Here is a 57671-nt window from a genome sequence, read left to right as displayed (position 1 = left end):
ATGTGCGGATCTGCGCCAGCGCGGCTGCGCCTGCGGCCCAATCGGACCCGGCAACGGCCCGGCCGAGACGCTTGTAGAGCGCGAATCGGATGTGCATGAAGATCGCCACCATCGCCACACCCAGCACCGCCATGACGGTCCAGGCCAATGGCATCTCGAATTTTCCTCCGGACTGCACCACCTGCTTTGCCACACGGCCAATCATCCAGACACCGCTGGCGAGCGTCGCCAAAGATGCGACCAGTACCGCCTGGAAGAAACGCCCCAGGACGTCGTGCATGAGGCGCAGCCGAACCGCAGGCTCGAGCTGCGCGAGGGTCGGACGCAGAAAGAAGTGCGCGAACGCCATTCCACCGATCCAGACAATGATGGACAGGACGTGCACTGTCTTGAGCGCTGCATAAATCATCGAAGACTTCCCTTGCGGTTGAGAACCTGCTTCACACCCGTCAGAGTATGGCAGCAGCCCATGCTCAGCGAGTCGCCACGAAGCGGCCGGCGCTCGACTGCGAGCCCGCGCTTGCGCGGCGGCGCCACACTGCGATGAGTATGTGTAGCCCGGCACCCAGCGCCAGCAGCAGCGCACTGCCAATGCCCCAGACCGACCAGGACACCACCGTCACGCCTGCCGCCAGAGCCGGTGCGGCCTGAAGCAGCCCGTCGACAAACGGTCCGAGGCCCGCCAGCATCTGGCTGACCGCTTGCGCAATCTCGGCAGGTATCCAGGGCGTGAGCCAGGGCGGCAGAACCAGTGTGTGTGCGGCCGACGCCGCGCCAGAGAGCCCGCCCGCATGAGAGACCGCCCACACGGCGGACGCATGAAGCGCCCATGCCGCCAGGGACCACAGCGCCAATAGCGCAAGCACAGAGAGCCAGCTGAAGGCAAAGAACATGATCGGACTTTCGTTGGTTCAAGTGGCTCGGAGTGTGCTGAAAAAGCCTGTTCGAATAAATCAGCTGCAAGCGCACTTATAGTTCGATTTTTCCGCACTGGAATACGCATGCTGAACTACCGCCACCTCCACTACTTCTGGGTCGTCACCAAGGAAGGCGGATTTGCCCGCGCCGCCGAACGGCTTGACATGGCAGTGCAGACCATCAGCGCGCAAGTCCGGGACCTGGAAAAATCACTGGGTCACCAGTTGCTCAAGCCTTCGGGCCGCGGGGTGGTCCTGACCGATGCAGGCCAGGCCGCCTTCGCGCGAGCCGAGGAGATCTTTCGACTGGGCCAGAGCATTCCCGATGAGGTTCGTGGAGCCGCCAACAGCCAGGTGGCCCGCCTGGCGGTGGGGCTTTCTGACGGCATCTCCAAGCTCGCAGCCCATGCGCTGCTGGAGCCGGTCTTGGGCACGCCCAACCTGCGGCTGGTTTGCCACGAAGGTGAGTTCGAGCAGCTGCTGGGTGAACTGGCGCTGCATCACCTCGACCTGGTGCTGGCGGGGCAGGCAGCACCACGAAACCCGAATCTGCGGCTGACCAGTGAACGGCTCGTCGATTCACCGGTCGACTGGTACGGCCCGGCCGCCCTCGTCCGCAAGGGTGAACGCGACCGGTTTCCGCAAGCCCTGGACGACCTGCCGGTGCTGCTGCCGACCGGGCACTCGGCGCTGCGATCGACGCTGGATCACTGGTTCGAGACGCAGGGCCTGCACCCGCACATCGTCGGCGAGTTCGAAGATAGTGCGTTGCTGGCGGTGTTTGCAGCGCGCGGGCTTGGCGTGTTCCCGGTCAGCCGGCTGGGGGCAGGTGACGTCGGCCTGATGCGCGGATTGCGCCTGCTGGGCAGCAGCGATGGCGTCAGGGAAGAAATCCACGCGATCCGCTCGCGCCGCGGCGAACATCACCCTTTGGTGATGCGGGTGCTGGCCGGCGCCCGTTCTGGACGATGACTGCTCGATTGTTCGGTTTTTCCGAACCTGGACGACGGAACAATCTGCTTTTACAAGGCATCGCCTTGCCCTAGATTTGCCGCTGCTTTCCCATCGCGCAAATCTATTTCAAGGTCAGTCATGCAAACCATCGGTTCTCCACTCATGTGGTCCTTATTCGCGGCGTTTGTCCTTGTGGCACTGCTGGTCGACTTCTTTGCGATGAGCAAGCAGGGTGCGCACCGCGTCAGCACCCGCGAGGCTGCCATCTGGTCACTCGTCTGGGTAGCCGTGTCCTTCGTCTTCATGGGCTGGATGTGGTGGTACCTCGGCGGCGCGGGCCCCGATGAAGCTGCGCGCTCACTGGCCAACAGCAAGTCGCTGGAGTTCCTCACGGGCTACCTGATCGAGAAGGCGCTGGCGGTCGACAACATCTTCGTGTTCCTGATGCTGTTCACCTACTTCGCGGTGCCTGCCCAGTTCCAGAAACGGGTGCTGATGATCGGCATCCTGGGCGCACTCGTTCTGCGCGCCGCGATGATCCTGGTGGGCGCCTGGCTGATCGCGCAGTTCCACTGGGTCCTCTATGTGTTCGGCGCCTTCCTGCTGTTCACCGGCATCAAGATGTGGTGGGCTGCGGGCCAGGAACCCGACCTGGACAACAACCCCGCCCTCAAGTGGATTCGCAGCCGCTTCAAGATCTCGCCGGACTATGACGGCGAGAAGTTCTTCACCCGGGTAGGCGGTACCCGGATGGCCACGCCGCTGCTGGTGGTGATCCTGCTCATTGGCATTGTGGACATCGTGTTCGCCGTGGACTCGATCCCGGCCATCTTCGCGATCACGACCGACCCCTTCATCGTGCTCACCTCCAACGTGTTCGCGATTCTGGGCCTGCGCGCGATGTACTTCCTGCTGGCCAACATGCACGAGCGCTTTCACCTGCTCAGCTACGGCCTTGCAATCGTGCTGGTGTTCATCGGCCTGAAGATGCTGATGATCGACATCTACAAGATTCCGGTGGTGTTCTCGCTCGGCTTTACCGCGGTCACGCTGGCCGTGACGATGATCCTGTCGCTGAAGATCCCGCCAAAGGGCACGCCGGGTGGGGCCTATCCGTTTGGTACCAAAAAGGGGGATGAGCAGGCATGAACCCCTGCACTTCGGGCGGGCCGGATGTCGCTGGCCCTGGCGAGCAGGAATGCCTGATTGCCAGCCGAGTAATCCCACTGCTCGATCCGGCACAGGCCCGGCGCGCAGTCTTGGCCCCAGCGCAGCAGGTTCACCGAATTGGGAACGCCCTGGCGAACCCGCGACGACACCGCCGTTCCTGCCTGCACCACACACAGGGGGCGGGCCAGGCCGGCAATCGGTTTCACATAAGGCAGGTGGATGTGGCCGCCCATGACGATGTCGGCGCCGGCTTGCGCCCAGCGCTCCAGCGCTGCAGCGTGGCCATGAAGCCGGTTAGGCGCATCCTCCTCGCGTATCACGGCCGCTGGCTGGTGCACCACCACCACGCGCAGTTGCTCCGGCTGCGCATTTTCGAGGAGACCAGCCACCCGCTCGACTTGTTGCGCAGAGACTTCACCATCCTTGTGACGCCGCGCACGGGTGGTGTTCACGCACACCACCAGTACGTCGGGCGAACGGTGCACAGGTTCGAGGTCGTTACCGAAGGACGCGATGTACCGTGCATACGGATGACGCAGGCGCGTCCACAGGTCGAACAGCGGTATGTCGTGGTTGCCCGGAACTGCCACCAGCGGCACGCCCAGGCGGTCTGTGAACGCGCGTGCGGCCCTGAACTGCGCCGGGCGCGCACGCTGGGTGATGTCGCCGGACAGCACCGTCAAGTCAGGCCGCTGCGAACGAGCCAGCGCGACCAGCGCCTCGACAACTGCGGGCTGTGCGGTACCGAAATGCGTATCGGAGATCTGCAGCAGGATGCTCATTCGTCATTCCCGCCCTGCGGCTTCAACAGGTAAAGCGGCTTGTCCAGCACACGGATGTCGATGGGTGCGCGCATGCGCGCCACTTCACCGTCGAATGCGACCACAAGCTCCGGACGGCCGGCAGCCAGCGTGGGCCTGACAACGATCTGGCGGAACTCGAAGCCGTCCACGCCAGCGGCTTCACCCAACCTCCCCATCGCGCCCCGCACCATGAGACCCATCATCGCAAGCGTCCCTATCGGCCGCAGCACGAGCGCAGCCAGGCTGCCGTGGCCGGGCGTTCCAGCCACGGTGTCCTTGGGGTCGGCACCGACTTGCTCCAGCTGCAGACGGTTGTTGCCCACAAACAGGGTCAGGGTCTGCACGTCGCGAACCAGGTCTCCCATTTCGATGTGGAGCCGGAGCCGGCGCTGGGCTCGCAGCAGCGTCGAACAGGCTGCCATGAAGGCCACCCAGCGGCTTCGGCCGAAGCGGGCCTTGAAGGCTTCGCGGTCTTGCAGCAAGTCAGGGTAGAGGCCGAGGCTGGCGTTGACGAGAAAGACGCGCTCGTTGATGCCGCCCACCTGGACCGGCATCGGAGCCGCCTGCAGCAGCATGCGAACGGCTTCGGCAGGGTCGGTGGGGATGCCGTGCGTCCGGGCGAAGTAGTTGAAGGTGCCCTGCGCGACGACACCCATGACACAACCTGTGGCGTGGGCGGCCTGGGCGACCGTGTTGAGCGTGCCATCGCCTCCGACCGCGACCACGGCAGAGCGGTTCGCCAGCGCCCTGCCCGCAGCCTCGCGCGCCACGCGGGCCAGATCGGTGGGCCCGCAGAAGTACAGCTGACCCAGCCGCCCTTCCACTTGCAACACCGACTCGATGATTTCCCGCTTCTGGTCTGCGTCGCTGCTGCCTGCAGCCGCGTTGATCAGAAACTGGATCGGTGCCGCAGGGTCGAGCGTGGGGGAGTCAGATACGCAGTGAGGCATGCCTGCGGAGAGGGTCAGGTCGCCTTCCAGACTTATTCCCACTCAATCGTCGCTGGCGGCTTGCTGCTCACGTCGTAGGTCACCCGGTTGATGCCGCGCACTTCATTGATGATGCGCCCCGACACCTTCTTGAGAAGCGCATACGGCAGCTCGGCCCAGTCGGCCGTCATGAAGTCGCTGGTCTGCACAGCGCGCAACGCCACGACATAGTCGTAGGTGCGTCCATCGCCCATCACACCCACGCTCTTGACCGGCAGGAACACGGTGAAGGCCTGGCTGGTGAGGTCGTACCAGCTCTTGCCGGTGGCCGGGTCGATGAAGTTGCGCAGTTCCTCGATGAAGATCGCGTCGGCTCGCCGCAGCAGGTCCGCGTATTCTTTCTTCACTTCACCCAGGATGCGCACACCCAGGCCGGGGCCGGGGAAGGGATGGCGGTACACCATCTCATGCGGCAGGCCGAGCGCGACACCGAGTTCGCGAACCTCGTCCTTGAACAGGTCGCGTAGCGGCTCCAGCAGCTTCAGGCCGAGCTGCTCTGGCAACCCGCCGACGTTGTGATGACTCTTGATCGTGACGGCTTTCTTGCTCTTGGCACCGCCGGACTCGATGACGTCCGGGTAGATCGTGCCCTGGGCCAACCACTTGGCGCCCTTGTGCGCGCCATCCAGGCCGGCCTTGAGGCGAGCCGCTTCGGCCTTGAATACTTCAACGAACTCGCGCCCGATGATCTTGCGTTTGGCTTCGGGTTCGCTCACGCCAGCAAGTTTGGACAGGAAGACTTCGCTCGCATCGACGCGCATCACCTTGGCGTGCAGCTTGCCGGCGAACATCTCCATCACCATGTCGCCTTCGTTCAGGCGCAGCAGGCCGTGATCAACGAAAACACAGGTGAGCTGGTCGCCGATCGCGCGGTGGATCAGCGCCGCCGCCACCGAAGAATCGACGCCACCTGAAAGACCCAGGATCACCTCTTCGTCGCCCACCTGCTTGCGGATCAGCTCCACAGCCTCTGCGATGTGGTCGCGCATGATCCAGTCCGGACGCGCACCGCAAATGCCGATGACAAAACGCTCCAGGATCGCCTTGCCCTGTTGGGTGTGCGTGACCTCCGGATGGAACTGCAAGGCGTAGAACCTGCGCTCCTCGTCGGCCATGCCCGCGATGGGGCAGCTCTCGGTCGAGGCCATCAGCTTGAAGCCCGGTGGCAGCTCGGTCACCTTGTCGCCATGGCTCATCCAGACGTTGAGCATGCCGTGGCCTTCGTCCGTCGTGAAGTCGGCGATGTTCTCCAGCAACCGGGTGTGGCCGCGTGCGCGCACGCTCGCAAATCCGAACTCGCGCTTGTGGCCACCTTCGACCTTGCCGCCCAGCTGGTGCGCCATCGTCTGCATGCCGTAGCAGATGCCCAGCACCGGCACGCCGAGCTCGAACACCGCCCGAGGGGCCTTGTCGGTGGTGTCTTCGTACACGCTCGCATGGCTGCCGGACAGGATCACGCCCTTGAGTTGTCCGTCTTTGGCGTATTCGCGAATCCACTCGTCGGAAACGTCGCAGGGCTGCACTTCGCAAAACACATGGGACTCGCGCACACGACGCGCAATCAGCTGCGTGACCTGGGAGCCGAAATCGAGGATGAGGATCTTTTGGTGTTGCATGGGGAAGGTGTGGGCCCGGTGTCAGTCGGCGCGGTAGTTCGGCGCTTCTTTGGTGATCTGCACGTCATGCACATGGCTTTCGCGAATGCCTGCTGCCGTGATCTCGACGAACTCGGCTTTGGCGCGCATGTCTTCGATCGTGGCGCAGCCGCAGTAGCCCATGCTGGCGCGGACACCGCCGGCCATCTGGAACACGATGGAAACCATCGAGCCCTTGTAGGGCACACGACCTTCGATGCCCTCGGGCACGAGCTTGTCGGCGTTGGGGTTGCCGGTCGTGGCTTCCTGGAAATAGCGGTCGGCGCTGCCCTGCTGCATCGCGCCGATGGAGCCCATGCCGCGATAGCTCTTGTAGCTGCGGCCCTGGTACAGCACGATCTCGCCGGGCGCCTCTTCGGTGCCCGCAAACATGCCGCCCATCATCACGGTGTGCGCGCCGGCCGCAATGGCCTTGGCAATGTCACCGGAATAGCGAATGCCGCCGTCGGCGATCAGGGGCACGCCGCTGCCGTGCAATGCAGTCGCGACGTTGTCGATCGCCATGATCTGCGGAACGCCCACACCGGCCACGATACGGGTTGTGCAAATCGAGCCTGGGCCGATGCCGACCTTGACCGCGTCCGCGCCCGCTTCGACCAGTGCCAGGGCTGCAGCGCCGGTGGCGATGTTGCCGCCGATGACATCGATGTGCGGGTAGTTCTGTTTGACCCAGCGCACGCGCTCGATCACGCCCTTGCTGTGACCGTGCGCGGTGTCCACCACGATGGCATCGACGCCGGCCTTGACCAGGGCCTCGACACGCTCTTCGGTGCCCTCGCCCACGCCGACCGCTGCGCCAACGCGCAAGCGGCCCGCCCCATCGCGCGCTGCGTTGGGAAAGCTGGTCTGCTTGGTGATGTCCTTGACGGTGATGAGGCCCTTGAGCTCGAACTCGTCATTGATGACGAGAAGGCGCTCCAGCTTGTACTTGTTGAGCAGGGCCTTGGCTTCTTCGGCCGTCGTGCCCTCGCGCACCGTGATAAGCTTTTCGCGCGGCGTCATGATCTGGCTGACCTGCACGTCGTATCGCGTTTCGAAGCGCAGATCGCGTCCGGTGACGATGCCGACCACCTTGCCGCCATCGACCACCGGAAAGCCGGAGATGCCCAGCTGTTCCTGCATGTCGATGACCTGGCGCACCGTGTGGGTCGGCGTGATGATGACCGGGTCCCGAAGGACACCGGATTCATATCGCTTGACCCGCGCAACTTCGGCGGCCTGCTGCTTCGGGGTGAAGTTCTTGTGGACGATGCCGATACCACCTTCTTGCGCGATGGCAATGGCCAGCCGCGCCTCGGTCACTGTGTCCATGGCGGCGGACACGAGCGGCAGATTCAGGGTGATGTTTCGGGAGAATCTCGTCGCGAGGGACGTGTCCTTGGGAAGGACCTGGGAGAACGCTGGCACCAGCAACACATCGTCGAAGGTGAGCGCTTTTCCTAAGAGGCGCATGTGAAAGCTCCAAAAAACGGATTGTACTCGTGTGCCCTTGGTACTAACCCTCGCGCACCGGTTGCCCTGCTTGTGACTAAGTCCTCAGGGTCGCGGCGGCCCGGGTAGCGCACGGATGGGGTGCAGCGCTACACTGCGCAGATGAAACCGATCCGTGCCGCCCTGCTCGCCATTGCGTGTTCCGCATGCGCAATCCCCTCGGTCTCGCTGGCCCAGTGGATGTGGGTCGACAAGGACGGCCGCAAGGTCCTGAGCGACCAGGCGCCGCCCAACGATATTCCGGCCAAAAACATCCTTCGCCAGCCCGGCATGAAAAAGCAGCAGGACTTTGCGGCTGCTCCGGTTGTGGCGTCAGAGCCGGCCAAGCCGGTGCCACTGGCAGCCAAGGCACCCGGCAAGGACCCTGCGCTCGAAGCCAAGAAAAAGGCTGCCGATGCGGCCGAAGCCGAAAAGCAGAAGGCCGCCAACGACGAGCGCGATCGCATCAAGGCCGAAAACTGCGCGAATGCCAAGCGTGCCAAGGCCAACTTCGACTCCGGAGCGCGCATCGCCCGAACCAACGCCAAGGGCGAGCGCGAGTTTCTGGACGACGCCACCCGCGCGGCGGACTCCAAGCGCGTGGAAGGCATCATTGCCAAGCAATGTGCGCCCGCTGCGGGCTGATTGCCAGCAGGAAATTCAGTAGCCGGCTTTTGCGCCAGCCCTGCGACTGGCGAACAATCCCGCCGCCTTCGCACCCTGCTTCTTGAATCGCTCACGGCGCGCGAGTTTGGGATCGACCTTGAGCGGCCGGTAGATCTCGACGCGGTCACCGTCGTGCAAAGCCGCATCTAGCGTTGTGCCGCGGCCCCAGATACCCAAATCGGCATTGGCCATTTCTATCGCGCCCGCTCGCAGCGCAGACGCAACGCTGGAGCCCGACGGCAATTCGACGTGAAGCTCGCGAACCTCCCGGGCAGCCGGCGAGAAAGCAATCGTCACGCGAATGACGCAGCCTTCACCCATGCACTTGTTCCGCGCGCTTGACGAACGCATCGACCATGCTGCCGGCGATCTTGTCGAACACCGGGCCGACAAGCGCTCCGAGCGCGGCATTGTCAAAGCCGTAATTCAATTGGAGCACCACCCGGCAGGCGCGCTGGTTCTCGTCGCCGATCGGGCTGAAGGTCCACTGCCCGTCGAGTTGCGAGAACGGGCCATCGATGAGCTTGAGCTTCACCTCGCGGCCGGGTACATGCAGGTTGTGCGTGGTGAACGTCTGGCGGATACCGCTGAAGGCGATGCCGACTTCTGCCTTCATGGAATGCTCGTCCTGCTCGAGTACCCTGGAGCGGTCGCACCAGGGCAGGAACTCGGGATAGCGCGCAACGTCGGTGACGAGAGCGAACATTTCGTCGGCGCTGTACCAGATGAGAACGGATTTGTGGACTGACTTCATTAGAATCTGCGCTTGCCGGGGCATTGTATGTATGGCCGCGCATCCCCATGTGCAATGCGCATTTCCATCTTTAATTCATGGCCTCCAGCAAACCCGACACCTCCAGCCGAATCGCAGACAACAAGAAAGCTGCCTACAACTACTCCTTTGAAGAGAAGTACGAGGCAGGCATGGTGCTGCAGGGCTGGGAGATCAAGGCCCTGCGCGCGGGCAAGGTACAGCTGACCGATGGCTACGTGGTCATCAAGGGCGGTGAGCTCTTCGTGATCGGCTGCCAGATCAACCCGCTCAACACCGCATCCACGCATGTCTCGCCCGACTCGGTGCGCACCAAGAAGCTGTTGCTGCACAAGGAAGAGATACGCCGACTCATCGGCAAGGTTGAGCAAAAGGGCTACACCCTGGTGCCGCTCAACCTGCACTGGAAGGGCGGAAAAGTGAAATGCGAGATCGCTCTGGCCAAGGGCAAGGCCGAGCACGACAAGCGCAACACGATCAAGGACCGTGAAGGCAAGCGCGAGGTCGAGCGGGCAATGAAGGGCAGCAGGCGCTAGGGCGCCCTGCCCCGAGACGGTTACAACGCCCGCAAGGGGTGTTGGTCGACGCTCCACGGGCTCTCGAAGAAGTCCGCGACCATATCCGGTGTCACGTCTTCGATGCGAGCCGGATTCCAGTTCGGCTGCTGGTCCTTGTCGATGACAAGGGCACGGATGCCCTCCACCGTTTCGCTCTCTGCGCCCTGTCGCAACTGAAAGCAGTTGCGCACGATGTCACGCTCCATCCGCAGGTCGTCCGCAAGCGACATGCGGCGACCCCGGCGCAGCTGTTCGAGCGTGACGTGCAGCATCAGCGGGGAGCGCTTGCGCAGCATGGCAGCAGTCTCTTCGGCCCAGGCAGAGCTGTCCGCTTCCAGTGCCTCAACGATTTCGGTCACCGTCGGCAATCCAAAAAAACCGTCGATGGCTGCGCGATTGATCTCGAGCACACAGGGCTCTTCGGACTGCACGCCCTCGCCCTCAAACGCAGACATTCCGCGCTCGATGTAGTGACCCCAGATAGCAGGAAGCCGCGCCGACTGAACCTGCACGTCGGCGAGCTGCGCATAGATCGCGTCATCGGCGCGTATGAGGTGTCCCGTCAGGGCCAGGTATTCGCCGATGAAGCCAGGACAGCGGCTGAGAAAGTACCCTCCGCCGACATCGGGGAACAAGCCGATATTCGTTTCTGGCATTGCCATCTTTGTGCGCTCGGTGACGATGCGCATTCCCTGCGCCACCTTGTGCTTTCCGTGGCCCGAGATGCCCATGCCGCCGCCCATCACGATGCCGTCCAGAAACACTGCATAAGGTTTTGGGTAGCTGTGAATGAGGTGGTTGAGTGCGTACTCGTCGGTGAAGAAATCTTCCAGCGTCGTGTCGCCGGCATGCGCCGCTTCATGGAACCAGCGGATGTCGCCACCCGCACAGAACGCACCAAAGGGCTGGCCGTCCTTGCCTGTGCCGCGCAGGGCGACGCGTTCGATCCACGGGTCGTCTTGCCACTCGCGCAAGGTCTTCGCAAGGTCACGCACCATCGACAGCGACAAGGCGTTGAGCGCCTTGGGCCTGTTGAGTGTGATGAGGCCGGCAGAGCCGACGCGTTCAGCCAGGATTTCGCTCATAGCCTTTGCCTCCAGCCAATGATTTCATTTGCGACCAGCGCCCCGATGACAAGGGCGCCGCCGATCAGCACATTGCGGTCGGGTGCTTCGTTGGCACCCAGCCATGCAAGGCCGATCCCGAACACGATCTCCAGCAGCCCGAGGAGCGACACCTCCGGCGCCGCCAGTACGCGCGCGCAGATCACCGACAGCGCACAGGGAATCGCAAGCTGCACGACGCCCAGCAGCGCAAGCCATGCGACATCGGTGCCCGAAGCCTCGAAAGGCATTGCAAGCGGCAGCGTGACCAGCGCCGAGATTGCGGCCCCGACGAGCACGCATGGTACGAGATCGAGCTTCTCGCCACGACCCTGGCTACGCTTGACCACGGTCCACTGAATCGCGCCGGCAATCGGAACGCACAGCGCAACCAGGTAACTGGTGACGACGCCCGGCGCACCCAGGCTGACCTGCGAGCCGTACATCCAGGCGATTCCGAGTCCTGCGATAAAAATCGCGACCCAGGTCCGCGTGGGCATGCTGCTGTCCACGAAGATTCGGGCAAGGATTGCGGTGAAGAGCGGCCCGAGTGCCAGCGTCACAAGCACGTTTGCCACGGTGGTCAGCGTCATTGCCACCATGAATGCAGTGAACATCACGGCCCAGCAAATGCACGAAAGCCAGAAGTACGTGCTCTTCCAGTGCATCCGCCTGAAGACGCCGATGCCCTGCCAGGCGGGCAACAGCACGAGCAGCGCGAGCACCGTGAAAAAGCTGCGCCAGAAGGTGACCTCGAAGCTGCGCGCGTGCTCCAGCTGGCGTGTGACGACGCCGGCGATCGACCACATCAGGGTCGCCGCCACCATCACCCAGACGGCTTGACCGTGCCGGAGCTGCATGCCTGCGGTTTTTTTTAGCCTCGGCCTGCGCGCTTGCGCTCGTGCTCTTTCAGGAAGCGCTTGCGAAGGCGCACGCTCTTGGGCGTGATTTCAACCAGTTCGTCGTCTTCGATGAACTCGACGCCATACTCGAGCGTGAGCTGGATGGGCGGCGTGATCTTGATCGCGTCTTCCTTGCCGGACACACGGAAGTTGGTCAGCTGCTTGGTACGCGTCGCATTCACGACCAGGTCGTTGTCGCGGCTGTGGATGCCGACAATCATGCCTTCGTAAACCGGGTCATTGGCGCGCACGAACATGCGTCCGCGATCGTCCAGCTTGCCCAGGGCGTAGGTGAAGATTTCGCCGTCGTCCATCGAGATCAGCACGCCGTTCTTGCGACCGCCGATATCACCGCGGTGCGGCTCATAGCTGTCGAAGATGTTCGAGATCAGGCCCGAACCGCGTGTCAGGTTCAGGAATTCATTGGTAAAGCCGATGAGGCCGCGCGCCGGGATGCGGTATTCGAGGCGAACGCGGCCACGGCCGTCCGGCTCCATGTTCACGAGATCGCCCTTGCGCTCGCCCAGGGCCTGCATCACGCCGCCTTGATGGGTCTCTTCAATGTCCACGGTGACGAGTTCGATCGGCTCGTGCTTCTCGCCATTTACATCACGCAGGACCACGCGCGGCTTGGAGACGGCGAGCTCGTAGCCTTCGCGGCGCATGTTTTCCAGCAGGATGGTGAGGTGCAATTCGCCGCGACCCATCACTTCGAAAATGCCTTCTTCATCGGTCTCGTTCACGCGCAGCGCGACGTTCGATTGCAATTCTTTCTGCAGGCGGTCCCAGATCTGGCGACTGGTCACGAACTTGCCTTCACGGCCTGCGAGCGGGCTGGTGTTAACGCAGAAATTCATTGTCAGCGTCGGCTCATCGACCTTGAGCATCGGCAGCGGCGCGGGGTTCAGGGGGTCGGTCAGCGTGACGCCGATACCGATGTCCTCAATGCCGTTGACCAGCACGATGTGGCCGGGACCTGCTTCGGTCACCTGCACGCGGTCCAGGCCCTGGAACGTCAGCACCTGGTTGATACGACCCTTGAACGACTTGCCGTCCGGGCCTTCCATCACCAGCACATCCATCATCGGCTTGATGGTGCCGGAGTGAATTCGGCCAACGCCGATGCGACCAACGAACGACGAGTAGTCGATGGCCGAGATCTGCAACTGCAGCGGCGCTTCGGGGTCACCTTCATGCGCGGGCACGTGATTGAGCACCGTGTCGAACAGGGCCGACATGTCCGGGCCCCACTGCTCGCCCTGGCCGCCCTCTTCCATCGAACTCCAGCCGTTGATGCCCGAGGCATAGACGACCGGAAAGTCGAGCTGTTCATCGGTCGCGCCGAGCTTGTCGAACAGGTCAAAGGCCGCGTTGACGACGTACTGCGGACGCGCGCCGGGCTTGTCGACCTTGTTCACCACAAGGATAGGACGCAGGCCCAGGGCCAGCGCCTTCTTGGTCACGAAGCGCGTTTGCGGCATCGGGCCTTCCTGTGCATCGATCAGCAGCACCACACCATCGACCATGGACAGTGCGCGCTCGACTTCACCGCCGAAGTCCGCGTGGCCGGGGGTGTCGACGATGTTGATGTGCGTGCCCTTCCAGCTCACGGCGCAGTTCTTGGCCAGGATGGTGATGCCGCGCTCGCGTTCGATCGCGTTGTTGTCCATCACGGTGTCGACGACCTTCTCGTGCTCGGCGAAGGTGCCCGACTGGCGCAGCAGCTGGTCAACCATGGTGGTCTTGCCATGGTCGACGTGCGCGATGATGGCGATGTTGCGAATTTGCTTGTTGGTCATGGATTGCTTTCTTGAATTTGTGCAACTTCTGGCGGGCTCAGGAGCCGGCCAGGAATGAGTTCGCCGCCTTTTACATGAGCGGTGCCCAAAAGGGCTTCACTCCTCCCCTCTTTGGGGGAAGGTTGGGATGAGGGCAGCGGTCCGAACACAGCGACCTGCTCGGTATCGAGCCAGGTACCTCGCCTGCGCAGCCCGCTGAGAAACCGCCCCGCATTGTCCGCATCAAGCGTGACACGCGTGTGATCGACCAGCAGCGACTCCACCGGAAGCAGCGCCTGTGAACGCGCCTCGTCCGTCATGGATTCAAAGGCGTCGAGCGTGACGCACTGCGACACGTCGAACTGCCCCGTCGCGATGCGGCGGAGCGACACCAGGTGCCCACCGCAGCCGAGCGCCTCGCCGATGTCTTCACCCAGCGTGCGAATGTAGGTGCCTTTGGTCACTCGCGCCACCATGCGCAGATCGGTTTTCCCATCGGGTGTCAGATGCAATTCCCGCACCACGATGTCGCGCGGCTCTCGCTCGACGTCTTCACCCGCCCGGGCGTATTCATACAGCGCCTTGCCGTCTTTTTTTAGCGCGCTGTACATCGGAGGCATCTGGCGCTGCGGCCCGGTGAACCGGGTTGCGACTGCGGCGATGTCATCGGCCGTCAGCCTGGGCACTTCGCGCGTCTCGATCACATCACCTTCTGCGTCGCCCGTGCTCGTTTTCTGGCCGAGGCGAATCGTGGCTTCATAGGTCTTGTCCGCATCGAGCTGCAATTGCGAGAACTTGGTCGCTGCGCCAAAGCAAAGCGGCAGGACACCGGTGGCCAGCGGATCGAGCGTGCCGGTATGCCCCGCCTTTTCGGCGCGCAAGAGCCACTTGCATCGCTGCAAAGCGTTGTTGCTGGAAAGTCCCAGCGGTTTGTCGAGCAGCAACACCCCATGCACAGGGCGCCGCTGCACCCTGGTGCGTGGCGCTGTCATGTTCAGTCCTCTTTAGCGCGCGAAGAGACCGCCTTGGCGATCAGGGCGTTCATATCGGCCGCACGCTCAGTGGTGCGGTCAAAGAGAAAGTGCAGCGTGGGCACGGTATGGATATGCAGGCGCTTGAAGAGCCCATTGCGCAGGAAGCCGGCCGCCTGGTTCAAGGCGTCCTCGCATTCCTGTGCATCGCCCACGAGCACGCTGAAGAAAATCTTCGCATGCGCATAGTCGGGCGTCACCTCAACGGCCTGGATCGTGACCATCCCCACGCGCGGGTCCTTCAACTCGCGCGCGATCAGCTCCGTCAGGTCGCGCTGGATCTGATCTGCGACCTTGAAGGCCCGGTTGGGCGTAGCGGATTTTTTCGCGGGCATGGCTGGATCACAAACGCCTTACAGCGTCCGGGCAATTTCCTTGACTTCGAAGAATTCGAGGTTGTCGCCTTCCTTCACGTCGTTGTAGTTGCGCAGCTTGATACCGCACTCGAAGCCTTCCTTGACCTCGCGCACGTCGTCCTTGAGGCGCTTGACCGACTCGACGTCACCGGTGTAGACGACCACGTTGTCGCGCAGCAGGCGGAACCTGCAGTTGCGCGTGACCTGACCAGAGGTGATGTACGAACCAGCGACAGTACCGATCTTGGAGGCCACGAACACGGTGCGAACTTCGGCCGTACCGATGATCTCTTCCTTCTGCTCTGGAGCCAGCATGCCGGACATCGCGACCTTCAATTCGTCCACGGCGTCGTAGATGATGCCGTAGTAGCGAATGTCCACGCCGTTGCCTTCAGCCAACTTGCGTGCGCCAGCATCGGCACGAACATTGAAGCCGATGATGATGCCCTTGGCGGCGATTGCCAGGTTCACGTCGGATTCGCTGATGCCACCGACGCCGGAGTACACCAACTGCACCTTGACTTCGTCCGTCGAAAGCTTGAGCAGCGATTGCCCGAGCGCTTCCTGCGAGCCCTGGAAGTCGGCCTTGATGATGATCGGAACCATCTTCACTTCGCCGGCGGTCATGTCGGTGAACATGTTCTCCAGCTTGGATGCCTGCTGCTTGGCCAGCTTGGTGTTGCGGAACTTGCCAGCACGATAGGTGGAAATTTCGCGGGCGCGGCGCTCGTCGGTCATGACCATGAATTCGTCGCCAGCTTGAGGCACTTCGGTCAGGCCCTGGATCTCGACAGGAATCGACGGTCCAGCGGACTTGATCGCCTTGCCGTTCTCATCGAGCATGGCGCGAACACGGCCGTAGGTCTGGCCTGCCAGCACCACATCGCCGGTCTTGAGCGTGCCGGACTGAATGAGCACCGTCGCAACCGGGCCGCGACCCTTGTCGAGCTTCGCCTCGATCACGAGGCCCTTGGCCATCGCATCAACCGGCGCCTTCAATTCGAGCACTTCAGCCTGGAGCAGCACCTGCTCGAGCAAGGCGTCGATGCCCTCGCCGGTCTTGGCTGACACGGGCACGAATGGCGACTCGCCACCGTACTCTTCGGGCACGACCTCTTCGGTCACGAGCTCTTGCTTCACGCGATCCGGATTGGAGTCGGGCTTGTCAATCTTGTTGATGGCCACGACGATAGGGACACCAGCCGCCTTGGCGTGCTTGATGGCTTCCTTGGTCTGCGGCATGACGCCGTCATCGGCCGCAACCACCAGGATCACGATGTCGGTTGCCTGCGCACCGCGAGCACGCATGGCGGTGAACGCCTCGTGGCCGGGGGTGTCCAGGAACGAGATCATTCCGCGCGGGGTCTCGACGTGATAAGCGCCGATGTGCTGCGTGATACCACCCGCTTCACCAGCCGCAACCTTGGCGCGGCGGATGTAGTCGAGCAGCGAGGTCTTGCCGTGGTCGACGTGACCCATGACAGTAACGACTGGCGCGCGCGGCAGCGATTCGCCCTCGGTGGCGCCGACTTCTTCTTCGGCAAATGCTTCTGGATCGTCGAGCTCGGCGGTAACGGCCTTGTGGCCCATTTCCTCGACGACGATCATCGCGGTGTCCTGGTCGAGCGGCTGGTTGATGGTGACCATCTGTCCCATCTTCATCAGCGCCTTGATGACCTCGGATGCCTTCACGGCCATCTTGTGCGCGAGTTCGGCGACGGTGATCGTCTCCGGGACGTGCACTTCGATGATGCGTTGCTCCACCGGTGCCGACTGGACGTTGTCATCGCGATGGTCACCGCGGTCCCCGCGGCGGCCACGCGGGCCTCCGCGCCAGCTGTTTCGGCCCACGCCGCCCGTGGCATCGCCGCGAGTCGGGATGGCCTTCTTCTTGGCCGGGTCGCCTGCCCAGCTGGAGCTGAGCTTGGCAGACTTGACTTCCTTGTTCGCACCCGGGCCGGCAGGCGCGGCTGCGCCGGGGGCCGGACGACCGGTGCCCGTGCCGACTGCCGGCTTGTGGAGCGTGCCCTTGGCGGCCGGCTTGGCTGGCTCAACCTTGGCAACCACCTTCTCGGGCGGCTTGTGGGCAACGAGCACCTTCTTGGGCGCGGACATCATGGACCGGATCGCGGCGGCTTCGGCCTCGGCCTTGCGGCGGCGATCACCCAGATCAGCAGCGCGCGCGGCTTCTTCAGCGGCCCGGGCCTTTGACTCGGCTTCTGCCTTTTCGCGGGCTTCGGCCTGTGCAGCGGCGCGTGCGGCAGCGGCTGCCTGGGCTTCGGCCTCGGCTTCAGCCTTGTTGCTGCTGGCTTCGGTCTTCTTTTGCTGTTCGTTGGCGGCGTAGTTCGCGGCGCGTTCTTCGGCCTCGCGCTCGCGCTTTTCCGAGTCTTCGCGCTGGCGACGCTTTTCGGCCAGGTCTTCTTCCTGGCGTCGGATCAGCTCGGCCTGGCGTCGGGCTTCTTCTTCGCGACGGGTGAGTTCGATCTCATCGACCGTAGGCGCAGCAGGCGCCTGTTGAACCTCGGGTTCTGGCGCCTCGATCACGGCCGTATCGCCGCCCTCGTCGCGCTTGACGAAGGTGCGCTTCTTGCGCACTTCGACCTGAATGGTGCGAGCCTTGCCCGAAGAGTCGGCCTGCTTGATCTCGGTGGTCGATTTTTTCACCAGGGTGATCTTCTTGCGCTCAGGCGCGACGGTGCCATGGCTGGCCTGCAGGAAACCGAGCAGCTTCTGCTTGTCGGCATCGCTGAGCGCATCGGTAGGGGCCGATTTGGCCACGCCTGCGCTGCGAAGCTGCTCAAGCAGCGTCTCGGTTGACTTCTTGAGTTCGTTGGCAAACTCGGCGACGGTAGTACTGGACATGTGTTGTGGTGCCTTCCATCACATTACTCTTGGACCGCGGTGGCGCTGGTAAACCAGTGCTCGCGAGCCTTCATGATCAGGGTCTTGGCCTCGTCCGCAGACTGGCCGGTGATATCGGTGAGTTCATCGACGGCCAGGTCAGCCAGGTCGTCGCGGGTATGGACGCCGGCCTCAGCCAGCTGGGAAATGAGTTGCGGGGTCAGGCCGTCGAGGTCGCGCAGGTCCTGCGAGACTTCCTCGACGCTTTCTTCGCGCGCAATCTCCATCGTCAGCAGGGCATCCTTGGCCCGGGTGCGAAGCTCGTTCACGGTATCTTCGTCAAACGACTCGATCTCCAGCATTTCGGTGATCGGCACGTAAGCCACTTCTTCCAGGCTGGTGAAACCCTCGGCAAAGAGGATGTCGGCCACTTCCTGGTCGACATCGAGCTTTTCCATGAAGAGCGTGCGGATCGTGTCGGTTTCCTCGGCCTGCTTTTGCGCCGATTCGTTGGCGTCCATGATGTTGATCTTCCAGCCGGTAAGGTCGGAAGCCAGGCGAACGTTCTGGCCGCCACGGCCGATGGCGATGGCGAGATTTTCCTCGTCAACCACCACGTCCATTGCGTGCTTTTCTTCGTCGACGACGATGGAGGACACGTTCGCAGGTGCCAGGGCACCGATCACGAACTGCGCCGGGTCTTCAGACCACAAAACGATATCGACACGCTCGCCGGCCAGTTCGTTGGTCACCGCATTGACGCGGGTGCCGCGCACGCCCACGCAGGTGCCGATGGGATCAACGCGCTTGTCGTGCGAAAGCACGGCGATCTTGGCGCGCGAACCCGGGTCGCGGGCGCAGCTCTTGATTTCCAGCAGGCCCTGCTCGATCTCAGGCACTTCCTGGCGGAACAGCTCGATCATGAACGCGGGAGCCGAGCGGGACAGGATGATGGGTGCGCCGCGAAGGGTCAGGTCCACTTCCATGATCATGGCGCGGACGCGGTCGCCGTTTCGCAGATTCTCTTTGGGGATCATCTCGCTGCGGCGAAGGCGCCCTTCGACGCGACCGCTCTCGACAATGATGTCGCCCTTGTCCATGCGCTTGACGGTGCCCACGAAGATCTTGTCGCCACGCGACATGAAGTCGTTGAGCAGCATTTCGCGCTCGGCGTCCCGGATCTTCTGGAGGATGACCTGCTTGGCCGCCATGGCGCCGATGCGGCCGATCGGCACGGATTCCACCGATTCCTCGATGTATTCGCCCTCTTCGACGTCAGCGATGCGCTCCTTCGCGTCCATCAGGAGTTCTTCGGCTTGCGGGTTCTGGAGCCCCGCTTCGTCCGGGACGACAAGCCAGCGGCGGAAGGTTTCGTAGTTGCCACTGTCGCGATCGATGGCAACGCGGATATCCACGTCCCCCTCATACAGCTTCTTGGTGGCCTGCGCCAGCGCCGACTCCACGGCGCCGAACACGACATCGCGCTCTACGTTCTTCTCGCGCGAGATCGCTTCCACGAGCATCAACAATTCGCGATTCATCTCAGGACTCTCCTACTGTCTTGGGCTTGCGACCCTTGAAATCAACAACCGGTGCCAGCCGAGCTTCCTTGAGCTCGTCCAGCCTGAAACCCAGTGCCTGCACAGGGGCAGACGCCCTGTTCTTGCTCACCTTCGCGCCGGGCTTCGCGGCGGGCGCTTCGCTCCACACGATCTGCCACACGTCGCCTTCTTTTTCCAGCGTGCCGCGAAACTTCTTTCGGTTGGCGTGGACGCCGCCATTGGCTGCCGCTCCCAGCGGCGCCTTCAGCGTCACGTCGATCTGGCTGCCAACGAAACGCTCAAAGTCCTTCTCGGACTTCAACGGCCTGTCAAGGCCCGGCGATGACACCTCGAGGCGCTGATACTCCGTACCTTCGACTTCCAGTGCAAACTGCAACTGGCGCGTGACTTTCTCGCAGTCTTCGACGTTGACAAACAATTCCTGGCCGGGCGACCAGGGCAGGTCGATCGTGATGCGCAGCAAACCACCGGCGGAACGCTCGATGTCCACCAGCTCGTAACCGAGGCCGGTCACTGTTTGCTCGACGATCTCCTGGAATGCCACTTGGTACGCGTCAACCTTTGCCAAAAACGAGGTGTTTCAATAAACGATGGACCAAAAAAAACGGGCGGTAATTACCCGCCCGTTTGGTCGTGAAGCAAGGATTGTACCCCTCAAACCGTTGATTTGCAACGGTTTGCCAGAGCGTGAAGCCCTGTTGCAGAGCTATTCGATGACCCTGCCGCGAAGAACCTTGACTTGAGAACGAAGGTTCTTGGTTTCGAGCCTGCGCATCTTCGATCCATAGGTGGGCTTGGTGGCCCGGCGCACGCGCGGGGCCTGCGCAACACTGTCAACCACCTCCTGCAACCGCCCGAATGCCTCGGCCCGATTCATGTCCTGGCTGCGCTGCGTCTGCGCCTTGATCACCAGCACGCCATCGCGAGTGATGCGCGAATCGCGAAGTGCCAGCAGCCGCTCCTTGTGGTCGTCGGGCAAAGATGAGTTACGGATGTCGAAACGCAAGTGGATCGCGCTGGAGACCTTGTTGACGTTCTGGCCCCCGGCACCTTGGGCGCGAACAGCGGTGACCTCAACCTCGCTTTCGGGGATGACAGTGGCCATGACCAGATCACCCACGCAATAGCCTCAGGACGCCGCTGCCACGAGCGTGCGCGTGTAGTCCTGCTGCGGCGCATCGAGCACCTGGCGCACCGGTCCTGATTCGACGACGTGGCCGTCCTTCATTACCAGCACCTCGTGCGCCATGGCGCGGATCACATCCACGTCATGCGTGATCAGCAGGTAGCTCAGACCCTTTTCCCGCTGCAATCGTTGCAGCAGCTTCAGCACCTGTTTCTGGATGGTCACATCCAGCGCACTGGTGGGCTCGTCCAGGATCAGCAGCTGCGGCTGCACGATCAGCGCACGCGCAATAGCCAGACGCTGGCGCTGCCCGCCGGAAAACTCGTGCGGGTAGCGCTGGAGCAAGCCCGGAAACTGGGTCTCCCCAAGGCCCACCTCAGTGAGCGCCTGAACGACTCGCTCGCGCCTTCCGGCCAGTGGCAGCGAGGGCTCATGGACCAGGAGGCCCTCCCCCACGATCTCTTCGACCGTCATGCGCGGCGACAGCGACGAAAAAGGGTCCTGGAAGACGACCTGGACCACGCGGCGGATCGCCTTGTTGCTCGCTGCGTCGGGTCCCCACTGCGTTCCGGCGACGTGGAGCTCGCCACGATGCGGCATCAGTCCCAACGCAGCCATGGCGAGCGTGGATTTGCCCGAACCGGACTCGCCCACGACACCGAGCGTGCGGCCCGGCGGAATAGAGAACGCCGCGTCCCTGACAGCAACGTACTCGCCCTTCTTGAACCAGCCCTTGAAGCCTTGAAGATTCACCGGGTAACTGACCCGCAGGCCGCTGGCCGACATGACTGGAAGCCCAGCCGGCGCAGGCCCTTCCTCGACGTCGCGCGCGGGGCGGCTGTCGATGAGTTTGCGGGTATAGGCGTGCTGCGGATTGGCGAACACGGATTCGACCGTCCCGGTCTCCACCAGATAACCGTTCTCCATGACGGCAACCCGATCGGCGAACTTGCGCACCAGGTTCAGATCGTGCGTGATCAGCAGCATCGCCATGCCGTTGTGCCGTTGTACGTCGGCAAGCAGCTCCAGGATCTGCGAGCGGAGCGTGACGTCAAGTGCAGTGGTCGGCTCGTCCGCCAGCAACAAGCGGGGGCGCGCGGCCAGGGCCATTGCGATCATCGCGCGCTGCCGCTGCCCGCCTGAGAGCTGGTGCGGATAGGCGCCAGCACGTCGTTCGGGATCGGGGATGCCCGTCGCACGCAGTGCTTCAACTGCGCCGTCCCAGGCTTCGCGGCCGGTAAGGCCTTCCTTGAGCTGGAGCACTTCTGCCACCTGGTTGCCGACCGTGAACAGCGGATTGAGTGCGGTCATCGGCTCCTGGAAGATCATGGCGATTTCGCGGCCGCGAATCGACAGCAGATCGCGCTCGGGAAGCTTCAGCAGATCGCGCGTCGGCTGGCCTTCGAGGCCGGCAAACATCGCCGAGCCGCTGACATCCGCGTTCTGCGCAAGTCCGAGCAGGCTGAGCGCCGTGACGGTCTTGCCCGATCCGGATTCACCGACGAGCGCGAGCTTCTCGCCCGGTGCGAGCGTGAAGTCCACGCCGTGCACGACTTCCTTGCCGGAAAAAGAGACCCGCAGCCCCTTGGCTTCGAGCAGGTTCATTTGTCGACCTTTCGGGGATCGAGCGCATCGCGCAAGGCGTCGCCCATGAATGTCAGCAGCAGCAGCGTCATCGCGAGCACTGCAAATGTGGCAATCGAAATCCACCACGCATCGATGTTCTGCTTGCCCTGGGCCAGCAACTCGCCAAGCGATGGCGTGCCGGGCGGCACGCCAAGCCCCAGGAAGTCCAGGGACGTGAGCGCGAGAATGGCCGCGCTCATGCGAAACGGCAGGAACGTCACCACGGGCGTCATGCTGTTGGGAAGAATGTGCCGCCACATGATTCGGCCGTTGCCCACGCCGAGCGCGCGCGCAGCTTTCACGTAATCCATCTGGCGATTACGCAGGAACTCGGCCCGCACATAGTCCGAAAGCCCCATCCACCCGAACAGGCTCAAAAGGATGACGAGCAAAGCCACGCTGGGTGCAAAGACCGCGCTGAAGATGATAAGCAGGTACAGCTCGGGCATCGACGACCAGATCTCGATCAGCCGCTGCATGGTCAAGTCGGTCTTGCCGCCAAAGTACCCCTGAACGGCACCCGTGAAAACGCCGATCGCCACACCGATGGCCATCAGTGCCAGTCCGAACAGGACGCTCAGGCGAAAGCCGTAAATGAGCTGCGCCAGCAAGTCGCGTCCACGCTCATCGGTGCCGAACCAGTTGGTGCTCGACGGAGGGCTCGGAAATGGCAGCGGCGAGTGGTATGCCATCGTCGAAGCGCCGTATGGAATCAGCGTGTAGATCGCCCAGTTGCCCTTTTCGGACAGGCGCTGTCGCATGTAGGGGTCCAGGTAGTCAGCTTCGGTCGGAAAGTCTCCACCGAATGCCGTCTCAGGATAGGTTTTCACCATTGGGAAATGCAGCGTGCCGTTGTAGCTCACGACCAGCGGCTTGTCGTTGGCAATCACCTCTGCGAACAGGCTGAGCACGACAAGCGTGGCAAAGATCACCAGGCTGGTGAAGCCCAGCCGGTTGCGACGAAAACGCCGCCATGCGCGCGCGGCGGGCCTTTGAGACAGCACCGGTGCTGCAAGGCCGGTATGGCCCGTTGCCACGGGTTGCACCGCAACGGGTGCGGGGGACTCAATCGAACTTGACACGAGGATCGACCCAGACGTAACTCAAATCGCTGATCAGCTTGGTCACAAGCCCGATCAGCGTGAAGACATAGAGGGACCCGAGCACGACCGGGTAGTCGCGGCGGATGATGCTTTCGTAACTCAGCAGCCCCAGCCCGTCGAGCGAGAACAGCGTTTCGATGAGCAGAGCGCCGGTGAAGAACGCGCCGATGAATGCCGCAGGAAAACCCGTCACGATCGGAATCAGCGCGTTGCGAAAGATGTGCTTCCACAGCACGCGGCGCTCGGACAGGCCCTTGGCCCGCGCGGTCAACACGTACTGCTTGCGGATCTCTTCAAGGAACGAGTTCTTGGTGAGCATCGTCGTCACGGCAAAACTGCCGAGCACCATCGCAGTCACCGGCAGCGTGATGTGCCACAGGTAGTCGACCACCCGCGCGCCCCAGCTCAACTCCGCCCAGTTCGACGATGTGAGGCCCCGCAGCGGAAACCAGTTGAGCTGCCCGCCGAAGATCACCAGCAGCGCAATGCCCAGCACGAACCCCGGAATCGCGTAGCCGATCAACACAAGGATGGTCGTCACGAAGTCGAATCGGGTCCCCGCTCGTACTGCTTTCGCAACCCCGAGAGGCACCGCTATCAGGTAGCTGATGAAGAAAGTCCAAAGGCCCAGGCTGATCGACACCGGCAGCTTCTCCAGGATCAACTGGCCCACCGGCTTGTTCTGGAAAAAACTGCGACCCAGGTCGAACTGCGCGTACTGCTTGATCATCAGCCAGAAGCGTTCGGTGGGCGGCTTGTCAAAGCCATAGAGCTGCTTGATCTGCTCAACCCGCTTGGGGTCGACGCCCTGCCCGCCCCGATAGGACGAGGTGTCGCCGCCGCCACCCGTGCGCTTCGCTTCGGCGAGGTATTGCTCCACCGGCCCACCGGGGACGAACTGCGTGACGATGAATGTGATGAGCAGCACGCCGAAAAGCGTGGGCACCATCAGGAGGATGCGCTTGAGTGCGTACGCGAACATGGGCGGCCTATTTGGATGTCTTGGGTGGGTTACGCGCCCACCACGTCAGCATGAACCAGTCCATGTACGGAACGCCTTCGGGCGGGTACGTCGGGATGGTCTTGGGCCGTTCGAGTTTCCAGTCGCTGTAGGCAATGCGCCGACTGCGGCTTGTCCACGCGGGAATCAGGTAGTGGCCGTGCGCGATGATGCGGTCCAGCGACCGGCAGGCGGCCAAAAACTCTTCCTGGTTTTCAGCCACGGTGAGCTTGGCCACCATGGCATCGATCGCAGGGTTCTTGATGCCCGAGTAGTTGCCCGAGCCGGGGTTGTCCGCAGCCTTGCTACCGAACAGGTCGGCGTAGTCCGCGCCGGGGAAATGCGTGCCGGGAAACGAAATTCCGAGCAGTTCGAAGTTGTTCGATTCGAGCCGTTGTTGCCAGAGCGCGAAGTCCACTTCACGCAGGCGGAAGTCGATGCCCAGCTTGTCGAGGGCGCGCTTCCACGCGGCAGTGGTCGTGGCGCCCTTGGCCTCGGTGCTGTCGAGAAACTCAATCGTGAATGGCTCGCCCTTCGCATTTCGCAACGCACCATCGCGATAGGTCCAGCCGGCCTCCGACAGCAGCTGCCGGGCCTTGAGCAGGTTGTCGCGCAGGGTCTGCTTGCCGTCCGTGCGCGGCGGCACTGCCATCGTGCCAAAAACCTCGGCGGGCAGATCTGCCTTGAAGGGCTCCATCAGTGCAACTTCGGCCGGCGAAGGCATGCCGTTCGCCTCGCAATCGGTGTTGCCGAAAACGCCCTTGACGCGCACATAGCTGCCGCGAAACAGGTGGACGTTCATCCACTCGTAATCCATGGCGAGCTCGATCGCCATCCGCACGCGGCGATCTGCAAATTTGGGAAGGCGCGTGTTCAGCACGAAGCTGTAGAAGCCGTCGGGCAACTTGTGCTGGAAATTCATCTTCACCAGCTCGCCGCTTTCGATGCGCTTGCCGGTCAAGCGGCGGTTCCAGTCACCCGCCGAAAAGAATTGCATCAGATCGAATTCACCGGCCTTGAGCGCTTCGAGCTGCGCCGTGTTGTCACGATAGATCTTGACCGTGATGCGGTCGAAATTGGCCGTGCCCTTGCGAGTGGGCTGGGTGCGGCCCCAGTAGTTCGGGTCGCGAACGAATGTCACGTCGTTGCCGAAACGCACCGGCCCGATCTTGTAGGGCCCCGTGCCGATCGGCGTGTCCATCACGATCTGGTCGAACTGCTTGGTCTTGCCGTTTTCCATGCCCCACTTGGGCGAGAACACGGGCAGCGCGCCGACCACCAGCGGCATCTGCCGGTCCTTCTTCTTGAACCGGTAGCGAATGGTGCGGGCATCGACCACGTCGGCGCCGGCGACATCGGCCAGGATGTTTCCATACGACGGGCTTGCGAATTTGGAGGCAAGCGTGTCGTAGCTGTACTTCACGTCGGCGGCAGTGACGGGGTCGCCGTTGTGAAACCGCGCTTCGGACCGGATGCGGAACGTCGCGGACATCAGGTCGGCTGCGACTTCCACGTCCTCTGCCAGCAGGCCGTAACCCACGCCGTTCTCGTCCATCGGAGCCGTGAGCAGGCCCTCGAACAACAGGTCAGCCGTGAACGAAGGCGCATTGCCCTTGAGCGTGAACGGGTTGTACTTGTCGAAGGTGGAAATACGCGAGCCCGAGACCATGCGCAGCTCACCACCTTTGGGCGCATCCGGATTGACGTAATCGAAATGGGTGAAGCCGGGTTGGTACTTGAACTTGCCCCACATGGCATAGCCGGGGGCGGCGCAAACCGGCGGGGCCAGCAGAACGGCCAGCAATAAGACGAAACCTCGCATGCGACAATTCTGCCCAGTTTTGTATCTCTCCGGGAAAACCATGGGCTTCCTAGCCGGCAAGAAGTTATTGATCACGGGTGTTCTTTCCAACCGTTCGATCGCGTATGGCATCGCCAAGGCGTGCCACGCACAAGGCGCTGAACTCGCATTCAGCTACGTCGGCGAGCGCTTCAAGGAGCGTATCACCGAGTACGCTGCTGACTTCGGCTCCAAGCTGATTTTTGACTGCGACGTTGGCGACGACGAGCAGATCGCGCGGCTCTTCACCGACCTGTCTGCCGTGTGGCCGAAGTTCGACGGCTTTGTCCACGCCATTGGATTCGCGCCGCGCGAGGCGATTGCCGGTGACTTCCTCGACGGTCTCTCGCGCGAGGCATTCAAGATCGCCCACGACATCAGCGCCTACAGCTTTCCTGCGATGGCGAAAGCCGCGCTGCCGATGCTCAACGACAAATCGGCGCTGCTGACCCTCACCTATCTGGGCGCCGAGCGGGTCGTGCCCAACTACAACACGATGGGCCTGGCCAAGGCTTCGCTCGAAGCGTCGGTGCGCTACCTGGCGAGTTCGCTTGGACCCAGGGGCATCCGCGTCAACGGCATCAGCGCCGGCCCGATCAAGACGCTGGCTGCAAGCGGCATCAAGGGCTTTGGCAGGATTTTGTCGGTGGTGGCGGCCAATTCGCCGATCCGCCGCAACGTGACCATCGAAGACGTGGGCAATGTCGCAGCCTTCATGCTGAGCGATCTCTCGGCCGGTGTGACAGCCGAAATCACCTATGTCGATGGCGGGTTCAGCCGCATGGTCGGCGGCATCGACGAGCCGGCTGAATAATCCGGTAACCAAAAAACCGCCCACCTGCCCCGCGCGGTTACGACGCGCGAAACAGGTGGGCGAACGTACGGCTTACCTCGAGCACCTCGGGGTGCCCCTGGATCTGGACCCGCTGCCGACCGGTATCGTCACGCGTCACTGCCGCAATAAAACCAAGATTCACAATCGTTGAACGGTGGATCTGCCAGAACTGGTTGCCATCGAGCCGGGGCATCAGTTCGCGGATCGGCGTGCGGATGAAGGCTTCCTGGTCCCTGGTCTGCACGCGGGTGTACTTCTCGTCCGACCTGAAAAAGAGCACGTCCTTCACGTCGATCAGGCGTGTGGTTGACCCGGTGGTGCACTGGATCCAGCGCATCGGCGGCTCGCTGGCGGCGCTCGCGCCTGCCAGCCCCTGATTGGCCTTCATCAACTTCTGCAGCAATGCATCGAGCGCCAGCTCGTCGGCCTGCGATGGCGGCGCGTTCACCGGCTGCGCGCGGCGTGCCTGCAATCGCGCCTTCACGCGCTGGGCCGTCTGCTCCAGGCGCTCCGCCTCCACGGGCTTGAGCAGGTAATCGATTGCCCCCTGCTCGAACGCCTTCACCGCGTACTCGTCATACGCCGTGACGAAAACGACCTCGCCATTCCATGATGGCAGGGTCACGATCTCGCTCGCAGCTTCGAGGCCCGTCAGGCCCGGCATGCGGATATCCAGAAAGACCACGTCCGGCCGCAGTTCGTCGGCCTTTTGCAATGCCTCCTGGCCGTCGCGCGCCTCGCCCACGATCTCCAGGTCGGGCCATGCAGTCGCCAGCCGCGTTTTCAGCTGTTCGCGCAGCAACCGTTCGTCGTCGGCGATGAGGGCCCGCAGCTTCTCGCTCATGCTGTCCCCCTGCCCGCCTTGCCGGCTCTTTCGTTGCCGATGCGATAAGGCACCGTGATCTTGAGTGAGGTGCCGGTCGCCGGATCGGAAACCAGCATCAGCTGGCTCTTGCCCGGGTACAGCATGGCCAGGCGCTCACGGATGTTCTGCAGGCCAACACCCGTGCCTGAGGTCGGGCCGCCGAGAATGTCGCCGTCAGGTACGCCGACGCCGGTATCGCTCACCTCGACCCACAGCTGCGCATTGCTCACGCCGGCCGCCACCCGCACCTTGCCACCTTCAGGCTTGGGTTCTATGCCGTGCTTGATGGCGTTTTCGACCAGCGACTGCAACATCATCGGCGGGAATTCAGCCGGCTCCAGTGCTTCGGGCACGTCGATCTCCACTTCCAGCCTGTCCTCGATCCGCATCTTGATCAGCTCCAGGTACGAACGGATCAGGCGCATCTCGCGGCCCACGGTGGACGACTCTTCCCGCATCTGCGGTAGCGCGCCGCGCAGATAGGTGATGAGCGCCTTTTGCATCTTCGAAGCACGCGGCGGCTCGGTCTCGATCAGGTAATCGACAGCGGCCAGCGTGTTGAACAAGAAGTGCGGTTCGACCTGCGCCTGCAGAACCTGTAGCCGCGCCTGCACCAGTTGCCGCTCCATGGTTTCGCGCTCGGCAGCGTCAACCGCTGTGCGCACCTTCTCATCGGCCTGGGCCACCTTGCGCACCACGATCTTGGCGGCCACGAGATAGCAAAAGAAGATGACCATGAGCGCGCCGCCCAGGTCGCCCAGCAAGCCTTGGACGGTGATGATGCGGCGATTGGTGAAGTGCCCGTCTTCGTCCTCGTCGATCTCGATGGTCAGGGGATTGTCCGAATCGCCTGAGCTGCTCGCGCCGGGATTCGGCGCATCTGCGCCCTCTTTCGAATTGCGTTCGATCTTCGCGCCCTTGGGACCCCGGGTGATCTTGACCCCGTTGGGCCCGCCGATGGTGACGGTGCCTTCCTTGCCGGGGGGCACTGCCACGCGCTCGCTGTCATGGCGCAGGTGGAGCAGTTCGCCCAGGATGCTGCTCGCGATCAGGATCACCAGGAAAAGCACGATGAGCCGCCACCAGGACATCGAGGCGGCCCATTGGGAGATTTCGCTGTTCGCCCGCACAAGCCATTCGATGGCCGGTGCCCGTCCCGTCTGCGCGATTGGCGGGGTCTGTTTGGTATCCGTTGTCATGGGCACGAGCTTAATCCGTTCATTCGTGGAATTTTCGCTTCAACCGGGCTTGTGCGCGGCAGGCTCGATGGCGCAGCCGACTGAGGCGCTGAGGCTGTCGCCCAACGACGCCACTGCATCGCGGCGGGCCACGACTTCGACCCGCGGCAGCGTCACACGTGCCGGGCTGGACTCGACCAGCGATGCCATGTAGCCACGCGGCTGGGTTCCGACGCCTGCAACCGAGAGCCACACCATGGCGGTCATTCCTGCCGTGGCCACCACCAGCGCAAGGCTGGCGACGCTGCCCGCGAATTCAGGGCGCTGGTACTGCGGATAGGCGGATGTGTTGGCGATGGTCATGTCAGTCCTCTTCGGTTGCCGGGCCCTTGTGGCCCGTTGAAGATGGACTGTAGGGAGCGCCCTCGTGCACCGCGACCCGTATGCGATGAATGACGGCGGGGTGCGACAGACTGCGGGAAATGGGGAATGGGGGCGTCATGTTTGCCCCAGGGAGACCAGCGCATACGGGACCGCCACGGCGGGCGGCTATGTGCCCCGACAACTCGCGAAACGAAAGAACTGGTCCTGCGCTTCTGGTGATTACTTATGTGCTACAACAATCACCTTCAATTGCGCGCAAAGAGACCAGGCATCCGATCAGTCGAGAGGGGGCCACTCCTGCCAATCAACAACATGAGCGATCAGACGGCCGACTGGCAGCAAACAAACACGCAACCGGGCAAGCAGGCACGAGTCCTGCACAGCACTCGTGCCGCGCCACCCGACGCGGCACCGCCGACGGAGCTGGTGGCCCTGTGTGCAATCGCCGGATTTCATCAAATCGCGGCGGATCCATCGACTGTCGCGCATCAACTTGGCATCCGGGCCAGCGACAACATCGGCACCGACGATCTGCTACGCGCCGCCAAGCACCTTGGCCTGAGGGCCAAGCGGTCATCGACCACGATCGATCGCTTGTCACTCACGCCGCTTCCCGCACTTGCGATGCTGTCTGGCGGAGATGGAAGCGTCCGCACGGTGATCCTGGCACAGTGCGACGGTCATCGCGTTCTCCTGCACGATCCGAGCGCGGTGCTTGCGCGTCCGATCATCGAGCCTGTCGATGTCTTTGCGGCGAAGTGGACCGGGGATTTGATCCTCATCACCAGTCGCGCCGGGCTGGCTGGCGAACTCGCACGTTTCGATTTTTCCTGGTTCATCCCTGCAATCGTCAAGTATCGGAAGCTGCTCGGCGAAGTGCTTCTGATTTCATTTGCACTACAACTGTTCGCGCTGGTCAGCCCGTTGTTCTTTCAGGTCGTGATGGACAAGGTTCTGGTCCACAAAGGACTGATCACCCTGGACGTACTTGTGATCGGCCTGATTGCAGTGGTGATTTTCGAGAGCGTTTTGACCGGGTTGCGCTCCTACGTCTTCAGTCACACGACAAGCCGAATCGACGTGGAACTGGGCGCTCGCCTGTTCCGCCATCTTGTGCAGCTGCCGCTGAACTATTTCCAGACCCGCCGCGTCGGCGACTCGGTCGCGCGCGTGCGCGAACTCGAGAGCATCCGCAGCTTCCTCACCGGCCAGGCGCTGACGGTCGTCCTTGACACGGTCTTTTCCATCGTCTTCATCGGCGTGATGTTGTTTTACAGCGTGCCGCTGACGCTAATCGTGCTGGTGAGCCTGCCGCTGTACTTCGCCCTCAGCGCGGCCGTCGTTCCTATCTTGCGCAAACGACTGGACGTGAAGTTTGCGCGCAGCGCCGAAAACCACGCGATGCTGGTCGAGACTGTCACTGGCATCCAGACAGTGAAAGCCAGCGCGCTCGAACCGAGCTTCGCGCGCCGCTGGGACAACCAGCTTGCCGCTTACGTCAGTGCGAGCTTTCGCACCCAGAACCTCGCGAGCTGGGCAAATGAAGGGGTGAACCTGATCGGCAAACTGGTCAACGCCGCAATGCTGTGGTGGGGTGCGCATCTGGTGATGAACAGCAGCCTGACCGTCGGTCAGTTCGTCGCTTTCACCATGTTCGCGCAGCGCGTGGCCAACCCGATCATGCGCATGGCACAGTTGTGGACTGACTTCCAGCAGACGGGAGTGTCCATGGCGCGCCTGGGCGACGTCCTGAACACACGCACTGAAGTGCCGCCAGCCAGTGCCGCGCAGATGCCCGCTGTGAAGGGCGACGTGAAGATCGACGCTGTCACTTTCCGCTATCGCCCAGAAACGGTGCCTGCCCTGCGGAGCATCAGCATGGACGTGCGCGCCGGCGAAGTCATCGGCATCGTCGGCCGCTCCGGTTCCGGCAAAAGCACGCTGACCAAACTCGTTCAGCGCCTGTACGTTCCCGAAGCGGGACGCATTCTGGTGGACGACACCGACATCTCACTGATCGACGCCGCGCAGCTGCGCCGCCAGGTCGGCGTGGTGCTGCAGGAAAACCTTCTGTTCAACCGCAGCGTGCGCGAGAACATCGCCATCACCGATCCCGCCGCACCCATCGAAGCGGTGGTGCGCGTCGCGCAGCTGGCGGGCGCGCATGAATTCATCAGCGAGCTGCCCGAGGGCTACGACACAATCGTCGGAGAGCAAGGTGGAACGCTGTCGGGTGGCCAGCGCCAGCGCATCGCCATCGCCAGGGCCTTGTTTACCAATCCGCGCATCCTCATCTTCGACGAAGCAACCAGCGCGCTCGACTACGAAAGTGAAGCCGTGATCCAGCGCAACATGGCCCAAATCTGCAACGGCCGCACCGTGTTCGTCATCGCGCATCGCCTGTCGACCGTGCGTCACTCCGATCGCATCATCGTGCTGGAAAAAGGCCAGATCGTCGAAGTGGGCTCGCACGACGAACTTGTGATGCGCGCGCGTGGTTTGTATGCGCACCTGTGGCGCATGCAGGACGGCAGCGCAGCACGGCAGGAGGCCACGGCATGAGCCGCTATCGCGCCGTGTTCTCGGCGGCGTGGGCAGCGCGGCATGAACTGGCCGGGCCGACCCGACTGCTTGACGAAGCGGCCTTTCTTCCTGCGGCGCTGAGCCTGCAGGAGACGCCCGTTCATCCGGCCCCGCGCCGCTTTGGTTACGCGATCATGATGCTGTTCGCCGTGGCATTGATGTGGGCGCTCTTCGGCCAGGTCGACATCGTCGCCGTGGCGACAGGCCGGGTCGTCGTGAGCGAACGCACGAAACTCGTGCAGCCGCTGGAACGCAGCGTGGTCCAGCGCGTGCTGGTGCAAGACGGCGATCGCGTGAAAGCTGGGCAGCCGCTAGTCGAACTCGACCGCACCATCGCCAGCGCCGACAAGAAGGCGATCGGGCAACAGGTCAGGGCCACACGCGCGGATGTGATCCGCGCGCGCGCGATCATGGAGGCACTGTCCACAGGACAGGCGCGCCCTCGGCCGGTCTTTGTTGCGGACTGGCCGCAAGCGGACATACTCGCCACGCAAGCACAGCTCGATGCGGACTGGAGCGACATTTCCGCCAAGCTTGCGAAGTCTGCCGTGGAGATCTCGCATCGCGAAGCCGAGATCGCCACGGGCCAGGAGATCATCGCCAAGCTCGAAGCAACATTGCCACTGGCGCGCCAGCGCGAGACCGACCTGGCGGGCCTGGCCAAAGAAGGTTACGCGCCGAACCACACCGCGCAAGATAAGTCGCGCGAGCGCATCGAGATGGAACGCGACCTCGCGACGCAGCGCGCGCGCCAGGTCGAAGTACAGGCGGCGATGCGCGCAAGCCAGAGCGCGCGCATGGCTTTCATCGCGGAAACGCGCCGCACGCTGAGCGACAAAGTGGCAGAGGCCGAGCTGAAGAACCAGCAGGCCACGCAGGACCAGGCCAAGGCCATCCAGCGCGAAAAGCTCACCGTGCTGGTTGCGCCTGTGGACGGCATCGTCCAGCAACTGGCGGCTCACACCGCCGGCGGCGTGGTGACCGAGGCGCAGACCCTGATGGTCATCGTGCCAGAGGAAGCGCAGGTCACGGCCGAGGTGACCTTTGAAAACAAGGATGTGGGTTTCGTCAATGTCGGACAACAGGCAGAAATCAAGCTGGAGACTTTCCCTTACACGCGCTACGGGACGGTGCCTGCGACAGTAGCGCGCGTGAGCGCGGATGCCGTGAACGATGAGAAGAAAGGCGCGTTGTTTCCGGCGACGCTCGCGCTGCAAGCCAAGGACATCGAAGTTGACGGAAAGCGTGTGAGATTGTCACCGGGGATGAACGTGACCGCGGAGATCAAGACGGGGCGCAGGAAGGTGATTGAGTATTTGTTGAGTCCGATACAGCGGGCCGCCAGTGAAGCATGGAGGGAGCGGTGAGCCGCCGGATGGTTTGTCCGGCGTGGCTCTTCAATGAGGCATGACCAGCTGGGCCGTATGAACGAGGTACTCCGGTGCGGGCGTGGTCGTTGCGCCCGCCGGGGGATCAAATGAAGCCATCGCCTGAACCAGCTGCGCGACGGTGTTGTTGATCTTCACCGACGACAGCGACGCACTGCTGTTGGCATTTCCGGCAGCATCGGTGAAGCTTCCCGTCGCGATGCTGATCGAAGCCGCGATGTTATTGAGGCCTGCATCGGGTGTGAACAGCGCCGTGTAGAGCAGGTCGCTCGAGGCGGACTGGGCGAATCCGCTCAGGCTTGCGCGGGTGACCGAAATGTCGCTTGCATCGAAGGTGTTGGCTGCCGGCGCTTCGCTCAACTTGAAGCTGAGGGTGGCAGTTTGTCCACTGGTCAGAAGCAGGTCGTTGGAGGTAATCGTCACTGCGGGTGGCTTCGTGTCCACGGTCAGTGGCAGGGGCACGCTCCAAGGGCTGATGTTGCCCGAAAGGTCCGTCTGCATCACAGAGAGCCGGTGAACGCCATCGGCCCGGGCGCTCGTGGGGACGATCGAGTAGCTGCCGTCGGCCAAGGCGGTCGTCGCTCCGATAACGGTCGTGCCGTCCCGGAGCGTCACCTTTGCGCCCGCCTCGGCCACGCCGGTGATCGTTGGCAACTTCACGTTGGTGATGTTGTCGCCCACAAGCCCCGAGTCGCTGGCTGCCGCCAATGACAAGCTGGGCGTCGTTGGCGGCGTCAGGTCGACCGCGATGACAGTGTTGTCGTTCAGCACGCTCAGGTTGCCGGCCGCATCGCTGAAAGCGCCCTGCGCGACCGTGATCGTCGCATTGCCTTCATAGCCTGGCGCGGGCGTGAACCTGACCGTGTAGGTGAGTTCCACGACCCGCTCGAACAGGCCGAAGAAATACCTTTCCGTGGCCTGGCTGAAGTTGCTGAGCGTGCCGCTGCCAGGCGGCACGACGATCAGGTCGCTGAGGGTGAACTGTGTCCCGGCCCCGGGGCGTTCCGAAAGCACGATGGTCAAGGTACTGAATTGCCCCGCTTTCAGCGCATAGTCGTTTGCGGTGACCTTGACCGTCGGAGCCGTCCTGTCGACCGCGATGGACAAGGCCGTCGATGCCGAGTTGTTGTTGCCGACGGCATCCGTGAACCGGTTGGCGGCAACGCTGATCCTGGCTGTGCCTGTAAAGGCGGCGTTGGGTGTGAAACTCCCGCTGAACGTGGTGTTGTCGCTCGTGGTCAGGGCGCCCATCGTGCCCACGGTAAAGCCGGCGCTGTTCTTCACGCTGACGTCGCTGGCCGTGAACGTGCCCGCGGCCGCAGCCTCGCTGAGCGTGAAGGTGATCGTGGGATCGGCGTCGCCGACGACTAGCGACAGGTCGCTCGAGGTGATAGCCAAGAGCTTGGGCGCGACCTTGTCAATCTCGATGGCCAGTTGCGGCGAGGCCAGGTTGCCCCTGCCGGCCGCGTTGGTGAATTGATTGGCGGCAACGCTGATCAGGGCTGTGCCGTTGAACCCGGCCTTGGGCGTGAAGCTCCCGGTAAAGGTCTTGTTGTTCGTCGTCGTCAATGTGCCCATCGTACCGACCACCGTGCCGATGCTGTCCTTGATGCTGATATCGCTGGCCGTGAAGGTGCCCGCCTTTGCCACTTCGTTCAGGGTGAAGCTGATCTTCGGGTTGGTATCGCCTATTTTCAGCGCCACGTCCGTCGACGTGATGGCGCTGATGACGGGCGAACTCCGGTCCACCGCGATGCCTAGCATCGAGGAGGCGGTATTGCCGTTGCCGACTGGGTCCGTGAATTCATTGGCGGCAACGCCGATCAGGGCGGTCCCGACGAAGCCGGCGTTCGGCGTGAAGGTGCCGGTGAAGGTCTGGTTGTCGCTGGTGCCCAGGGCGCCCATCGTGCCGACGACAGCACCGGTGCCGTCCAGCACGCTGACGTCCACGGCCGTGAAGGTGCCCGCGGCCGCTGCTTCGCTGAGGGTGAAAGTGATGGTGGGGTCGGCGTCTGCATTGGTGACGGACAGGCCGGTGGAGGTGATGGCCGTGACCGTCGGCGACACGGTGTCCACCTCGATGCCTAGCGTTGGTGAAGCCGTGCTGCTCGGGTTGCCGATCACATCGGTGAACTGGCCGGCCGCAATCGTGATCAAGGCAGTTCCATTGAACCCGGCGTTCGGCGTGAAGGTGCCGATGAAGGTCTGGTTGTCGCTGGTGCTCAAGGCACCCATGATCCCCGCCACGGCGCCGGTGCTGTCGAGCACACTGACATCGGCGGCGGTGAAGCTGCCCGCGGCCGCTGCCTCGCTCAGGGTGAAGGTGATCGCGGGGTCCGCGTCGCCATTGGCCAGCGCGATGTCGCTGGCGGCGATGGAGCTGACCGTCGGCGCCACTTTGTCGACGTTGATGTTCAGGTTGGACGACGCGGCATTGCCATTGCCAGGCACATCGGTGAACTGATTGGCCCCGATGCTGATGAGGGCGGCGCCCGTGTAGGCCACACTCGGCGTGAAGGTGCCGGTGAAGGTGATGCTGTCGCTGGTGCTCAATGCGCCCATCGTCCCCACCACGGCGCCGCTGCCGTCCAGCACGCTGACGTCGGCGGCGGTGAAGCTGCCCGCAGCGGCGGCCTCGCTCAGGGTGAAGGTGATCGTGGGATCCGCGTCGCCCATGGCCAGCGCCGGGTCGCTGGAAGTGATGGAGTCGATCGCTGGCGCCACCTCGTCCACCGCGATGGCGAGCACCGACGAGGCCATGTTGCCGTTGCCGGGCACGTCGGTGAACCGGTTGGCCTCTACGCTGACGAAGGCCGTGCCCGTATAGGCCGCATTCGGCGTGAGAGTGCCGGTGAAGGTGATGTCGTCGCTGGTGCTCAATGCACCCAGAGAGCCGACCGTGGCGCCGCCGCCGTCCTTGATGCTGACGTCGTCGCCCGTGAAGCTGCCCGGGGCGACAGCTTCGCTCAAGGTGAAGGTGATGGTCGGGTCGGCATCGCCAATGATGAGGGAAGCGTCGGTGGTGGTGATAGCCGTGACCGTCGGCGCCACCGTGTCCACCGCGATGCTCAGCGTGGACGAGGCGGCGCTATTGCTGTTGCCGGGCATGTCGGTGAACTGGTTGGCCTCGACGCTGATCAGGGCGGCGCCCGTGTAGCCGGCGTTCGGCGTGAAGATGCCGGTGAAGGTCCGGTTGTCGCTGGTGCCCAGGGCGCCCATCGTGCCGACCACAGCGCCGGCGCCGTCCCTGACGCGGACATCCCCGGCCGTGAAGCTGCCCGCTGCTGCCGGCTCGCTCAGCGTGAACGTGATGGTCGGGTCGGGATCGCTGGCGTTGACGAACAGGTCGGTGGACGTGATCGACGTGACCGCTGGCGCGACCTTGTCGACCACGATGCCGAGCGCGGTGGACGCGGAGTTGCCGTTGCCTGGCACGTCGGTGAACCGGTTGGCCGCGACGCTGATAAGGGCTGTGCCCGTGAAGCCAGCGTTGGGTGTGAAGATGCCGGTGAAGGTCTGATTGTCGGTGGTGCTCAACGTGCCCATCGTGCCGACGATGTTGCCCGTGCTGTCCTTGACGCTCACATCGCTGGCCGTGAAGGTACCCACGGCTGCCGCTTCGTTCAAGGTGAACGTGACGGCGGGATTGGCATCGCCGGCGATGAGGGACAGGTCGGTCGAGCTGAAGGCCGTGACCGCTGGCGCCACCTTATCTACCGCGATGAGAAGCGTGGGCGATACCTGGTTGCCGATGCCCGACACGGCGGTGAACTGATCGGCTGCGACGCTGATCAGCGCGACGCCGTTGAATCCGGCACTGAGCGTGAGCGCGCCGGTGAAGTGCAGATTGTCGGTGGTGACCAGCGCGCCCATCGTGCCGACGGTGTTGCCCATGCTGTCCTTGACGCTCACATCGCTGCCCGTGAACGTACCCGCGTCTGCTGGCGTGCTGAGCACGAAGGTGATTGCGGGATTGGGGTCGCTGGCGATGAGCGAGACGTCGCTAGACGTGATCGATGTGATCAGCGTTGCCAACGAATAGGCCCCCAAATCGGGATCCGCTCCGCGCGGCAGGCCGCGCTGATCGACCAAGACGCCGGTACCGCCGGCACCGGCCCGCAGGGCCGCGATGCTTGCGGTGGTCAGCGCGATGGTGCGGGTCGGCCCGCCGTTGTCGGCCAGCCCGGCCGGATCGAAGTTCGGGTTGGTGCCGGCGACCAGCGAGCCAGCCGGCAGGCCGTTGCTGCCGGACGCATTGAGCGTGACCAGGTTGTTGCTGCTGGCCGAAAGATTGGCCGCCAGGCCGCCGCCGTTGGTCGCTGCAAAAAAGTCGGCCACGCTGGTGAACGCGTTCTGGCCGAGGATGCTGTTCCTCAGGGTCGCGGTGGCCTGCTGGCCCCCGCCATCGCTCAGCACGAAGAGGTCCGTTGCGCCTTGGGCCGCGATGTTGCCGCTCAGGGTCACGAAGGTCGCGTTCAGCGTGCCGTTGCGCACAAAGATAGCGCCGCCTCTGCCACTGCCGGTGCCGCCAGCGGTGGCACCTGTGCCACCCGCGCCGCCGATGGCACTGTTTTGCGTGAAGGTGTCGTTGACCAGCGTGAGGGTCCCGCCATTGCTGAAGATGGCGCCGCCCAGGCCGGCCCCACCGCCACCGCCGCCGCCCTTGCCGTTGAAGAGGCCGAGGCCGCCGGCACCGGCGCCGAAGCCACCGCTGCCGCCGAGGCTGGTGCCGCGGCCACCGCCGCCGCCGCCACCACCGCCGCCGAAGCCACCGAATCCACCGTGGCTGAAGTTGCCCCCACCGCCGGCACCGCCACCGAAGCCGCCCGTGCCGCCAGGTCGGCCGATCGATGTGCCATTGGCGCCGGCGCCGCCACCGCCTGCCCCGCCGCCCACGCCACCATTGCCGCCGACGTTGAGCTGCGGCCCGCCGTTGCCGCCATTGACTCCGCCGCCGTCGCCGCCGGTGGTCCCCACGGGCGCCGAGCCTGCGGCACCCATGCCGCCACCGCCACCACCGGCCTGCAAGCTGCCCGCGTTGGTCGAGCCGCCCGTGCCGCCCTGGGCCTGATTGTTGACAAAGGTGCAACCATTGGCGGTGAAACTGCTGGTGCTGCCATCCACGAGTACCGCGCCACCGAGGCCTGCGCCGCCACCGCCGGCGCCCCCTATGCCGCCGTTGCCACCCATCCCACCAACGGCGTTGCCGCCGGCCAGCGTGATGTTGTTCAGGCTCAGGCTGCCGCCGCCCTGGATGGCGAACAGCCGTGTCGCCCCGGCGCCGTCGATGGTGATGCCCATCCTGCCCGCGCCGAGCGAGCCGTCGATGGTCACGTCGTCGGCACCGATGATGAAGGATGTCTGCCCATACGGATTGACATAGCCGCCGGGCACGGTCGCCAGTGTCGCGCTCAGCGTGATGGTGTTCTGTGCGGTGAAGGCCGTGCTGTCGAAGGTGATGCTGTCGATGACGCCGTTGAGGCTCGCCTGGTACAGGCAGTAGCGCAGGTCGCCGCTGGTGCCCGAGCCGGTGCCGGCGTTGGTGCCGGATACATCGCCGGCAACGTTAACGATGAAAGTAGTCATTGCGGGGGTCCCTGTCTGGTTGGAATTTTTTTGAATCCGATTTCTGGCGCAATAATAGTTTTTTAGTTTTACATAAACCGCGAAATGATAAGTGCTTTGGACTATTTGGCAAGCTCGTGCGACAACCTGCGTACTCGCGCGCTCGCGCACCACGAGGCCGGCCGTTTCGCGGACGCCGCGCGCGACTACCAATGTCTGCTCGACCAGTGGCCTGGCGACGCCGCCGCGCTGCACCTGTTCGGCCTTTTGCACCAACAGTGCGGCTATCCGCAGCGCGCGCTGGAATTGATCGGTGCGGCGATCGCGCAGTGCCCCCAGATAGCCGCATTCCATTCGAACCTCGCCGAGGCGCATCGGGCTTTGGGGCAGTTCAGCCTGGCCGCCGAGTGCTGCCGCGAGGCCTTGCGGCTTGCGCCCCAAGACCCCGACGCAGCCAACAACCTCGGGCTGGCCTTGCACGGCCTCGGACGCTTCGACGAGGCGCTGGAGCAGTTCGACATCGCACTGGCGCAGCGCCCCGGGTTCGCGTTGGCCCAAAACAATCGTGGCACCTCGCTGGTCCAGCTGGGCAGGATGCGTGAAGCAGAATCGGCCTATCGCCGTGCGATTGAAACGGCTCCCGGTCTTGCGATGGCGCACTCCAACCTGGCGCGGCTCCTGCAGCTGGATGGACAACTGGACACAGCCGTGCCCCACGCGGAGCGCGCCGCAAGGCTGGAGCCTGGCCACGCCGGCCTGCAGCAGCACGCGGCCACGCTGCACGCCCTGCGCGACGACTGGGCCAGCGCCATACCCTTTTGCGAACGTCGCGTCGCGCTTGCGCCGGGCGACGTCGATGCGCTGTGCGACCTGGGTTTCGCGTACCAGTCGGGCGAGCGGACAGCGCTTGCGCAGACCACGCTGCAACGGGCGCTGGACGTCGCCCCCGGTCATTTGCAGGCATGCCTCAACCTGGCCGACCTGCATGAGCAGCAGGGCGCGCTGGACACGGCGCATGCGTGTTACCGCAAGGCGCAGGCCAGTCACCCGCAGTCGCTGCTGCCCGCAGCCCGCCGCGCTCAGTTGGCGGCACACAGCACGAGCGACGCCGAGCGTGACCATCTTCGCTTCGCGCTGAACCAGCACGCTCTTGCGCCGAACGAGCGCGCCTGCACCCTCTTTGCGTTGGCACAGGTGGCCGATGCGCGCGGCGACTATGCCGAGGTCGCCGCCTGCCTGGCGCAGGCCAATGCGCTCACGCGCGGCCTTCGGCGCGCCAGTGGGCAGCATTACGACCCGGAGGAACACACGCGCTATGTCGACTGGTTGATGGCGGCGTTCACGCCGCAGCTGTTCGCGCGCCTCGGCGCAGTTGGCGATGACTCGTCACAACCGGTTTTCGTGTTCGGCATGCCGCGCTCGGGGACCACGCTGGTCGAGCAGATCCTGTCCAGTCACTCGCGCATCCACGGCGCCGGTGAACTGACGCTGGTGCGGCGTGCGATGGACTCTTTGCAAGTTCCTGCCCGCGAGACGGGCGAGCAACTGCCGGACCTGGCTTCGCTGGAGGCCGCCGAAGTCAGGCGCCTGGCCGCCGGCTACCTGGGCGGCTTGCGCGAGGTGCTTGAGCAGCAAGGCATCACACGGACTCTTCGGGCCGAATCACCGACTGCAACGCGCATCGTCGACAAGATGCCGGACAACTACCTGTACCTCGGCATGATCGCGCTCATGTTTCCGCGCGCAACGCTCATCCACGTGCGACGCGACCTGCGCGACGTGGCGGTCTCCTGCTGGCAGACGCCCTTTCGCAGCATGCGGTGGGCCGACGACATGCATGACCTTGCCCACCGCATCGGCAATTACCAGCGGCTCAGCGAGCACTGGCTGGCTGTGTTGCCGGGGCGGGTGCACGAAGTCCACTATGAGCGGCTTGTCGGTGACTTCGAGCCGCAGGCGCGCCGGCTGGTCGTCGCCTGCGGCCTGGAATGGGAGCCGGCGTGCCTGGCGTTCCATCAGAATTCGCGGCCGGTGAGAACCGCCAGCCTCGCGCAGGTGCGCCAGCCGCTCTACGCCAGATCGCTGGCCCGCTGGCACCGCTACGAGCCGTACCTGGGCTCTCTGTTCGAGGGCTTGCCACGCGAGCCCGCCAATTGATGCTCCTGGGCATTCATGGGGCTGCTCCACCAGGTGGGGCACGCGCTCCCGCCATCACGCCCATGAGTTCTTGCAGACCGTGCCTCAGTTCTTCACGCAGTCCGCGTAATACCGCATCTTCCCGTCCGGGCCTTCTTCTTCCACCAGCCCGTGGATGTCGGTTTCAAACCCTGGGCACTGCGCATTGAACTCGCGCGAGAACTTCAGGTAATCGACGATCTTCTTGTTGAACACCTCGCCCGGAATCAACAGCGGAATGCCCGGCGGGTACGGCGTGACCAGTGAGGTCGTGATGCGCCCTTCCAGCTCGTCGATCTCGACCCGCTCGGTCTTGCGGTGCGCGATGTACGCAAACGCGTCGCTCGGCTTCATGGCAGGCGTCAGGTCGCTCAGGTACATCTCGGTCGTCAGGCGCGCGATGTCGTACTTGGCGTAGAGCGCGTGGATGTGCTGGCACAGATCGGCCAGGCCCATGCGCTCGTAACGCGGGAACTGCTGGCAGAACTCGGGCAGGATGCGCCACATCGGCTGGTTGCGCGCGTAGTCGTCCTTGAACTGCTGCAGCGCGGTAAGCATCGTGTTCCAGCGGCCCTTGGTGATGCCGATGGTGAACATGATGAAGAAGCTGTACAGGCCCGTCTTCTCGACAATGATTCCGTGTTCCGCCAGGAATCGCGTGACGATGGAAGCCGGAATGCCCGTCTTGGCGAACTTGCCCTGCAAGTCCAGGCCGGGCGTCACGATGGTGGACTTGATCGGGTCCAGCATGTTGAAGCCTTCGGCCAGGTTGCCGAAGCCGTGCCACTTGGCCGTGCGCGCCTCGCCCTTGATGATCCAGTCGTCGGCCCGGCCGATGCCTTCATCGACCAGCCGGTCCGGTCCCCAGACCTTGAACCACCAGTCCTTGCCGTATTCCTCATCGACCTTGCGCATGGCGCGGCGAAAGTCCAGCGCTTCCAGGATCGACTCTTCGACCAGCGCCGTGCCACCGGGCGGCTCCATCATGGCTGCCGCCACGTCGCAGCTCGCAATGATCGAGTACTGCGGGCTGGTGGAGGTGTGCATCAGGTAGGCCTCATTGAAGAGGTGCCTGTCGAGCTTGCGGTTTTGCGAATCCTGCACGAGCACATGGCTGGCCTGGCTGATGCCGGCGAGCAGCTTGTGGGTGGACTGCGTTGCAAAGGTCAGCGATTCCTTGGGCCGGGTGCGGTTGCGGCCCATCGAGTGGTAGGTGCCATAGAACGGATGGAACGCCGCGTGCGGCAGCCACGCTTCGTCGAAGTGCAGCGTATCGACATAGCCGTCGAGCAGCTTCTTGATCGTCTCGGTGTTGTAGAGCACGCCGTCATAAGTGGACTGCGTCACCGTCATCACGCGCGGCTTGATCGAATCGAAATCGGCGCCCTTGAGCAACGGATTCGCCCTGATCTTGGCCTTGATCGCAGCCGGTTCGAACTCGCTCTGCGGGATCGGGCCGATGATGCCGAAATGGTTGCGCGTGGGTTTCAGAAAGACGGGAATCGAGCCCGTCATGATGATCGCGTGCAGGATCGACTTGTGGCAGTTGCGGTCCACCACCACCACGTCGCCCGGTGCCACCGTGTGGTGCCACACCATCTTGTTGGATGTGGAGGTGCCGTTCGTCACGAAGAAGCAATGGTCGGCGTTGAAGATGCGCGCCGCATTGCGCTCGCTCGCTGCCACCGGGCCGGTGTGGTCGAGCAGCTGACCGAGTTCGTCCACCGCATTGCACACGTCGGCACGCAGCATGTTCTCGCCAAAGAACTGGTGGAACATCTGGCCCACCGGGCTCTTCAGAAATGCCACGCCGCCCGAGTGACCCGGGCAATGCCACGAATAGGAGCCGTCTTCGGCGTAATCGAGCAGCGCCTTGAAAAACGGCGGCTGTATGCCTTCGAGGTACGACTTGGCTTCACGGATGATGTGGCGCGCCATGAATTCCGGCGTGTCCTCGAACATGTGGATGAAGCCATGCAACTCGCGCAGGATGTCGTTGGGGATGTGGCGCGATGTCTTGGTTTCGCCGTGCACGTAGATGGGCACGTCGGCGTTCTTGCGGCGCACTTCCTGGATGAAGTTGCGCAGGTGCACGACGGCCGGGTCGAGGTCGGGACCGGGCGTGAACTCCTCGTCGTCGATCGACAAAATGAACGCGCTGGCCCGGCTTTGCTGTTGCGCGAACTGCGACAGGTCGCCGTAGCGCGTCACGCCCAGTACCTCGAAGCCCTCCGCCTCGATGGCATCGGCCAGCGCACGGATGCCGAGCCCGGAAGTGTTTTCAGAGCGGTAGTCCTCGTCGATGATGACGATAGGGAAGCGGAATTTCATGGGGCGGCCTGCGGAAAATCGGGGAAACAGGCGCGAAGTGTATGCAAAAGCCGTGTCATGTTCTTGCGCTAACCGTGATTTCACACAAAATGTCTGCACTACAACGAGCAATAGAGGGGCCTATGGCCGAATCGACCATCTGGTGGCTGCTGGCGGGCACCGCCATCGCCATCGAACTCATCACCGGAACCTTCTACCTGCTGATGCTGGCCATCGGGCTGGCCGCGGCAGCGCTGGCGGCTCACGCGGGCGGCAGCATGACCGTGCAGCTGGTGACCGCAGCCGTGATTGGCGGCGGAGCGGTAGCCGCCTGGTCCGCCGTCCGGGGCAAGCGACCCTCGGAGCAGCCGGCCTCCTCCAATCGCGATGTCAACATGGACGTGGGCGAGACGGTGCACGTTGATGCCTGGAACGCAGACGGCACCACGTCCATCAAATACCGCGGCGCCAACTGGGCAGCGGTGGCGGCCGGCGGGACCGTGCACGCGGCAGGCGCCCATCGCGTGCGCGAAGTCGTGGGCAACCGCCTGGTGCTCGAAAAAATCTGACCGCAACGCACACAGCCAACAACAAAGGGAACAGTTCAATGACCGTAGCCATCATCATCCTGGTCGTCGCAGCGATCTTCATCATCCGCTCGATCAAGGTCGTGCCCCAGCAAAATGCCTGGGTCGTCGAGCGCCTGGGCAAATTCCACTCCACGCTCACGCCCGGCCTGAACTTTCTCATCCCCTTCGTGGACAAGGTTGCCTACAAGCACAGCCTGAAAGAAATTCCACTCGATGTGCCCAGCCAGGTCTGCATCACGCGCGACAACACCCAGCTGCAGGTGGACGGCATCCTTTACTTCCAGGTCACCGACCCGATGCGCGCGAGCTACGGCTCATCCAACTACATCGTGGCCGTCACGCAGCTCGCGCAGACATCGCTGCGCAGCGTGATCGGCAAGCTCGAACTGGACAAGACCTTCGAAGAGCGCGACATCATCAATGCGCAAGTGGTGCAGGCCATCGACGAAGCGGCCCTGAACTGGGGCGTGAAGGTTCTGCGCTACGAAATCAAGGACCTGACACCCCCTAAGGAAATCCTGCACGCCATGCAGGCGCAGATCACCGCCGAGCGCGAGAAGCGCGCCCTGATCGCAGCATCCGAAGGCCGCAGGCAAGAGCAGATCAATATCGCGACCGGCGAGCGCGAGGCCTTCATCGCCCGCTCCGAAGGCGAGAAGCAGGCAGCCATCAACTCGGCGCAAGGTGAAGCCGCGGCAATCACCGCTGTGGCTGATGCAACCGCGATGGCGATCGAACGCATCGCGGTCGCCATCCGCAGCCCTGGCGGCGAACAGGCCGTGCAACTCAAGGTCGCTGAACGCGCGGTCGATGCCTACAGCAAGGTCGCATCGGATGCGACCACCACGCTGATCGTGCCGAGCAACATGACGGAAGTTTCTGCGCTGATTGGCTCCGCGATGAAGATGGTCCAAGGCACGCGCACGGCACCCTGATCGCCGCAACTGGCTGTCATGCCGGACTCGATCCGGCATCCACCGCGTAGCGGCAACGGCTGTCGAAGCGACAACGGCGGCCACTGCTCATGCAGAATCACCGCTGCTTTGCAAAGAACCACCCAGGGGAGTTATGGCGCTGAGATTGCTGCATTCGGCCGACTGGCAGATCGGGAGGATCTACTCGCAGTTCGAGCCTGACGACGCGGCGGCCCTGTTCGAGGCTCGCTTTCTCGTCGTCGAACGATTGGCCGCGCTGGCTGTCGAGCACAACGTGGATGCCGTCCTCGTCGCTGGCGACGTCTTCGACGCACAAACCGTCTCCGACAAGACCATACGCCGCCTCTTCAACGCCATGAAGGGCTACACCGGCCATTGGGTCATGCTGCCCGGCAACCACGATGCCGCGCTCGCCGAATCGGTCTGGACCCGCGCGCATCGGCTCGGCGTCATTCCACCCAACGTCGTCACCTGCCTCGAACCCGTCGTGCGCATCATCGGTGACCAGTTCGCGGTGCTACCCGCACCACTCGTGCAGCGCCACACCTACGGCGACCTGACCCAGTGGTTCTCGTCTGCCTCCACGCCAGAGGGCCTTCATCGAATCGGCCTGGCCCACGGCTGCGTGCAAGGGGTGCTGGCCGACGAGCTGGATTCGGCCAACCCCATTGCCACCGGCCGTGCCGCCACCGCCGGGCTGGACTACCTGGCGTTGGGTGACTGGCACGGCACGCGCTGCATCGATGAGCGCACCTGGTACGCCGGCACGCCGGAAACCGACCGTTTCAAGGCCAACGATTCGGGCCAGGCACTGCTGGTTGACATTGCCGCGCCGGGCGCTGTGCCCCAGGTGCGGGCGCTGCAGACCGGGCGATATCGCTGGCAGCAGATGGACCCACGGCTGGCTGTACCCAGTGACCTGGAGGAAACCCTGCAGGCGCTCGAATCCACCGGTCCTGATGACGTGCTGCAGATGCGCGTGTCTGGCGTGTGCGACCTGAACGGCCAGCGCCGCCTCCAGCAAGGCGTGGAAGCTGCCCGTGCCCGTCTGCGGGCGCTCGTTCATGAATCGCATTCGCTCAGGCTGGAGCCCACGCAAGAGGACATCGAATCGCTCCATGCCGATGGCTACGTCGGCGAAGTGCTGCAACAGTTGCGCGTCGAACAGGACGGACCGCAGGCAGGGCTGGCTCGCGATGCACTGGTGGTCCTGGCCGGCATGCTCAATGAACTGGGCAGCAGTCCTGCAGCGGCCAGCCAGGAGGCCCGGCCATGAAGATCAGGCGCCTGCGCATCGAGCAGTTCAAGCGCTTTCGCGAACCGCTGGAAATCACCGGATTCACCGATGGCCTCAACCTGTTCGCCGCGCCCAACGAGTCCGGCAAATCCACCGTGGCAGAAGCGATTCGCGCCGCATTTTTTGAGCGGCATCGCTCGGGCAGCGTGGAGCACCTGCGCCCCTGGGGTGACTCGTCAGCCACGCCCACCGTCGAGGTGGAATTCGATATGGGCGACAAGCGCCATCGCCTGACCAAGGTGTTTTTGGGCAAAAAGCGCTGCGACCTGCTGATCGACGGACAGTCGCCGCTGGATGGCGTCGCGGCCGAAGATCACCTGGCCGGTCTGCTGGGTTTCAAGTTCCCGGGCAAGGGCGCGAGCGCGCCCGAACACCGTGGCATTCCCGGACTCCTGTGGATCCGGCAAGGCACTGCGCACGAACTGGCCGACGCCGTCACCTATGCCGCAGACCACTTGCGCCAGGTGCTGGGTGAGTCACTGGGCGACCTGACGTCTTCCAGCGGGGACGTGGTGCTGCGAGCCGTGGAAGCGGGACGTCACGAGCTGCTCACGCGCTCAACCGGCAACCCCAAAGGCGAATACGCAGCGGCATTGCTGCGCAAGGCCGAGTTGACGGACGCATTGACCACACTCGACGCTGATATCAGGGCCTACCAGGGCAGCGTCGATCGGCTCGCCGCGCTGCGTCACGATCACCAGCGCGACGAACACGAGCGTCCGTGGAGCGCCATCCGCGAACAGCACCAGCTCGCACTGCAAACACTGGAAGCGGCGCAGGGCCTGGAGGCACGGCAACAGGCCCAGCAGACGGCGGTTGAGCAGTGGCGCGCGCAGACGGCTTCTCACCGGTCAGAGCTCGAAGCGTTCGCGCGCGACGATGCGGCCGTCACGACGCGAGAGCAGGCACTGGCGCTTCGCGCAGCGGCTGAGGCCACTGCGCTCGCACAGGTGCAATCGTGGGAGCGACGGCACAACGACGCCATCACCGTCGATACACAGGCGCGGCAGATGCTGGAGCGCGTGCGTGCGGCAGCAGCGCGAACCGAGACCGTTCGCGCCGCGCAGGAGCTGGAAACCACGCTCGCCGCAGTGACCCATTCGCTCACCCGAGCGCGCGAGGAACACACGCGACTGGCCCGCCTGCAAGCCGAGGCGCAGGCCATGTCCATCCCAGCCACAGACCTGAAGAAGCTCAAGCAGCTTTCGCAATCGCTGCGCGATGTCGGCGTGCGCCTGGAAGCGGCCGCCACCCTGCTTGAATTCGATCTGCTCGAAGGACAGTCGATGCGACTGGGCGACGAAAGCGTCGAAGGACGTGCACGGCACACAGTGGTCGGCCGCACGGAAATCCAGATCGACGGATTCGGCCTGATCTGTGTGCAGCCCGGCGGCGCAGACATCCCGGCGCTTGCGACGCAGCAGGGCACGCTCTCTGCCGACCTGGCCGCGTTGCTGCAAAAGCTCGGCATCGCCAATCTGGCCGAAGCCGAAGAGCGGGACCGCCAGGCCTCGCAACGCCTGCAAGACGCCAGGGCAAGCAAGCAGGTTCTGGAAGCGCTGGCCCCCAACGGCGTGGACGCTCTTGAAGCCGATCAGGCTTTGCGAACGGTGCGGGCGCAGGAACTCAAATCGGTCCTTGCCGCCCTGCCCCCACCCGCCGAGGGCGATGACAGCCTGCCCGACCTTGCATCAGCGCAAGCGCAAGCCGAACGCGCCGCCGCCAGCCTGACAACCACAGCCGCCGCCCTCACCCAGGCCCGCGTGTCAGTCGGCAAAGCGCAGAGCGACCTCACGACGGCAATCCAGGAACTGGACGCCGCCAAAGCGACAGTCAGCGACGCCGGTCGCGCACAACGCATGGCCGTGGCACGCCAGTCATTGAGCGACGCGCTGGTCCATGAATCGACCGCCCAGCAACGCCTGGACGCCACCGCCTCCGAGCTGCGAAGCGTGAACCTGGTCCTGCTGCGCCAGGACGTGGATCGGCTGGCGCGCAGCGCACAACAACTGGAAGAAGCCCACGAGCTTCGCCGGCACGACATCACGCGGCTTGAAGTGGAGCTGGAAACCAAGGGCGCGTTGGGCCTTGAAGAACAAAGAGCCGAACGCCAACGCGAACTGGAAGCCGCCACGCGCCGCGCCGACGAACTGGCCCGCCGCGCCAATGCGCTGGATCACCTGCTGACCCTGCTGCAGGACAAGCGCTCGGAACTGGCCCGCCGCCTGCGCGCGCCGCTGCAAAAGCATCTGGACCACTACCTGGGCATCCTGTTTCCGGGCGCGCGCATCGAAGTCGCCGACGACCTCTCGCCCGGCGCCATCACGCGCGCCGGCCCGCGCGGTCAAGAGGTAGGCGAGTTCGAAGAGCTGAGCGTAGGCACGCGCGAGCAGATGGGCATCGTGGCGCGGCTGGCCTATGCCGACCTGTTGCAGGAAGCCGGCAGGCCGACATTGCTGATCCTGGACGACGCATTGGTGAACACCGACGATGACCGGCTCGGGCAGATGAAGCGCGTGCTGTACGACGCCGCGCAGCGGCATCAGGTGCTGATCTTTACCTGCCACCCGGCGGCATGGCGGGATCTGGGGGTGGTGGCGCGGGGGATTTGACCGGGCGGTATCGGCCAGCAGGTCGGGCATGAACAGGCTGTTGGCCCGGTCGAACAGCGCAGCATCGCCCTCGGCATAAAGCCAACCGTTCGCCGCCAGGCTGACACAGATTTCGGCTTCGAAGTGGTGTTCCTCGTGCCGGTTCATTGGCTCAAGGCTTTCAGGCGGTCCATGACGAGGTCGGCGCGCTCGGCAATGCGGCGCAGATACGGCAGGTTCGGATCATCAGCTCGCATCGGCCCCTCCGTCGCTGCCCGAATCGAAGCGCATCAGCTCCGCTTTCATCAGGTTGGCGGCAAGGGTGCGCTCCCGCGCCCGCCCGACCCGCAAGGCATCCAGCAAAGCCAGCAGGCGGTGTAGCGCGGGGTCGGCCAGCGCAGCCTGCGGCGCGGTGCGATAGATCGGCGAGAGCGTGGGGCCCTTGGCGCTACCCGTAGGGTGGGCCCAGACGGGGGCTTGCTCCGAAGCCACAGTCAACTCGCTGACGAGCGGCTCTGCGCCAAAGGCCGTCGGCACGCCGCGCTTGACTGGCCCAGTCGTGGCGGGCCAGATGTAGCGCACGCCGTGGAGCATGAACTCCAGCAGATTGGGTCTGACCGGCGACCAGTCGCCACGTCCGGGCGCCACAGCCAGGCCCGAGGCCACTGCACGTTTCACGCTCGCATGCGCTTCCGAAGCGCTGATGGCCAGGGCTTCGCCCAGCGCGGCATACGTCCAGCGCTGCGGCGGGTGGGCCGCCACCTTCAGGAGTACGAGCAGGTCTTGGGGTTTGAGGTCCATGGAGGAGTGATATTCGCTATTCGCGAATTACGAATATCGCTGATGAAACCCTTTTTGCGCAAGCGGGCCGTGCGATGCAACGACCCAGCGTTGGCGGACGGCTACATCTTCCCGGCCGCGCCGGCCAGGGCGGCAAAGAGTTCGTTGATTGATTCTTGCAGTCGGGGCACGCTGACGTAGGCCTCTCCGGGCACCGGCGAGAACTGCCTGCTGCCCCCGTACTTCTCCTCGCCGTAGCGGAAGGCCATCGAATTCGGGTCCAGTGCACCTTCAGCACCAGTTCCAGCGCATGCCTGTACAGAAACAACACTGGATTCGCCAAGCGGTAGTCTTCCTGTTCCTGGCCTTTGATGGCTTCGGCAAGAACATTAGCCGCGTGCAGGTATTGTTCGGCCATCTCCAGCATGGTCGGAACGGATGCTCCGCCGACCACGAATCCATGCGGCCCGGAAAAGGCATCTTCCCGGTAGTGCTCCTCGGAGAGCCATGACGCGGCCGTATTCAGACTGCTCCTAGTCGCCTCGCAGGAGGTCGGCGACAGACCAGATGAAGGACGACAGCGCTTGGTGATTCATGGGCTCCCTTGGTATTCGATGCCCTATGGGCAATAGCCGAGGCATTTTCACCTCAATCGACACGGGCGATGAGCGGGGATTGCCCATGTAGGGCGGCGTGAGCGCCTGGCTTGTAGAAAAGACAAGGGCCCGAAGGCCCTTGTCGTTGAGTGAGAGCGCCGCCTCAGCTACACCCCCATTGGGGATAGCGGTAGCGACGTCGTCTATGAGCCCTTAACTACCCCGGCTTTCATGGAGCCCGGTTGAGCCCGCTCGCTCACGTGGCCGATGAGACTTGCTGAATGCCTGCGACGACCCAGCCACCGAAGCCGGAGCGCGGCTTTGTCAGGTGCCAGACCTCATCCAGGTCTTCCGTGTCGGCATGCACCTGATCGCGCACGCTGCCTCTGAAGCGCACGCTGACGATGTACCGATCACCTTCTTCCACGACTTCCAGCACCTGAGCGTCAAGGCCGAACACCTGCGTCTCCTGTGCGACCGCGCCTCGCGCCTCGATTTCCGCTCGCACTTCTTCAAACAAGTCGGGCGTGAGGTAGTCACGCAGACGCTGCAAATCCCCAGCGTCGTTTGCCGACTGCAGTGCCATGAATTGCTGGGTTGCGTTGCGCGCGAAGGCTGCGGTGTCGAAGTCGGCGGGGATCGCGGATGGCACCGCACTCGCGGTGACCGCACCTAACGCCGAACCGATCCGCGTGCCGCTTGAAGGCTGGCCTGTGAGGCTACCTCCGAAGCTTCCGGCTGCGGGTCCCGCTGCACCACTGCCTCCTGCAATGGCGGGAGCGGCCCCGTTGGCCATGCGCTTGCGCATGACGAAGCCCACCACGGCCATGACCACCACGCCCAACAGAACCATGAGCATGACATTGGCCATCGCTGCGCCAAACCCCAAGTGCGACGCGAGCGCCATCAAGCCCAGGCCGGCGGCCAGGCCTGCGATCGGGCCCATCCAGCTGCGCTTTGCCGCTGCAGCAGCGGGTGCAGCGGCTGCTGCCCCTGCGCCGGCTGCAGGCAGGGCCTGTGCCGGCGATCCCGGTGTGTTGGCGGGGGTGGCTGGTTGTGTTGTCTGCTGGCGTTGCATGCCGCTGGACTTCGCGCCGCCCAATCGCTTGGCTTGCGCGTCGAATGCCATCGTTGTGCTCAGGGCGAGCACCAGTGCCGCCAGGCCAAGTACTTTTTTCATAAGAGGGTCTCCATGAGTGAAATCGGATGAAGCCTTAACATACGCCCGTCCGGCGGAAGAAAAAAGCAGCAGGAGCCTGCAGACAACTCAGGAAAAACCTTCAGTTTCGTTCCGGCACTCGCCCCTGCTTTCAGATCGGACGCCAAAAAACAAAAAAGCCCCGTGGTTAGGGGCTTTTCAGAGGGGTTTGCAGTCTGGAACGGACTGCCGAAAACACATTCGCGGCGGAGAGGGCGGGATTCGAACCCGCGGAGGGCTATTAACCCTCACACGCTTTCCAGGCGTGCGACTTAAACCGCTCATCCACCTCTCCTGCGAGCCCGCGATTGTAGCAGTGGCGCGGATGCCCTCAGGCCACTTTCACCCGACGCGCCTGATCCGGGTCGGCCAGCATGGTCAGAAGCAGGTTCACATCCGCAGGCTTGACCATGTGAAAGTCAAAGCCAGCCTGCTCCGATCGCGAGCGGCTCTCGGCTTCGCCGTATCCCGTGAGCGCAATCAGCAACGCATCGCGCGTGCCCGCCAGGTTGCGCATGCGGATGGCCACTTCAAATCCGTTCATGCCCGGCAAGCCGATATCCAGCAGCACCACGTCGGGCTTGAACTCCTCTGCGATCTTCAGCGCCGTCACGCCTTCGTGTGCCAGCTGCACTTCGTAGCCTTCCATTTCCAGCAAGGCCATCAGCGTTTCGGCCGATGCAACGAGGTCATCGACCACCAGCACACGCGCACGCGCCTTGACCGGCGGCGGTGTGCTGTCCGGCATGTCCGGCGCGCCGGGCAGCGAGCCTTGCGCAGCGATTTCAGCGGGCAGGTAGATGCACAGCTCGGCGCCCTTGCCGGTGCCTTCGCTGCGTGCAACCACCGAGCCGCCGTGTTGCTCCACCAGGTGCTTGACCAGCGTGAGGCCGATGCCCAGCCCGCCCTGCGAGCGGTCGAGCGACTGGTCGGCCTGCGCGAAGAGGTCGAAGATGTGCGGCAGGAATGCCGGGTCTATGCCCGCGCCCTGGTCCTTCACCGAAATCCTGATCTGCCCGCCTTCCATCGCGGCGTTGAGCGAGATGGTCGTGTTGGGTCCCGAGAACTTCGAGGCGTTGTTCACCAGGTTGGACAGCACCTGCGCCAGCCGCACGGCGTCGCCGTTGATCGCAACCGGCTCCCTGGGCAGCACTACATCCAGCGTCTGGTGGCGGCTGGCAATGCTGGGCGATGTGGCCTCTACCGTGCGCTCGACCATGGTGGCAAGGCTCAGCTTCTCGGGCTTGACCACCACCTTGCCCTGCACGATGCGCGACACGTCAAGCAGGTCATCGATCAGGCGCGACATATGGTCGGCCTGACGCCCGATCACGTCGCGGGCCCAGTTCATGGTCTTGGGCGAAACGTCGTGGCCCTGCATGAGGTGCACCGCGTTGCGGATCGGCGCCAGGGGGTTGCGCAATTCGTGCGCGAGCATCGCCAGGAATTCGTTCTTGCGGCGGTCGGCGTCCTGCACCGCGCGATACAGGCGCGCGTTCTCCATCGCGATCGACGCGCGGCTCACGATTTCACGGGCCAGCGCGACACGCGGCGCGTCCATCGCCTCGGATTTCGATACCAGGATCAGCGCGCCGCGCGCGATGCCACCGGAGATCAGCGGACAGATGGCAGCAGCCTCGGCGCCGCCCTTCCACATCTCGAACTGCTTTCGCTCCAGCGCCTTGGCAAGCGACGCCCTGAGCGCATTGGGCATCTCGGTCGGCTCGCCCTCGCCCGGCTGGGGATGCATGACGACCCGGCCCAAAGTGCCGTCCGGGTTGGACAGCGTGAGGATCGCGCGGTCTCCCAGCATAGGCACGGCAACATCGAACAGCGCGCCGATCGTGTTCTCGACATCGAGCGAACGCGACAGCGTCTGGCTCGCCTCGGCCAGGTAGTCCGCGCGGTGGATGGCTTCTTCAGCCGCGACGCGCGCAGTTTCAGACCGGGCCAGCGCTTCACGCTGCACAGCCTGCTGCTGCAGCTGGCGGTTCATGCGAAAGAGTTCGACGAAAACCCGCACCTTCGATCGAAGAACTTCCGGCACGACCGGCGAAGGGATGTAGTCCACCGCGCCCAGCGCATAGCCGCGCTTGGCCTGTACATCGTCCACGTAAGCCGTGATGAAAACGATAGGCGTCTGCGACGACTTCTTGTATTGGCGGATGAGGCCTGCGGTTTCCAGCCCGTCGATGTCGGGCATGTTGACGTCCAGCAGGATGACCGCGAATTCCTGGTCGAGGATGTACTTCAGCGCCTCCTTGCCGGAACGCGCGCTGATGATGTTCTGGCCCAGCTCATCCAGGATGGTGCGAAAGACGACGTGCTTTTCCTGCAGGTCATCCACGACCAGGATGTTGACCTTCTCCTGCTCGAGCGCTGTCGGCGATGTAGCCGCCGCCTGAGCCGTCACTGGTGCAGCCATGCGCGCAGGACCGTCAGCAGGTCCGGCGTGTTGACTGGCTTGGAGAGGTAGTCCCATGCGCCCGCCTCTATGCATTTTTCCCTGTCACCCTTCATGGCCTTGGCCGTTACAGCAATCATCGGCAAGTCCTTGCCCGAAGGCAGTTTTCGAATTTCCTTCATCGTCGCCATGCCGTCCATCTCCGGCATCATGATGTCCATCAGCACGACCTTGATCTGCGGATCGCTGCCGACACGGGCGATGGCGTCGCGTCCATTATCGGCCCACACGATGTCCATTCCGTGCTCTTCCAGCACCGTGGCCAGCGCAAAAATGTTACGCATGTCGTCATCGACGATCAGCACGCGCTTGCCCGTCAGCGGCTTGGTCGACTCGTGAATCTCGTTGATGATCGACCGCTTGGCTTCCGGCAGTCTTGCCAGGTTGTGGTGCAGCGCCAGCAAGGTGTTGTCAAAGAGCTTGGCCGCTGTGTGCGCCTCATGCACAACCAGCGACTCGGTGGATGTCCAGCTGAACTTGCCGGAGTCCTTGCCGCCGCCATGGTAGAGCAGCAGTTGCAGCGGCCCTATGGCGGCATGGGCGGCCAGCAGTCGCTTGAGTTCGTGCGGGTCCGCACCCGGAAAACCGTCTTCCAGCACAACGGCGTCGTAGTTGCCTTCTTCGAGCGCATCGTGCAGCTTGTCGGCGCTCTTGACGACGTCGATCGCAACCTGCTCGTCTTCCATGTCGGCCAGGAACTCGCGCCGCGCCGCCACGTCTTTCAGTGCAACGAGCAAGCGCTTTTCCGGGCGTGACAGGTAGGTGCGCAGCTTGTCGAGCATGACGTCGAGCACTTCCTTGGACTGGATCGGCTTTTCAAGGAAAGCCAGTGCGCCCGAGCGGAACGCACGCTCCTTGGAGTCGTCGGTCGAGATCACGCACACCGGAAGGTGCCGTGCAGCCGGGTCCTGCTTGATGCGGTCGAGCACACGCCAGCCGTCCATGTCGGGCAGGTACATGTCCAGCGTGATCGCCGAGGGCTTGTACTGCGTGGCCAGAGTCAGCGCCCCGGCACCCAGTGAAGTGACCAGGCCCTTGAAGCCCTTGGCACGCGCCGCGTCGAGCAGGAATTTGGCAAACGCCATGTCGTTCTCGACGATCAGCAGCACCATGTCGCCTTGCTGGATGGTGTCGCGGTCATCGCCCGCTTCGTTCGCCACCACGCTGGTCTCGTCGCCCACGATCACCGCATCTTCAATGATCTCGGGGCGCGCGATGCGCTTCATGGCCGGCGCAGCAGAGAACTCCGCCCGCGTATCCACCCTGGGCTCGTTGGGCTGCATGGCACGGCGAGCACCGCGTGTGCCGGTGTAGACCAGCGGCAGGTACAGCGTGAATGTCGATCCCTGGCCGGGTGCACTGGCCAGACGTATTTCACCGCCGAGCAACTTCGAAAGCTCCCGGCTGATGGCCAGGCCCAGGCCGGTGCCGCCGTACTTGCGGCTGGTGGAACCGTCGGCTTGCTGGAAGGCCTCGAAGATGATCTGCTGCTTGTCGCCCGAGATGCCGATGCCGGTATCGGACACCGAGAACGCAACCACCTGCTGCGCACGGTTCAAGTCCTCGTTGTCCGAGGTCCAGCCCGACAGCACTTCTTCGACTGACAACGTGACCTGGCCCTGGTGGGTGAACTTGAAGGCGTTCGACAGCAGGTTCTTCAGGATCTGCTGGAGCCGCTTCACGTCGGTCACCATCGAGGTCGGCAGGTCGACGCCGGTGTGGATCATGAAGTCCACGCTCTTGGCTTCTGCCACGTGGCGGAAGGTGCGCTCGACATACAGCTGCAGGTCCGACAGGCGCAGCTCGTTCACATCGACCACCACCGTGCCCGACTCGATCTTGGACAGGTCCAGGATGTCGTTGATGAGCATCAGCAGGTCGTTACCCGACGAGTGAATCGTCTTGGCGAATTCGACCTGCTTGGGCGACAGGTTGCCGTCCGCGTTCTTGGACAACTGGTCCGACAGGATCAAGAGCGAGTTGAGCGGCGTGCGCAACTCGTGCGACATGTTCGCGAGAAATTCCGACTTGTACTTGGAGGTCAGGGCGAGCTGCTTGGCCTTGTCTTCCAATGCCTGGCGGGCCTGCTCCACTTCCTGGTTCTTGCGCTCCACCTCGTGGTTCTGGTGCACCAGCAACCGGGCCTTTTCCTGCAGCTCTTCGTTGGTCTGCTGCAGCTCCTGCTGGCGGCTTTGAAGCTCCTGCGCGAGCGATTGCGACTGGGTCAGCAGGTCTTCGGTGCGCATGTTCGCCTCGATCGTGTTGATCACGATACCGATCGATTCAGTGAGCTGGTCCAGAAACGCCTGGTGGGTCGGGTTGAATCGCTCGACCGATGCCAGCTCGACGACACCGCGAACCTGGCCTTCGAAAATGATCGGCAGCACCAGCACGTTGAGCGGCTGCACTTCCATGAGGCCCGACGAGATGCGCAAACTGTCGGGAATCGAGGAGGTCAGCAGGATCTTCTTCTTGTCATAGGCACACTGCCCCACGAGCCCCTGTCCCAGCTCCACTTCCTTGCCGTACGAGCCGTGGCCGTCGGACGCATAAGACGCCATGAGCCGCAGCTTGGGTTGCTCATAGGTGTAGCGCAGCACATAGAACTCGGCCTGCTGCGCGCCCACCACCGGTGCCAGTTCCGACAGGATCAGGTGACCCACGGCGACCAGGTCCTTCTGGCCTTGCAGCATCCGCGAGAACTTCGCCAGGTTGGTCTTGAGCCAATCCTGCTCGGTGTTGACTTGCGTCGTGTCCTTGAGGTTGCGGATCATCTCGTTGACGGTGTCTTTCAGCGCGGCCATTTCGCCCAGCGCCTCCACCGTGATCGATCGTGTCAAGTCACCCTGCGTCACCGCGGTCGCCACTTCGGCAATCGCTCGCACCTGCGTGGTCAGGTTGGCTGCGAGCTGGTTCACGTTCTCGGTCAGGCCCTTCCAGGTGCCCGATGCGCCCGGCACCTTGGCCTGGCCGCCCAGGCGCCCTTCCACACCCACTTCGCGCGCAACAGTCGTCACCTGGTCGGCGAAGGTTGCGAGCGTGTCGGTCATGCCGTTGATGGTGTCGGCCAGCGCCGCCACTTCGCCCTTGGCTTCCACCGTGAGCTTCTGGTCCAGGTCGCCGTTGGCCACGGCCGTCACCACCTTGGCGATGCCGCGCACCTGAGAGGTCAGGTTACCGGCCATGAAGTTCACGTTGTCGGTCAGGTCCTTCCAGGTGCCGGCCACGCCCTGCACATCGGCCTGTCCGCCCAGCTTGCCTTCGGTTCCCACTTCGCGCGCCACCCGCGTCACTTCGGAGGCGAAGGATCGCAGCTGGTCCACCATGGTGTTGATCGTGGCTTTCAGTTCCAGGATTTCGCCCTTCACTTCCACCGTGATCTTCTTGGAAAGGTCACCGGCCGCAACAGCCTTGGTCACGTCAGCGATGTTTCGCACCTGCGAGGTCAGGTTGCCGGCCATGAAGTTCACGTTGTCGGTCAGGTCTTTCCAGGTGCCGGCCACGCCCTGCACATCGGCCTGTCCGCCCAGCTTGCCTTCGGTACCCACTTCGCGCGCCACACGCGTCACTTCAGATGCGAAGGATCGCAGCTGGTCCACCATCGTGTTGATGGTGTTCTTCAGCTCCAGGATCTCGCCCTTCACGTCCACCGTGATCTTCTTGGACAGGTCACCGGTCGCCACGGCCTTGGTCACGTCGGCAATGTTTCGCACCTG

The 57671-nt window shown here is 63.6% G+C and carries 44 protein-coding genes and 1 tRNA gene (1 of these 45 running past the window's edge); 13 read left to right on the top strand and 32 right to left on the bottom strand.

The genetic code is table 11. The features are described from left to right. Positions 1–409 carry the 5' portion of a CopD family protein gene (locus AQ12_RS21135; RefSeq protein ID WP_048441960.1) on the bottom strand. Its footprint begins 68 nt before the window's first position, so only the first 409 of its 477 coding nucleotides appear in the window; its start codon is at positions 407–409; its stop codon lies beyond the left edge, outside the window. Between the two features lie 64 nt (positions 410–473). Then, entirely contained in the window at positions 474–893 is a 420-nt protein-coding gene (locus AQ12_RS21130; RefSeq protein ID WP_048441959.1) for a hypothetical protein, read from the bottom strand. A gap of 108 nt (positions 894–1001) precedes the next feature. Here AQ12_RS21130 and AQ12_RS21125 point away from each other — a divergent pair, with 108 nt between their 5' ends. Continuing rightward, a complete protein-coding gene (locus AQ12_RS21125; protein WP_048441958.1) occupies positions 1002–1889 on the top strand; it encodes a LysR family transcriptional regulator in 888 nt (295 codons plus the stop codon). A 120-nt stretch (positions 1890–2009) separates the two neighbouring features. Next, positions 2010–3020, top strand: a complete 1011-nt coding sequence (locus AQ12_RS21120; RefSeq protein ID WP_048441957.1) for a TerC family protein — start codon at positions 2010–2012, stop codon at positions 3018–3020. On the opposite strand, the gene AQ12_RS21115 is transcribed toward AQ12_RS21120, so the two are convergent. From AQ12_RS21115 to guaB, 4 genes are read right to left on the bottom strand one after another with little or no spacing between them, the layout of a single operon-like run. Continuing rightward, positions 2981–3823 (bottom strand): metallophosphoesterase, encoded by an 843-nt coding sequence (locus AQ12_RS21115; RefSeq protein WP_048441956.1) that lies wholly within the window; start codon positions 3821–3823, stop codon positions 2981–2983. The two genes, AQ12_RS21120 and AQ12_RS21115, sit on opposite strands and share 40 nt — an antisense overlap. Then, the gene (locus AQ12_RS21110; protein ID WP_048441955.1) at positions 3820–4794 is read right to left on the bottom strand and encodes a diacylglycerol kinase family protein; all 975 of its coding nucleotides are present in this window, start codon (positions 4792–4794) and stop codon (positions 3820–3822) included. Before AQ12_RS21110 ends, AQ12_RS21115 begins: the two co-directional genes overlap by 4 nt. A gap of 32 nt (positions 4795–4826) precedes the next feature. Next, on the bottom strand, positions 4827–6449 hold the full coding sequence (gene guaA / locus AQ12_RS21105) for a glutamine-hydrolyzing GMP synthase (protein ID WP_048441954.1): 1623 nt from the start codon (positions 6447–6449) through the stop codon (positions 4827–4829). A 21-nt stretch (positions 6450–6470) separates the two neighbouring features. Next, the gene (gene guaB / locus AQ12_RS21100; RefSeq protein ID WP_048441953.1) at positions 6471–7940 is read right to left on the bottom strand and encodes an IMP dehydrogenase; all 1470 of its coding nucleotides are present in this window, start codon (positions 7938–7940) and stop codon (positions 6471–6473) included. 141 nt (positions 7941–8081) lie between these two features. On the opposite strand from guaB, the gene AQ12_RS21095 reads away from it, so the two are divergent. Next, complete coding sequence (locus AQ12_RS21095; RefSeq protein ID WP_048441973.1) at positions 8082–8603, top strand: DUF4124 domain-containing protein; 522 nt, start codon at positions 8082–8084, stop codon at positions 8601–8603. 15 nt (positions 8604–8618) lie between these two features. On the opposite strand, the gene AQ12_RS21090 is transcribed toward AQ12_RS21095, so the two are convergent. Further along, entirely contained in the window at positions 8619–8945 is a 327-nt protein-coding gene (locus AQ12_RS21090) for an RnfH family protein (RefSeq protein WP_048441952.1), read from the bottom strand. Further along, positions 8938–9378, bottom strand: a complete 441-nt coding sequence (locus tag AQ12_RS21085; RefSeq protein ID WP_048441951.1) for a type II toxin-antitoxin system RatA family toxin — start codon at positions 9376–9378, stop codon at positions 8938–8940. Before AQ12_RS21085 ends, AQ12_RS21090 begins: the two co-directional genes overlap by 8 nt. Positions 9379–9455: 77 nt before the next feature. Here AQ12_RS21085 and smpB point away from each other — a divergent pair, with 77 nt between their 5' ends. Next, entirely contained in the window at positions 9456–9932 is a 477-nt protein-coding gene (gene smpB, locus AQ12_RS21080; RefSeq protein WP_048441950.1) for an SsrA-binding protein SmpB, read from the top strand. A 20-nt stretch (positions 9933–9952) separates the two neighbouring features. Here the strand turns inward: smpB and AQ12_RS21075 are convergent, their stop codons facing one another. The 13 genes from AQ12_RS21075 to AQ12_RS21015 form a co-directional block, all read right to left on the bottom strand. Beyond that, the gene (locus tag AQ12_RS21075) at positions 9953–11038 is read right to left on the bottom strand and encodes an enoyl-CoA hydratase/isomerase family protein (protein WP_048441949.1); all 1086 of its coding nucleotides are present in this window, start codon (positions 11036–11038) and stop codon (positions 9953–9955) included. Continuing rightward, on the bottom strand, positions 11035–11916 hold the full coding sequence (locus AQ12_RS21070) for a DMT family transporter (protein WP_048441948.1): 882 nt from the start codon (positions 11914–11916) through the stop codon (positions 11035–11037). The genes AQ12_RS21075 and AQ12_RS21070 overlap by 4 nt, the downstream gene beginning before the upstream one ends. A 14-nt stretch (positions 11917–11930) precedes the next feature. Beyond that, positions 11931–13757 carry a translational GTPase TypA gene (gene typA, locus AQ12_RS21065; RefSeq protein WP_048441947.1) on the bottom strand — a complete coding sequence of 609 codons (1827 nt, stop codon included), beginning with the start codon at positions 13755–13757 and terminating at the stop codon, positions 11931–11933. Next, complete coding sequence (truB, locus tag AQ12_RS21060; RefSeq protein ID WP_048441946.1) at positions 13754–14728, bottom strand: tRNA pseudouridine(55) synthase TruB; 975 nt, start codon at positions 14726–14728, stop codon at positions 13754–13756. Before truB ends, typA begins: the two co-directional genes overlap by 4 nt. A 2-nt stretch (positions 14729–14730) precedes the next feature. Continuing rightward, entirely contained in the window at positions 14731–15102 is a 372-nt protein-coding gene (gene rbfA, locus AQ12_RS21055) for a 30S ribosome-binding factor RbfA (protein ID WP_048441945.1), read from the bottom strand. Positions 15103–15120: 18 nt separating this feature from the next. Continuing rightward, positions 15121–17985 (bottom strand): translation initiation factor IF-2, encoded by a 2865-nt coding sequence (infB, locus tag AQ12_RS21050; protein WP_048441944.1) that lies wholly within the window; start codon positions 17983–17985, stop codon positions 15121–15123. Positions 17986–18008: 23 nt separating this feature from the next. After that, entirely contained in the window at positions 18009–19505 is a 1497-nt protein-coding gene (gene nusA, locus AQ12_RS21045; RefSeq protein WP_048441943.1) for a transcription termination factor NusA, read from the bottom strand. A gap of 1 nt (position 19506) precedes the next feature. After that, positions 19507–20070 (bottom strand): ribosome maturation factor RimP, encoded by a 564-nt coding sequence (gene rimP / locus AQ12_RS21040; protein WP_048441972.1) that lies wholly within the window; start codon positions 20068–20070, stop codon positions 19507–19509. A 162-nt stretch (positions 20071–20232) separates the two neighbouring features. Next, positions 20233–20631: an alternative ribosome rescue aminoacyl-tRNA hydrolase ArfB gene (gene arfB / locus AQ12_RS21035; RefSeq protein ID WP_048441942.1), complete on the bottom strand. Its 399-nt coding sequence runs from the start codon at positions 20629–20631 to the stop codon at positions 20233–20235. A 24-nt stretch (positions 20632–20655) separates the two neighbouring features. Beyond that, positions 20656–22257, bottom strand: coding sequence for an ABC transporter ATP-binding protein (locus AQ12_RS21030; RefSeq protein ID WP_048441941.1), 1602 nt, complete (start codon positions 22255–22257; stop codon positions 20656–20658). Beyond that, positions 22254–23315 (bottom strand): ABC transporter permease, encoded by a 1062-nt coding sequence (locus AQ12_RS21025; protein ID WP_238587792.1) that lies wholly within the window; start codon positions 23313–23315, stop codon positions 22254–22256. Before AQ12_RS21025 ends, AQ12_RS21030 begins: the two co-directional genes overlap by 4 nt. Before the next feature lie 28 nt (positions 23316–23343). After that, on the bottom strand, positions 23344–24363 hold the full coding sequence (locus AQ12_RS21020; RefSeq protein ID WP_048441940.1) for a microcin C ABC transporter permease YejB: 1020 nt from the start codon (positions 24361–24363) through the stop codon (positions 23344–23346). Positions 24364–24370: 7 nt separating this feature from the next. Continuing rightward, positions 24371–26203 (bottom strand): extracellular solute-binding protein, encoded by a 1833-nt coding sequence (locus AQ12_RS21015; RefSeq protein WP_048441939.1) that lies wholly within the window; start codon positions 26201–26203, stop codon positions 24371–24373. 40 nt (positions 26204–26243) lie between these two features. Here AQ12_RS21015 and fabI point away from each other — a divergent pair, with 40 nt between their 5' ends. Next, on the top strand, positions 26244–27035 hold the full coding sequence (fabI, locus tag AQ12_RS21010; protein ID WP_048441938.1) for an enoyl-ACP reductase FabI: 792 nt from the start codon (positions 26244–26246) through the stop codon (positions 27033–27035). A 37-nt stretch (positions 27036–27072) separates the two neighbouring features. Here the strand turns inward: fabI and AQ12_RS21005 are convergent, their stop codons facing one another. Genes AQ12_RS21005 through AQ12_RS20995 form a run of 3 tightly spaced genes read right to left on the bottom strand, consistent with a single transcriptional unit; the run spans position 27073 to position 29462 of the window. Next, positions 27073–27900 (bottom strand): LytTR family DNA-binding domain-containing protein, encoded by an 828-nt coding sequence (locus AQ12_RS21005; protein WP_048441937.1) that lies wholly within the window; start codon positions 27898–27900, stop codon positions 27073–27075. Then, positions 27897–29120 carry a sensor histidine kinase gene (locus AQ12_RS22320; protein ID WP_053076840.1) on the bottom strand — a complete coding sequence of 408 codons (1224 nt, stop codon included), beginning with the start codon at positions 29118–29120 and terminating at the stop codon, positions 27897–27899. Before AQ12_RS22320 ends, AQ12_RS21005 begins: the two co-directional genes overlap by 4 nt. 39 nt (positions 29121–29159) lie before the next feature. Then, a complete protein-coding gene (locus AQ12_RS20995; protein WP_048441936.1) occupies positions 29160–29462 on the bottom strand; it encodes a hypothetical protein in 303 nt (100 codons plus the stop codon). Positions 29463–29795: 333 nt separating this feature from the next. On the opposite strand from AQ12_RS20995, the gene AQ12_RS20990 reads away from it, so the two are divergent. Both AQ12_RS20990 and AQ12_RS20985 read left to right on the top strand, forming a co-directional pair. Beyond that, positions 29796–32045 carry a type I secretion system permease/ATPase gene (locus tag AQ12_RS20990; protein WP_082151723.1) on the top strand — a complete coding sequence of 750 codons (2250 nt, stop codon included), beginning with the start codon at positions 29796–29798 and terminating at the stop codon, positions 32043–32045. Continuing rightward, positions 32042–33433 carry an HlyD family type I secretion periplasmic adaptor subunit gene (locus AQ12_RS20985; protein ID WP_053076839.1) on the top strand — a complete coding sequence of 464 codons (1392 nt, stop codon included), beginning with the start codon at positions 32042–32044 and terminating at the stop codon, positions 33431–33433. The genes AQ12_RS20990 and AQ12_RS20985 overlap by 4 nt, the downstream gene beginning before the upstream one ends. 30 nt (positions 33434–33463) lie before the next feature. Here AQ12_RS20985 and AQ12_RS20980 read toward each other — a convergent pair whose 3' ends face one another. Next, complete coding sequence (locus tag AQ12_RS20980; protein WP_048441934.1) at positions 33464–39040, bottom strand: Ig-like domain-containing protein; 5577 nt, start codon at positions 39038–39040, stop codon at positions 33464–33466. 96 nt (positions 39041–39136) lie between these two features. Here AQ12_RS20980 and AQ12_RS20975 point away from each other — a divergent pair, with 96 nt between their 5' ends. Beyond that, positions 39137–41176, top strand: coding sequence for a tetratricopeptide repeat-containing sulfotransferase family protein (locus AQ12_RS20975; RefSeq protein WP_048441933.1), 2040 nt, complete (start codon positions 39137–39139; stop codon positions 41174–41176). 84 nt (positions 41177–41260) lie between these two features. Here AQ12_RS20975 and AQ12_RS20970 read toward each other — a convergent pair whose 3' ends face one another. After that, on the bottom strand, positions 41261–43525 hold the full coding sequence (locus tag AQ12_RS20970; RefSeq protein WP_048441932.1) for an arginine/lysine/ornithine decarboxylase: 2265 nt from the start codon (positions 43523–43525) through the stop codon (positions 41261–41263). A 122-nt stretch (positions 43526–43647) separates the two neighbouring features. Between AQ12_RS20970 and AQ12_RS20965 the strand changes: the two genes are divergently transcribed. From AQ12_RS20965 to AQ12_RS20950, 4 genes are all read left to right on the top strand, one after another. After that, positions 43648–44073: an NfeD family protein gene (locus AQ12_RS20965; protein ID WP_048441931.1), complete on the top strand. Its 426-nt coding sequence runs from the start codon at positions 43648–43650 to the stop codon at positions 44071–44073. A gap of 38 nt (positions 44074–44111) precedes the next feature. Next, on the top strand, positions 44112–45029 hold the full coding sequence (locus AQ12_RS20960; protein ID WP_048441930.1) for an SPFH domain-containing protein: 918 nt from the start codon (positions 44112–44114) through the stop codon (positions 45027–45029). A gap of 133 nt (positions 45030–45162) precedes the next feature. Next, positions 45163–46305 carry a DNA repair exonuclease gene (locus tag AQ12_RS20955; protein ID WP_048441929.1) on the top strand — a complete coding sequence of 381 codons (1143 nt, stop codon included), beginning with the start codon at positions 45163–45165 and terminating at the stop codon, positions 46303–46305. Next, complete coding sequence (locus AQ12_RS20950) at positions 46302–48938, top strand: AAA family ATPase (protein WP_048441928.1); 2637 nt, start codon at positions 46302–46304, stop codon at positions 48936–48938. The genes AQ12_RS20955 and AQ12_RS20950 overlap by 4 nt, the downstream gene beginning before the upstream one ends. Before the next feature lie 225 nt (positions 48939–49163). On the opposite strand, the gene AQ12_RS20945 is transcribed toward AQ12_RS20950, so the two are convergent. Beyond that, positions 49164–49718 (bottom strand): MarR family transcriptional regulator, encoded by a 555-nt coding sequence (locus AQ12_RS20945; protein ID WP_048441927.1) that lies wholly within the window; start codon positions 49716–49718, stop codon positions 49164–49166. A 101-nt stretch (positions 49719–49819) separates the two neighbouring features. Beyond that, a complete protein-coding gene (locus AQ12_RS23065; protein ID WP_161799054.1) occupies positions 49820–49966 on the bottom strand; it encodes a hypothetical protein in 147 nt (48 codons plus the stop codon). Positions 49967–50007: 41 nt separating this feature from the next. On the opposite strand from AQ12_RS23065, the gene AQ12_RS20940 reads away from it, so the two are divergent. Next, positions 50008–50208, top strand: a complete 201-nt coding sequence (locus tag AQ12_RS20940; protein WP_152682890.1) for a hypothetical protein — start codon at positions 50008–50010, stop codon at positions 50206–50208. A gap of 341 nt (positions 50209–50549) precedes the next feature. On the opposite strand, the gene AQ12_RS20935 is transcribed toward AQ12_RS20940, so the two are convergent. From AQ12_RS20935 to AQ12_RS20920, 4 genes are all read right to left on the bottom strand, one after another. After that, on the bottom strand, positions 50550–51473 hold the full coding sequence (locus AQ12_RS20935) for a Tim44 domain-containing protein (RefSeq protein ID WP_048441925.1): 924 nt from the start codon (positions 51471–51473) through the stop codon (positions 50550–50552). Positions 51474–51698: 225 nt separating this feature from the next. Next, positions 51699–51786: transfer RNA gene (locus AQ12_RS20930), tRNA-Ser, on the bottom strand. Positions 51787–51822: 36 nt separating this feature from the next. Then, complete coding sequence (locus tag AQ12_RS20925) at positions 51823–53916, bottom strand: response regulator (RefSeq protein WP_048441924.1); 2094 nt, start codon at positions 53914–53916, stop codon at positions 51823–51825. Beyond that, the coding region (locus AQ12_RS20920) for a response regulator (protein ID WP_048441923.1) at positions 53901–57671 on the bottom strand (3771 nt) is incomplete at its 5' end. The genes AQ12_RS20920 and AQ12_RS20925, both read right to left, overlap by 16 nt.

The organism is Caenimonas sp. SL110 (assembly GCF_001044395.1).
Classification (GTDB): domain Bacteria; phylum Pseudomonadota; class Gammaproteobacteria; order Burkholderiales; family Burkholderiaceae_C; genus Ramlibacter.
This window is presented reverse-complemented; position numbering and strand designations above follow the sequence as displayed.

Coding starts and splice junctions, on each gene's coding strand:
- AQ12_RS21130 (WP_048441959.1), bottom strand. CDS start 893: ATGTTCTTTGCCTTCAGCTGGCTCTCTGTGCTTGCGCTATTGGCGCTG.
- AQ12_RS21125 (WP_048441958.1), top strand. CDS start 1,002: ATGCTGAACTACCGCCACCTCCACTACTTCTGGGTCGTCACCAAGGAA.
- AQ12_RS21120 (WP_048441957.1), top strand. CDS start 2,010: ATGCAAACCATCGGTTCTCCACTCATGTGGTCCTTATTCGCGGCGTTT.
- AQ12_RS21115 (WP_048441956.1), bottom strand. CDS start 3,823: ATGAGCATCCTGCTGCAGATCTCCGATACGCATTTCGGTACCGCACAG.
- AQ12_RS21110 (WP_048441955.1), bottom strand. CDS start 4,794: ATGCCTCACTGCGTATCTGACTCCCCCACGCTCGACCCTGCGGCACCG.
- guaA (WP_048441954.1), bottom strand. CDS start 6,449: ATGCAACACCAAAAGATCCTCATCCTCGATTTCGGCTCCCAGGTCACG.
- guaB (WP_048441953.1), bottom strand. CDS start 7,940: ATGCGCCTCTTAGGAAAAGCGCTCACCTTCGACGATGTGTTGCTGGTG.
- AQ12_RS21095 (WP_048441973.1), top strand. CDS start 8,082: ATGAAACCGATCCGTGCCGCCCTGCTCGCCATTGCGTGTTCCGCATGC.
- AQ12_RS21090 (WP_048441952.1), bottom strand. CDS start 8,945: ATGGGTGAAGGCTGCGTCATTCGCGTGACGATTGCTTTCTCGCCGGCT.
- AQ12_RS21085 (WP_048441951.1), bottom strand. CDS start 9,378: ATGAAGTCAGTCCACAAATCCGTTCTCATCTGGTACAGCGCCGACGAA.
- smpB (WP_048441950.1), top strand. CDS start 9,456: ATGGCCTCCAGCAAACCCGACACCTCCAGCCGAATCGCAGACAACAAG.
- AQ12_RS21075 (WP_048441949.1), bottom strand. CDS start 11,038: ATGAGCGAAATCCTGGCTGAACGCGTCGGCTCTGCCGGCCTCATCACA.
- AQ12_RS21070 (WP_048441948.1), bottom strand. CDS start 11,916: ATGCAGCTCCGGCACGGTCAAGCCGTCTGGGTGATGGTGGCGGCGACC.
- typA (WP_048441947.1), bottom strand. CDS start 13,757: ATGACCAACAAGCAAATTCGCAACATCGCCATCATCGCGCACGTCGAC.
- truB (WP_048441946.1), bottom strand. CDS start 14,728: ATGACAGCGCCACGCACCAGGGTGCAGCGGCGCCCTGTGCATGGGGTG.
- rbfA (WP_048441945.1), bottom strand. CDS start 15,102: ATGCCCGCGAAAAAATCCGCTACGCCCAACCGGGCCTTCAAGGTCGCA.
- infB (WP_048441944.1), bottom strand. CDS start 17,985: ATGTCCAGTACTACCGTCGCCGAGTTTGCCAACGAACTCAAGAAGTCA.
- nusA (WP_048441943.1), bottom strand. CDS start 19,505: ATGAATCGCGAATTGTTGATGCTCGTGGAAGCGATCTCGCGCGAGAAG.
- arfB (WP_048441942.1), bottom strand. CDS start 20,631: ATGGCCACTGTCATCCCCGAAAGCGAGGTTGAGGTCACCGCTGTTCGC.
- AQ12_RS21030 (WP_048441941.1), bottom strand. CDS start 22,257: ATGAACCTGCTCGAAGCCAAGGGGCTGCGGGTCTCTTTTTCCGGCAAG.
- AQ12_RS21020 (WP_048441940.1), bottom strand. CDS start 24,363: ATGTTCGCGTACGCACTCAAGCGCATCCTCCTGATGGTGCCCACGCTT.
- AQ12_RS21015 (WP_048441939.1), bottom strand. CDS start 26,203: ATGCGAGGTTTCGTCTTATTGCTGGCCGTTCTGCTGGCCCCGCCGGTT.
- fabI (WP_048441938.1), top strand. CDS start 26,244: ATGGGCTTCCTAGCCGGCAAGAAGTTATTGATCACGGGTGTTCTTTCC.
- AQ12_RS21005 (WP_048441937.1), bottom strand. CDS start 27,900: ATGAGCGAGAAGCTGCGGGCCCTCATCGCCGACGACGAACGGTTGCTG.
- AQ12_RS22320 (WP_053076840.1), bottom strand. CDS start 29,120: ATGACAACGGATACCAAACAGACCCCGCCAATCGCGCAGACGGGACGG.
- AQ12_RS20995 (WP_048441936.1), bottom strand. CDS start 29,462: ATGACCATCGCCAACACATCCGCCTATCCGCAGTACCAGCGCCCTGAA.
- AQ12_RS20990 (WP_082151723.1), top strand. CDS start 29,796: ATGAGCGATCAGACGGCCGACTGGCAGCAAACAAACACGCAACCGGGC.
- AQ12_RS20985 (WP_053076839.1), top strand. CDS start 32,042: ATGAGCCGCTATCGCGCCGTGTTCTCGGCGGCGTGGGCAGCGCGGCAT.
- AQ12_RS20980 (WP_048441934.1), bottom strand. CDS start 39,040: ATGACTACTTTCATCGTTAACGTTGCCGGCGATGTATCCGGCACCAAC.
- AQ12_RS20970 (WP_048441932.1), bottom strand. CDS start 43,525: ATGAAATTCCGCTTCCCTATCGTCATCATCGACGAGGACTACCGCTCT.
- AQ12_RS20965 (WP_048441931.1), top strand. CDS start 43,648: ATGGCCGAATCGACCATCTGGTGGCTGCTGGCGGGCACCGCCATCGCC.
- AQ12_RS20960 (WP_048441930.1), top strand. CDS start 44,112: ATGACCGTAGCCATCATCATCCTGGTCGTCGCAGCGATCTTCATCATC.
- AQ12_RS20955 (WP_048441929.1), top strand. CDS start 45,163: ATGGCGCTGAGATTGCTGCATTCGGCCGACTGGCAGATCGGGAGGATC.
- AQ12_RS20950 (WP_048441928.1), top strand. CDS start 46,302: ATGAAGATCAGGCGCCTGCGCATCGAGCAGTTCAAGCGCTTTCGCGAA.
- AQ12_RS20945 (WP_048441927.1), bottom strand. CDS start 49,718: ATGGACCTCAAACCCCAAGACCTGCTCGTACTCCTGAAGGTGGCGGCC.
- AQ12_RS23065 (WP_161799054.1), bottom strand. CDS start 49,966: ATGGCCTTCCGCTACGGCGAGGAGAAGTACGGGGGCAGCAGGCAGTTC.
- AQ12_RS20940 (WP_152682890.1), top strand. CDS start 50,008: ATGCCTGTACAGAAACAACACTGGATTCGCCAAGCGGTAGTCTTCCTG.
- AQ12_RS20935 (WP_048441925.1), bottom strand. CDS start 51,473: ATGAAAAAAGTACTTGGCCTGGCGGCACTGGTGCTCGCCCTGAGCACA.
- AQ12_RS20925 (WP_048441924.1), bottom strand. CDS start 53,916: ATGGCTGCACCAGTGACGGCTCAGGCGGCGGCTACATCGCCGACAGCG.